We start from the raw sequence: 57,671 nt of genomic DNA on the forward strand, positions 1-57,671 counted from the left end.
TGTGCTGTCGAGGGTTTGCTGATTTCTCTGATTGTTCGATACCTAGTGAGTAGATGATACTTTTTATCAATCCACTCTTTTGCCATTTTGTCAATGCGTAAGTCCTAATCTATTTTTTGGAGGGGGCTTGGGGGACGCAACCGTCCCCCAATCGGGGGTTTGGGGGATTCTCCCCCAAGTCTTGGTTCTTCTGAAATTGATAAGCTGACAACGTTAACTGAACCGTATTGATTTATTGGGTGCAACTTCATAGAGAATTGGTATTAGCCTCTAGCAAAATGAAAATAGGGCAAAATTAATTACCAATCCCCAATCCCCACAGATATTATCAGCGATCAAACAATTGTTCCGTAAATAGCCCAATCAATCATGTAGTTTTCCCATGTAATAAATCACCTCAATACAAAGGAAATTCTTTTATGACTAACACGAATACTCAAGAAGCCTCTAAAGTTGCAGAACCACTACTCCGTCAAGGTGACTCTGGCGCGGCTGTGGCTGAATTGCAAAGGTTGCTGAATGCCAAGGGTGTAAAGGTATCAGTTGATGGGATCTTTGGTGCAGGAACCCAAGCCGCAGTGATCAAATTTCAGCGCGCCAACGGTCTGACTGCTGACGGAATTGTCGGCTCAAAAACTTGGGTAGCTTTACGAAAGGTTCCTACTCCCACAATTCGTTTAGTAGATGTTGCTCTCAACTACGACCCAACCCAATTTCCCCACCAAATAGCTGCTTTAGAATGGCTGCAAAGTCAAATTCCCGCAGCTACACTCAATGAATTTGCTCGTCGTTGGCGGAATCAGTAGGTTGAAAAGTAAGAGTTTGATAGACGTAGTGCAACTTAGCAAAATACAAATGATTAAGCTGTCGCGTATTTAACTTGCACATCTTTTCGTATTAGGTGTTGACTGCTGACTGTTGACAGTTAACTGTTAGCAGTGAACAAACCATACAAGTGAGTATGTAATTTAAAAGCGTAACAGCTTAATATGGCTGAATTGCACTACGTCTTTATACAGTTATCAATGAGATATCAAACTCCTACTTTTTCCTGTTTGATTGTACTCAGATATTCTGCTAAGGCTTCTGAGCCACCAATTAATACTCCATCAATAAATACTTGCGGAACAGTTGTTGCACCTGTGACAGCACGTAGAGAACGGGTTGTAATCCCTTTACCCAGGGTAATTTCTTCATACTCTATACCATTTTCTTGTAAGGCCGCTTTGGCACGAGCGCAGAAAGGACAACCAACTTTGGTAAACAAGGAAACTAATTTTGGCTTGGCTGCTTGAGGATTAATGTATTTAAGCATTGTTTGAGCATCAGATACCTCAAATGGATCACCTGGTACATCCGGCTCAATGAACATCTTCTCAATTACGCCATCCTTCACCAACATAGAATAACGCCATGAACGTTTGCCAAATCCCAGGTCTGCTTTATCTACTAACATTCCCATCCCTTCGGTAAATTCGCCGTTACCATCAGGAATCAGAGTGATATTTTCTGCTTCTTGGGTTTTTGCCCATTCGTTCATCACAAAAGCATCATTTACGGAAATACAGACGATTTCATCGACACCATTCTCTTTAAAAACTTTAGCCAACTCGTTGTAACCGGGTAGGTGAGTAGATGAACAAGTTGGCGTGAATGCACCCGGTAAAGAGAAGACGGCGACTGTTTTACCTGCGAATAAATCATTAGTTGTTACATTCACCCATTCGTTATTTTGACGAGTCCGAAAGGTGACTTGAGGAACTCTTTGACCTTCTCGATTGGAAAACATATATTTAACCCCTGCTGACAAAATTTTACTTTTGATTGTTTCCTTTCTTAAGCGTAGTCGTTATGACTATACTTGTCAACAAGTAAAATTTTGGTAGTTACACCATGACAATTATTGGTGTAACGTGCGCCTACAAACTTCTTCCTGATGAGAGCAAGGATTCTATAAAGTTTACATACTAAGACTTTTACAGAGTTTCAATTAGTCTTGCGCTCTTTCAAAACCTGATCTAGTAATTGCCTAGCGGGTTGTGCCTTAGTCAAAGCTGCTTGGTGATCACTATAAGCGCGCACCAACCGAGATAAACTACTTACACCAGTCTTAAGCTGCTCAAGTTCTTCACCTGATACCAGTTCGCCATCAAGCATCCGCCCGATCAAAGGTTTAATATCTCCCACTTCCTGACGAACTTTTTGCAGCTTTTCTACAGAACTCAGTAAGGATTTTAAGGAGTTCAAAATATTATCAATATCTTGGGGATCATCCACAGCTTCAGGCAAATTTTCCACCTCTGTCACTGTAGTTAATTCCTCTACAGCTTCACTTTTAACCCCATTTGGCTTTATCATTAACGCTTCCTCAATAATTTGTTTTAGTCTAGCTTGAAAGTGCTATGCAGGGGGTGGAGAACAAAACCACTAACCCCTAGTTTCTAGTTCCTTTTTTATTTTTGAATTGTTACTATGCAAGGTTTTATTAATTTAGATAAACAATTTGGTTGGACTTCCCACGACTGTGTAGCACGGTTAAGAAAAATGTTACGCCTCAAACGTGTGGGACACGCAGGAACATTAGATCCAGCAGCTACTGGGGTGTTACCTATCGCAGTTGGCAAAGCTACAAGGTTATTACAGTATCTCCCCAGTGACAAAGCTTATAAAGCTACTGTCCGTTTTGGTGTGCAGACGACAACAGACGATTTGCAAGGTGAAATTATTACTTCCCAACCTTGTGCAGGATTGAGCTTGTCTGAGGTGAAAACTGCGCTTTGCCAATTTATCGGCAAGATTGAACAAATACCGCCCATTTACAGTGCAATTCAAGTAGAGGGGAAACGCTTATATGATTTGGCGCGTAAAGGTGAAACAATAGAAGTGCCAGCACGGACTGTAGAAGTTTTTAGTATAGATGTTTTGGATTGGCGGGAAGGGGATTTTCCCGAATTGGATGTGGCGATCGCCTGTGGTAGTGGTACATATATTAGAGCGATCGCTCGTGATTTAGGTGCAATTTTCCACACAGGTGGAACTCTCGCCGCTTTGATCCGCACTCACAGCAGTGGCTTTAATTTAACAGATAGTCTCACCTTGACGGACTTAGAAACTCAACTGCAAGCTGGGACTTTTGAACCAACCCCCGCCGATGCAGCTTTGCAATATTTACCGTCAGTTACCCTACCTAGCATCTCTGCACAAAAATGGTGTCAGGGACAGCGAATTGAATTAAATTTAGAAACTGTTGGTAAAGTGCGAGTTTATCAAGCAGAAACAACTATTTTTTTGGGTATTGGAGAATTGCAAACTGGTGTGTTAATTCCTCAAATGGTGTTTGAACCGATTTCATAAAGTGAGAATGGTGTATTTCAGGAGGTCACTGTGGTTCTTAAACGCTTGATTATCGAAATGGGGATGGGAGTAGATCAACATGGACAGGAACCGACAGTAGCCGCAGCTAGGGCTGTCCGGAATGCGATCGCTCACAACGCCTTACCGGGTGTGTGGGAAGTCGCTGGTTTAAGTCATCCCAACGAAATGATTGTGGAAGTCCAGGTAGCAGTACCTTATCCAGAAAAAGTTAGAGAAGAAGAAGTGTTAGCGGTTTTACCCTTTGGACGCAAAAGCTTGAAAGTAGAATTTGGGGGTATGGTAGTTCAGGGACGCGCTATTGCTGAACTCAACGATAAAAATGACGAAATGTTAGTAGCGATCGCATCAGTGACAGTTTTGGTAGAAACTAATCAATAGTCTGGGACTTACGCACCCAGATTTTCTGTTGAGACCGGGTGTAAGGGTGTGAGAGTTTCAAACCCCTACACCCCTATACCCCTATACCCTTCTCCTGATGACACAAGAAGCGATCGAACAAGTTGTTACTGCTTACTTTGCCAATATCACAAGTATGAATCCAGAAGGCTGGATAGATAACTTTGCCGAAGATGCTATTAGTCATGATCCGGTTGGTGAACCACCAGCAAAAGTTCATGAGGGATATCGTCAGTTTATCGGACAGTTACAGGCGGTATTTGAAAAATTAGAAGCAACAATCGAGCATATCTTCATTGCTGCGAATGAAGCAGCTGTTAAATGGACGATGGTTGGAGTCAGCAAAAGTGGTAAGCCTGTGAAATTTGCGGGAATTACTATCTTTGAGGTTAACGCTGAAGGAAAAATTCAAACAACCCGCGCTTATTGGAATCCTGCACAGATGATTGCACAGTTACGCTAAAACAACCAATCACGCGCAGGAATTCAATTACTACCAAATGTGATCAAGATCAGGAAGGAAAATAATAATTAATCTTTTCTTTATCTTCTCTCCATTCCCCATTAGCAATTAGCAATTACCAATTCGCAAAAAAGCCTCTGGTAATTGTATTAATTTACCAAAGGCTTATTCTGCAATATTGCATCATGACGACTCTTGCTCTTCTTCGTAAAACCAAATTTCTGCCAACAGACTCAAGCCAATCAGCCAAATAAAGCAGAAAACTGTAATCCAGAGTAGTCCTAACATAGCGATCGCCTCCAAACAACAATTTCTTCTACCTACTACTCCTCAGCATCCCAAATTATATTCAGTCCGACTAACTACATACTACACGCTTGGTATCATTGGTAAAGGGTGTAATTGATTGAGTTTTTTTAATTATTGCTACCTTAATGTTAAATAAGCCCCTGAAGAGTTATTTTCACAAATCCTGTTATCTTGAATGTATTACCTTAGATTATTCGCGCAAGGATAACTTTTCACTTACTTTACTTACAAATTCATACATCGTAGAGTAAGTATAGTTTGAATTTTTTAGACTTATATCAAATTTATTTTGATGTTTGCTTATTTAGCTTACTAAATAAGCAACTTCAGTTAATATTAATCAGGTTTTACCCTTTAGTTGCTCATCCTGACCAAGTAGATCATCTGGTATTAATTACATCTCATTCAATAGCTTTTAGCCCTCATTGCTCCCATGCTGACCCATCACCGCAAGCCCGTGTGCTTATCACTTATATCGACTGACCTACCATTCTGGTCAGTTGTAGAAACTGCTGGAACACTATATCAAAAAGACCTTGATAGGTTCCATTTATTACTGACTACACCGCCACTTATCACCTGTGAACTAGCAAGTCCCGATACTCCAGAAGAACAAATTGCCCCACGTACTAGTAAAGCTTATGCCCCTGCTAGTCCTAGAGTTTTGTGGTTAGAAATTTCTCCCTATCGAGTAATTATGACCATGCAAGGTAACGATCAAGTGAGTTATCGCCACTTCTGGGAACAGGGCGTTTATGGCATGAGTCGTTATTGGTTACCAACCGAGTCATTACAACCAAGCGATCCCATACGCTTACGGAACTATACCAATAGCTTGACTCTCAGTGGACGCGAACTACCAGAGCATTTGCGTGTGGAATATGAATTGTGGGCTGAAAAAGTCCAATTAGGGCGCTATATTCTCAATCTGGAAATTCAACATTAATCACAAAATACTAAATGATGAGTGCGACTCAACCGAGAGAGCGCCACTCATCGAAGGCGGCGGGAAACCATCTCCCTTCAAGGGGTGGGAGGGAGATGGTTTCCCGCCACCGTTAACTGCTGACTGATGACTGTTAACCGTCAACCGTCAACCGTCAACCGCCAACCGTCAACGTGAAATCCCATACCCTTTTAGGGGTCGGATGAGCCTAACACATCAAATCCTCAACTCACGCCATAGGCTGTGGTTCTTTAACTTTTGCTTCTAATGTCGCTGGCTCTACTGATATTAGTTCGCCGTGGTTTAATGTCCAGCAGTAGTCAGCGATCGCCAACAAATCACCGGCATCATGTGTTACTACTAATAATGTCCAGTCTTGTTTGAGTTTGGCTAATAAGTTCACCAGTTGCCGACGCATTGACCAATCTAATCCGGCTGTCGGCTCATCTAGTAATAATAAATTGGGTTGGCGAATTAATTGTACTGCCAGGGCTAGCCGCCGTTGTTGACCCCCACTCAAGGCATGGGGTGCAGCCGAAAGCGATAAATGCTCTAATCCCACTTCACCTAATGCTTGTCTAACTCGTTCTGTCCCTAATTCAGGATGCCCTATGCGTAATTCTTCTAAAATCGTACCACCGCAAAAGTGCCGTTCGGGAAACTGAAACACCAAACCTGCTAATTGTTGTAGCTGTTCGGCTATGAGTTCTTGTTCTCGCCAAAAAGCCCCACCAGATGTTGGTTCGGCTAGTCCAGATAAAATTTCTAATAAAGTACTTTTACCAGACCCGCTTGGGCCAATAATCAAACCTAGCTTTTGGGGGGGTAATTCTAGATTGACAGACTTGAGGATAGCTGTTGGGCAAGCTGTGGGATAGTAAACCAGATTTCGGAGATAGAGCATTTGTTAAGATTACCAAAAGTTGGCAAAGAACTCACTAACTAAGATTAACTACAACCAGAAGGACTGGAAACTTCGCTCAGGATTTATAGATTGTTACTTAATTAAAACCTCAATTTACCAGCAAATATCATCCTGATTGTTCCATTGTGACAGATTCCCCAAAAGCCATGATTACAGTAGTTTTGGGAACTTGACATGATGACTCAAGTCTAAGTGTGAGGAGTATTTTATCTGCTATACACGCAAATCATAACTAATTATTTTCGTATTTTAAGTAACATATACAACTTTTTCAACCGCAATAATTCTGAGGCTAATTCATGATCAAAAATTTTTCCTCTCCTCACTCAATAATCTTTTCTCAAGTCACAAAGCTCGTTCAGGCAAGTTTTGGCGTGGCGATCGCCTTAACTTTGGCAAGCAATCCATCATGGGCTGACGATCCCTTCCGCGCCGAGAAACCGCGTAACATTGGCGACAATACAGAAGAAGCTTTTAAGGCAGTCTTTCAACGGGGTGATTATCCCACCGCAGAACGTTATCTCAATCAAGCAATCTCCAGTGAAGCCAATGAGCCTCTAGCTTACGCCATGAAAGCATCTTTAGCATACATTAATGGAGATTTGGCAGGGCTGAGTAATTACGGCAAGAAAACCCTGGAAACGGGACAAAAGTTAGTTACAACTGACGAATTACGGGGCAATATTTACACAGCTGTAGGGCATTTTTTAGAAGGAGGGGCAATTATTAGCCGTGAAGGTACACTCAGAGGCGCGCCTCAAGCTTTGGGACGGCTAAGACAAGTATATGAATATCTGGATAGGGCAGAAGCGATTTCTCCTCAAGATCCAGAATTGAATTTACTCAAGGGTTATATGGACTTGATGTTGTCTGTGAGTCTACCCTTTGCCAACCCAGATGAGGCGATTAACCGCCTACAAAGGAATGCTGCGCCTCAGTATTTAACTAATCGAGGTATTGCGATCGCCTATCGTGATTTAAAACAGTACCCTCAAGCTCTAGATTATGCTAACCGAGCCATCAAAGAAGCTTCAGATAACCCTGAGTTGTATTATCTTAAAGCGCAAATCCTCAAAGGACAGGGTAGCCAAGAAAAAAGCCAGCAATTAATTCGAGAAGCGATCGCTAATTTCGACAAAGCCTTAACTAAAAGGTCTCAGCTTCCCAGTTCATTGGTAAAGCAAATTGAAAGCGAACGCAATAATGCAGTCAATAACCTTAATAGTGTGGGGCAGTAATTGGGGACTGGGGCAAAAAAGTTAAAAGTAGGGTTCAGTTAACGTTGTCAGCTTATCGATTTCAGAAGAACCAAGACTTGGGGGATTCTCCCCCAAACCCCCGATTGGGGGACGGTTGCGTCCCCCAAGCCCCTCCAAAAAATAGATCTGTTTTATGTGTAGCAGTTAATTTATTTTCTTAACTGGATCGTATTGACTCATCACCCATTACCCAGTCCCCAGTTTCCATTACTCATCAATTTGTCCGACACGGCGGATATTGAGAATATCGCTCATTTTTTTGATTTGGATGAATACTTGTTCTAGTTGTGAGCGATCGCGTATATCTATACCTAAGTCTATTAATGCTGGTTGATTCACTGCGGTTTTTACCTGGGCGTAACGTACGTTGATCCCTTGGTCACTCAGTCGAGACAAGATATCTTTTAATACTCCCACACGGTCTAGGGCTTCTATTTGAACATTGACTGGGTAAGTTTGGGGACGACCTCTATTTTCTGCAACTGGGTTCCAACTAACGGGGACTAGGCGATCGCATTCCACTGTTTCTAAATTATGACAGCCTTGGCGATGGATGGAAATTCCCCTACCTCTCGTTACTGCGCCAATAATTGGTTCGCCAGGGATTGGTGTACAACAACCAGCCAGGTGATAGACCAAACCTTCTACACCCACAATTGGTGAATCTGTTGCACGGGTAATGGGTGTCGGTGCTTTACCGGCGGATGGTTCTTTAGGCAATAATATGGGTGTATCTACTACTGGCTGTTGAGATTTCACCACTTCTCGCCAGCGATTTAATACCAGATTGAGGGTGACTTCGCCGTAACCCATACCTGCGAGCAAATCTTCAGCACTGTGATAATTACATTTTTCGGAAACAGTCCGCATTGCATCGGACTTTAATAGACTATCTAAACCAGTTTTCCCCAATTCTTTTTCTAATAATTCTCGACCACGAGCCACATTTTCTTCCCGGCGCGATCGCTTGTACCATTGTTTAATTCGATACTTGGCGGCGGAAGTTCTCACAAAATTGAGCCAATCTAAGCTGGGATGGCTATTCTTTTGGGTAATAATTTCTACAATATCGCCATTATGTAGTCTGGTGGATAGGGGAACCATGCGCCCGTTAACTCGCGCACCAGCACAGTGATTACCAACTTCTGTATGAATATGATAGGCAAAATCTATAGTTGTAGCCCCAGGACTTAAAGGAATCACATCGCCTTTGGGCGTAAAGACATAAACATCATCTTCAAATAAGTTATCTTTAACGCTATCGAGATATTCTTGTGCGTCTTTGAGGTCACTTTGCCATTCCAATAATTGACGCAACCAAGTAAACTTTTCATCTGATGTAGTTATCAGGCTATTAGAACCACCAGTTTCTTTATACTTCCAATGGGCGGCGATCCCGTATTCGGCGATGCGGTGCATTTCCATTGTGCGAATCTGCACTTCTAAAGGACGACCAGTTAAACCGATAACGCCTGTGTGCAGAGATTGATAACGGTTGGGCTTGGGTAAGCCGATATAATCTTTAAATCTGCCGGGGATCGGGCGAAAAGCGTCATGTACTACAGCTAAAGCCCGATAACATTCCTCATTCGTCTCGACAATAATCCTCAGCGCTGCTAAGTCATAAATTTCATTAAATTCTTTCTGCTGTCGGTGCATCTTTTGGTAAATACTGTAAAGATGCTTAGGACGACCACTGATATCTAGACAGCGAATTCCTGCTTGCTGGAGGCGATCGCGTAAAATTGCTGTAGCTTTGGCTAATTTCTCTTCCCGTGCATCGCGTTTTTCGGAAACGTGCTTTTGAATTTCCCGAAAAGCTTCCGGCTCTAAATTTTTAAAGGCTAAATCTTCTAATTCCCACTTAATTCGCCAGATCCCCAAGCGATTAGCTAAAGGTGCAAAGATATCTCGTGTTTCTTGGGCTGAACGGCGACGGCTATCTTCTGACATATATTGCAGAGTTCGCATATTATGCAAACGGTCTGCTAACTTCACCACAATTACCCGAATATCTTGCGCCATTGCCAAAAACATCCGCCGGAAGTTTTCCGCTTGGCTTTCTTTCTTGCTGGTGAAATTGATTTTAGAAAGCTTGGTGACACCTTCCACCAACTGCTTGACTTCCGGGCCAAAACGCTCTTCTATTTCCTCAATTGTGACATCTGTATCTTCGACTACATCATGAAGAAATCCAGCTGCTATCATAGCAGGACTACCCCCTAAGTCGCGCAGCAGCCCGGCTACAGCGATGGGGTGACTAATATATAGTTCTCCAGATTTGCGATATTGTCCGTGATGCAGTTGGTAAGCAAAATCAAAGGCCCGACAGATTAACGTGTTATCACTACACATTCGGTCATTTTCTGCTTTGCTGCCATAGGTGGATGAATCCCGCAAACATTGCTTCAGCCATTCTGGAAGGCTAAGATCGGTTGGGGAACTAATAGCGATGCTGCTCATACAATAGAAGAGGTGATCGGTGGATAGTTGAGAGGTTGACGCAATTAACAGCAACTTTTCTTGGTAATGCTGTTACCCTGGTGAGGGCAGTAAACGCTGTGTGAGATACCCTATAAGACTATGGTAGTGGTCTATTTCGGGCTGGGAAAAACATAAACGAGAAAAAATGTATACTGAAAACGCAGCCTCAACAAAATACTTGAGGCTGGTGATGCTGATGATAGCCTGATTAGATTTATTGTATAAATAATTTTCTTGACATTAATACTATCGTAAATAGCACTAGATGTCTTTAAATCTTGAAAAATATCAGAGCCTAGTAACATTACTACTGGAGTTCCGTCAGGGGATCAACACGAGTGAACTCGATGTATTGTCAGTACGCCAACGCCTAGCCGAGTTAAAGCAACTCTTTGGGGAGGAAATCGCACCTTCGGCTGAGGAGGATACGCGGATACAGCCCTATAAGACAGAAATTAGCAAACAATTGCGTCTGCTTGAGGTAGATGTGATGTTTTTACAAGGAGCGCGACAACCATCTACAGCAAAAACAAGATTAAATATAATTGGCGATCGCCTCAATACTCTAATTCAATATTGCCACGCCATACTGCAACAAAAGTCACCAGATACAAATGAAGATTAGATGATCACTGGCGTTGTGGTGCAAGAATAGATAAAAATCATGGGAATCATAGAATCTACCGCATTTTAGGGAATTATGTAGATTCTATGGTGAGTATCAAGTTGGGTGTTGGGCAAAGGATTAGTCTAGGATACGCCATTGCTCTGGGAATTGCTGTTTTTGGAACAGTAGCAGGTTTTAGCGTGGGGAAAAGTTATCTGCGACAAGCTTCTGAATGGGAAGAACACGCTCGTGAAGAGATGGAGTTACTGCACCACTTGCAAATAGATATTCTGCAAGCACGTACTCATCAGCAACAGCTGATTCCATTAGTAAAATATCCCCAATCTTATGCTCATGAATATGATAATTTACTGCACCATAAGGCTGAAATAGAGGATTCCTGGATTGAGTTAAAAACTTTTATGAAGATGGAGGCTCAATCTTCGGGAGATGTCCACGTTAAAGAAATACCGAAATTTTTGCAAACTTATAATCATATCGTCCGACAGTATTTTCAAGAACTAGAGCGCCGGATACAGAAAATTCAGGCGTTGAATTTGAATGCACCACAAGATATTGAAAAAGCTCAGTCCATATTACTGGAATTTACCAATAGTGATTTAGTACTGAAGTTTGATGGCATATCCGATGACCTGGATACACTACTGCAAACAGCATATGCAGAAATAGAAGAAGCTGAGGAATTTCAAAAAACATCCACAAAACTTGCTCAAAAAATTGTCATTATTAGCATCATCTTATCAGTTGTCATTTCTGTTATATTAGGGATTCTTACCAGTCGGGCGATCGCCTCTCCTATTCAAACGATTACTAATGTGGCTAGACGCTCTACAGAAGAATCTAATTTTGACTTACAAGTAACTATTAACCGTGATGATGAACTGGGTGTTCTTGCTAACTCTTTTAATCAATTAATTGCCACGGTTAAACAATTACTAACACAACAGCAAACAGCTAATGAAAAACTGACCAATTATAACGAAGCTTTAGAAAATAGGAATCAAGAAATTAGTGAAAAAAATAACCAATTGCAACAAGTACTAGAAGAACTACAACGTAGTCAATTACAAATGGTACAAAGTGAAAAAATGTCTGCTTTAGGTCAAATGGTAGCAGGAATAGCCCACGAGATTAACAATCCAGTCAGCTTTATTCATGGCAATTTAACATATGTGCAAGAATATACTGAAAATCTGATCAAATTTGTGCAATTATACCATAAATACTACCCTGAGCCTTTATCAGAAATCGTGGATTTAGCAGAATATATCGACCTGGATTTTATCCAGAAAGATTTACCAAAAATGCTGAATTCCATGAAAATGGGAACAGATAGAATTTGTAAAATTGTGCTATCACTGCGGAATTTTTCGCGTCTTGATGAATCAGAATTCAAAGCAGTAGATATTCACGAAGGCATTGATAATACTCTCCTAATTTTACAACATCGCCTCAAAGAAAAGCCAGAACGTCAGGAAATTAAAGTTGTTAAAAATTATGGGTATTTACCTTTAATAGAATGCTATCCTGGGCAACTCAATCAAGTATTTATGAATATTTTAGTTAATGCTATTGATGCTCTAGAAGAAAAAACAGAGACACTAAAAACTAATCAAATAACTATTACTACTTCAGTTAAAGATTCCCAGTGGTTGCAAATTGCGATCGCTGATAGTGGTTCCGGTATCCCCGCAGATATTCAAGCTAAGATTTTCCAGCCGTTCTTTACTACGAAACCATGCGGTAAAGGTACAGGGATGGGAATGTCTATCAGTCAGCAGATTATTACCGAAAGACATGGCGGTAAATTAGAATGCTTCTCAACTATTGGTGAGGGAACAGAGTTTTTGATTCAGATTCCCGTAAGTCAAAACCTCACAGTTTCCCCTGTTAACTAGCGCCAATTCGCTTGTAAATATGATTTACTGTCGATAATGAGGTAGACTATAAAACTTTATTGGGATATGCACACAGATACAAAATTGTTTATAACTTGCTTGTGCAATAAGTTTAGAATATATAGTGTCATACACAAGAAACCAATGACCTTAACTCTTAACTTACCACCAGAATTAGAAGAGTATCTTGCACAGCAAGCCCAACAGCAAGGGCTTTCTGTTGAAGCATATACATTGCAGATTTTGACAGCACACATTTTACCAAAAGAAAAAAAGATAAAATTAGTTAATTTGCTTCAGTCTTGGATTAATGAAGATGATGATGCAGAACAAAAAGAGACTGGAGAGTATTTAATTCAAGCTTTGGACGAAGATAGATTATCAAATCGTCAGTTATTTCCTGTCGAGTTAAAGGGTGTAACTTGGTGAGTCGGGTAATATTTTTGGATGCAGGCCCAATTGGTTTAATCACAAATCCAAAGCGTTCCCCTGAAAGTCTCGCTTGTACGCCGTGGTTACAACCTCTCATGGCAGAATATTACAGCCCAGTGATTTCGTTACCTCGAACAGCTATTTAAAGAATTTGATAGACTAGCTTAAATTTAAAAATATCCAAGCTGGTAGCCCTGGGCTGATAACTAAAATTATGAGTAAAGAATTATTTTGTATAGAAAATTTGCGTGTCGCCTATCCGCAGCGTAGTGGGGAAGAACTACAGTGGGCGATTGATGATGTATCTTTTACCTTGCAACCAGGGGAAAGAATGGGGTTGGTAGGTGAATCTGGTTGTGGTAAATCGACCTTGGGAAGGGCGGCGATGCGTTTGTTACCACCTTCTAGTCTGGTGGAAGGGCGGGTGACTTTTCAAGGACAGTCGGTATTTGATTTAACACCAAATGAATTGCGGAAATTTCGGGGCGAGGCTGTAGCTTTAATATTCCAAGACCCGATGACACGCCTTGATCCCCTGATGACTATTGGGAATCACTGTATCGAAACTCTGCAAGCCCATTCACCGGAATTATCAGCCAAGGAAGCCAAAGACAAGGCGCTGGCGACTTTGGAAAAGGTGAAGATTCCGGCTAGTCGTTGGGGTCAGTACCCCCATGAGTTTAGCGGAGGAATGCGCCAAAGGGTAGCGATCGCTCTCGCCCTCCTCCTCAACCCCAAGTTAATTGTCGCTGATGAACCCACCACCAGTTTAGATGTCACTGTCTCGGCTCAGATATTACAAGAGTTAACCCGTCTATGTAGTGAAGAAAACATGGCGCTGTTACTGATTTCTCACGATTTAGCAATGGTAGCTGAGTATTGCGATCGCATCGGTGTAATGTATAACGGCAAAATGGTGGAAATGGGTACGACTGAATCTGTGTTTAAAAACCCCCAACATGAATATACGCGATCGCTCCTCAAAGCAGCTTTACATATTCAAGCAGTAGATGAAGGCAGTAGCCAAGCCTCCCAGTCCCCAATCCCTAGTCCCCAATCGCCAATCCTGCGAATTACAGAACTGAAGCAGTATTACACCATAGAGCCTAACTTTGTAGAACGACTGTTTAAGGCGGAGAGTCAGACTATTAAGGCTGTAGATGGGATTAACTTGGAATTATATCCAGGGGAAATTTTGGGGTTAGTGGGTGAGTCTGGATGCGGTAAGAGTACACTTTCACGGACGATATTACAGTTAATTCGTCCCACATCTGGCAAAGTAGAGTTTTTAGGACAAGATTTAACTAAGTTATCACGCCAAGAAATCCGTGCGGCTCGGCGACAAATTCAAATGGTGTTTCAAGACCCCCATGCTTGTCTGAATCCAGCCATGACGGTGGGAGAAAGTATCGCTGACCCTTTATTAATACATCACCTGGCTGATGCGGCTAAGGCGAAAGAACAAGTTTTGTGGATGTTGCAAAAAGTCGGCTTAACGCCACCAGAAGTTTATTATCAGCGCTACCCCTCGGATTTATCTGGGGGACAACAGCAACGGGTGGCGATCGCTCGTGCGTTGATTACTCGTCCTAAAATGTTAATCTGCGATGAACCTGTGAGTATGTTAGATGCTAGTGTGCAATCGCAAGTGCTGGATTTGATGTTGCAACTCAAGGAAGAATTTGAGTTAACTTATTTGTTTATCACCCATGACTTGTGGTTAGCGCGGTTTTTGTGCGATCGCATTGCTGTTATGCACGGTGGTAAAATTGTCGAACTAGGGGAAACAAAACAGATTTTTGCTCATCCCCAGCATCCATACACCCAAACTCTTTTAGCGGCTGCACCCCTACTTGCAAGAGCCTAGTAGTTCACCAACCCAAAATTGCTGGGCTAGGGCAAGCAGGGGGAGCAGGGGAAGCAGAAGGAGCAGGGGGAGAAAGAGATTTTTTTGCTGCTATTAACCTTGCAAAGTTCTCTTGGCAGACTACTAGTAATACCAATTCAAAATACCCTACGGGTACTCTGCGAGAACGCCTTTGGCGAACGCGTCAGCGTCTCCGACAGGAGAAGGAGAAGAGTAGGCTATGCCAACAAAATTTAAATGAATTTGCAGAGGTATCCCAAAAACCTGTTGCATTATCATTTAAATCACTAAATCTGATTACGAAACTGGGTAAAACTGAAGGGTGAGGAATTAGCTCGAAATCAGAATGGGTTGCAAAATTACCTGGGAAAGCTGTTCGCCATAGATAATCATGGCTATTGTTGATTCACCGTTTTTGGTTCTACAAAAGCTTCTCGACCTGTAATCAATCTGGAGCGACGATTACGAGTGATATAATTCCACGCCCACTGAAATACTACTAGTAATTTAGTGTCAAACTCGATTAAGAAGTAGATGTGAATTAATAGCCAGAATACCCAAGCAATAAAACCTTGCAGCTTAATTAAGCCTAAATCTACGACAGCTAGGTTTTGCCCAATCATTGCCAAACTGCCTACATCATTGTAACGAAATTCTGGCAAAGTTTGACCTTTTAGGCGTTTTTTAATGAGTTTGGCTACATACTCTCCTTGTTGTGTAGCTACGGGTGCAACACCAGGTAAGGGTTTACCATTTTGATGGGAGAAGTTGCCTAAATCTCCCACTACAAAAATGTTTTTGTAACCTCTAACAGTTAAGTCTGGTTCTACAATTACACGTCCGGCATGGTCACACTCTACACCTGTGCGTTCTGCTAGGACTTCTCCCATTGGGGAAGCTTTGACACCTGCTGCCCATAATATAGTTTTTGAGGGAATTTCTTTAACTTCATCGCCATTTTTGAAAGTAACGATGTCATTTTCAATATTGGTCACCCGCGTTTTAGTTTGGATAATTGCACCCAACTTTTGCAAAGATTCTGCTGCTACTTGGGATAACTCTGGCGCAATGTGGGGAAGGATGCGATCGCCCCCTTGCAGTAGTAAAATTTTTGTTTCTGAGGTGTCGATGCTGCGAAAATCTTCTTTGAGGGTTTTGTATGCTAATTCGGCGATCGCCCCCGCTAATTCTACACCAGTCGGGCCGCCCCCTACAATCACAAAAGTCAGCCAAGCACGGCGTTTTTCGGGGTCTGTTTCTTTTTCTGCTGCTTCAAATGCGCCAAATATCCGGCGACGCATTTCTATCGCGTCTTCCACGGTTTTCAAACCGGGTGCAAGGTCTTTCCAGTGGTCTTTCCCAAAATAAGAATGGTTAGCACCTGTGGCGACGATCAATGTATCATACGGTACTACTTTATCATCCAATATAACGTGTTGTGCTTTGGGATTAATATCCTTTACTTCTCCCAGCAATACTTGTGTATTCTTACTTTTACTGAATACAGCTCGTAATGGTGAGGAAATGTCACCAGGTGATAGGGTACCTGTAGCAACTTGATATAAAAGCGGCTGAAATAAGTGAAAGTTACGTTTATCGATAAGAGTAACGCTTACATTTGCTTTCGCAAGAGTCTTTGCTGTATAAAGTCCACCAAAGCCACCACCAACAATTACAACCTGATGTGGTGCTTTTTTTTCACGTGAATTTACCATAAAACATAATTCCTGTGCTAAGAGCGTTGTAACTTTTCTTAACAAAGATGTAGCAGAATTATGCTTAAGGTTGCCGTTTATTCAGAACAATTGAAAAAATCATGAAAGTAGCGAAAGTCATCTTTAGAACTTACCCATGACAACGAAAAATCAAGGACTGGAAAAAACCCTAAACCCTGTCTCAACAGACCACCTGGCGTAAGTCCCAATTTTGTCTTTCTCACCCAAATGGGTGATTTAATTCTCTAAACTATTGACTACATTTGTAACATTAATGTAGTATAAATTCTCCAAGCTAACGCTCGCGCTCTTGGACAGTGTGCATCATGGCTAAATTTAAAGATATTGTCAATTACTTTCGTGACGACTGGAAACTGAGTGCCTTCACTATTGCAGCGTCTAGCGTGTACGAAATTGTGGATTTACTTGTTCCTTATGCAATTGGGCAAATTTTGAATGTTTTGTCCAATCAACCTTTGGATAAACCCTTAGAAGGTGCGATCGCCACCTTATCACAATTAACTAATTACCCAGTTAGCAAACCTCTATCTTTGGGTGTATTAATGGGTTTAATTTTTCTGGTTACCGTAGTGAGAGCGCCGACTCAACCTTGGTTAACCAGTTGGTTTCACTGGGATATAGCCTTAAGGTCACGTCGGAATAAAACTCAATCAGCGATTGAGAAAATTCTCACACTTCCCTTAGAATTTTATGATGTCAATAATCCCGGACGCATTGCCGGAAGAGTAGCTAGAGGTATTACTAATCATACTTGGACATATCCAGAAATAGCTGGACAGTTAATTCCCAAACTGTTTCGTGTTTTAGGAATTTTTGTATTTATCATATTGATTGAATGGCGAATTGCCATTTTATATCTGATTTCTTTCATCGTTATTCTCGGCTTTAGTTTGAAACAGTTACAGAGAATAATTTGGCACGAAAGTCTTCTAGATAAATACGCAGAAAACACCGAAAGTCGCACGTCTGAATTAATCACCAATATCAAAACGGTGAAAGCTTTTGCTACAGAATCAAAAGAACTAAAACGACAAAAACAGCGTTTAGATCGTGAGTTAAAGGTAGTAGATTATCGTATCCACAAAGGCTATGTTAACCTGCTGACTTGGCAAAAAACTGTGATTCAGTTTTGTGTATTTAGCATCTTGGGTTTAACGTTGGCTGCAACAGTAAGCGGTAGGATTTCCCTTGGTCATTTCGTTATGACTTTAACCCTATCTAGCATGGCGTATTCTGAGTTAGAACCAATTAGCACCTTAGCAGAAGTGTTTGCTCGTCGCTATTCCTCCATGCTGAGGTTTCACGAGTTTCTGCAAGAGCCGACTGGATACGATGCGGCTAGTCTTTTGGCAGAAGATGACACATCCTCAGCCTACAAATTTACTGGCAAAGTTGAATTCTCTGGTGTCGGTTTTGGTTATGATGCTAGCCGACAAGTGTTGCAAGATATCAACTTATTAATTGAACCATACCAAACAGTGGCATTAGTCGGGCGCTCCGGTTCTGGTAAGTCTACCTTGGTGAAACTACTTTTGCGCTATTTTGAACCCCAAGATGGGCAAATTTTGATTGATGGTCAAGATATTCGCACCTTGAATGTAGGTAAGTATAGACGCAGACTGGCGATCGTTCACCAAGAAGTAGACGTTTTCAACGGTACTGTTTTAGATAACCTCACCTACGGTAGACCTGAGGCTACTTTTGAGGAAGTCAAAGAAGCCTGTAGAATTGCCAGAGTTGACGAAATAATGCAGCAGTTACCCCAAGGTTATTACACCATTGTCGGGGAACGTGGGGTGAGGTTATCTGGTGGACAAAGACAACGTTTAGGGATTGCGAGAGCCTTACTGGTACAACCCGATGTGCTGATTTTTGATGAAGCCACCTCTAGCCTAGATTATGAATCTGAACGTGCCATTCAATTGGCGATGCGATCGATTCAGGGTACTTGCACCACAATTGTCATTGCTCACCGTCTCAGTACAGTCCGGGAAGCAGACAAGATAGTCGTTCTAGACCAAGGAAAGATTGTCGAAGTTGGTAGCCACGATGAACTGTTGCGTCAAGAAGGTATTTATCGCCGCTTGCACTCTCTCCAAGAAACGGGGGAACTCCTAGATTAGACGGGTACGGGTTTGTAGCGTTAAGCTATTACGCTTTTCAATTACATAGTCACTTGTATGGTTTGTTGACAGTTAACCGTCAACTGTCAACAAAAGAAGATGTGCAAGTTAAAGTCAGGACAGCTTACCACAAGCCTTTATTTCTTCTAATCCAAAAAATTTTTTATCCCCCACTTGCCATTTCTAAAATACGCTGCTATTATTGTAAATCGTGGGACATACGGGTCGGTGTCCGAGTGGTTAATGGAGACGGACTGTAAATCCGTTGGTTTACACCTACGCTGGTTCAAATCCAGCCCGGCCCACCTTCAATTTTAGATTTTGAATTATAACTTAGTTCAAAATCTAAGATTTCAACAAAATTCGCCCGTGTGGCTCAGTGGTAGAGCACACCCTTGGTAAGGGTGAGGTCACGAGTTCAATCCTCGTCACGGGCTTTTAAAGATACACTGTACGTTAACTGATCATTTGTCACTGTTAACAAGGGACTTCCAATTAAAAAATATACTATCATTTGGATGGCAAGGGGGCAGGGAGCAGGGAGAGAAGTCGCAAGGAGGGTTTCCCTCCGGGCGAACTTCGGGAGCAGGGGGAAAGACAGTTGTTTGGAAGCAGATAAATTGGATAGTTTATTTTCTGGAAGTCCCCAAACAAATCACACACCTAAATAGTCTGGGAAAGGTGGTAGCCACGAAGTAGGTAGTTCAAGAAATAAATCAATTGAACTACCTACGTTATTTATATCGTGGCGGAAACCTGACTCACGCGTATTTATTCGCAGTGGTTATTTGTAATGATGTGGGTCATTCATGTATTGTTCGATAATTGCCGAAGAAACTTTACCTGTAGTGTCATCATCTTCTCTTTTTTTAATCACCAGGTTGATTGAATACATCTAAAATATGGCGACAAACTTGTTTAAGCTGATTACCAACTTGAGGCGAAGGTACAGATTCACCAACAAAAGCCCAGTTGTCCACCGTAGACAGTCGCCATACCTCACCCCGATAGTCAAATCCGGCTGCCTCCAAACCGATCGCTCGGCGTAGTTTTGTGATCGGGTCTTGGTAAAATCGGATCTGGATTAAAACACTACGACTGCGCCAAGATTTGCTGACACCTGGAAAATGAAAACCAATATCTATAGAATCTGGATCAACTAACTCTCTAGTTTCCGGATCATTCTTCCAAGGTTTTAAATCTGATTTGGCATCAGGAAATTCAAATTTAAATAAATTAACTACTGTCGCAATCTTGCTGGCGAGTTCAAGGTTGATTGCTTGTTCAGCTGCGTTCACTAATAAAACACTCCTTTATTTTGTCAGTCTAGGGGGAATGTGACAACAAAAAATCGCCAGAAGGCTTATCATATTGGTGTTTTAGCTTATCAATACCTTGGAAATTTCGCAACTCAATATCATGCTTTCCTCATAATGAGGGTGAGGTAAATTGAGTAACGAGTCTTTGATTTCCAGATGGGACAGTATACTAAATTATATTGAGTAATTATACTCAAAAAAAGCTATTACTGCATCCTTTCGAGAAAATACCAAGTGAGCAGATTACAATTCTCGACAAAATCATTTATTAGTAGGAAAAAGATTCTGATTTTGTCAGCTAATCCCACAAATACCGGCTTACTGCGTTTAGATAAGGAAGTCAGGGAAATTCAGACAGGATTAGAACGTGCAAGAAACCGAGATAAATTTGACATTATTACTAAATGGGCGGTGCGTCCTGAAGATTTGCGCCGTGCGCTTCTAGACCATGAGCCGCACATTGTGCATTTTTCTGGTCATGGTTTTGGTCATCAGGGTTTGATACTGGAAAATGATGCGGAGGAAGGCCAACAGGTAAGTACAGAAGCACTGGCTGATTTGTTTGGGTTATTTAAAGACAAAATTGAGTGTGTATTATTAAACGCTTGTTATAGCGAGGTGCAAGCGGAGGCGATTTACCAACACATTGATTGTGTGATGGGGATGAATCAGGGAATTGGGGATGTGGCAGCGATCGCTTTTGCCATTGGGTTTTATGATGCTCTAGGAGCTAATAAATCCTATGAGACGGCTTATGAGTTTGGCTGTAATGCTATTGACCTCAACAGTATTCCTGAATCTTCTACCCCAGTTCTCAAAAGTCGCAAAAATAAAGCTCAGATATCTCAGATAACGCCTGCTGTAACCTTAGAAATTCCTGAGGGACAAGTTCCTCTAGATTCGGCTTTTTATGTGGAACGTCCGCCAGTGGAAGCAGACTGTTACCGACAAATTCTGCAATCTGGGGCTTTGATTCGGATGAAAGCACCGCGACAAATGGGCAAAAGCTCGTTAATGTCCAGGGTGTTGGATCACGCTAGTAAACATGGCTGCAAAGCCACCTCTGTGAACCTCCAGTCAGCCGATGCCGAGTTTTTGGGCAGTTTGGATCTATTTTTACAATGGTTCTGTGTCAGCATTACGGATAGTCTGAATCTGCCAGAAAAGTTAAGCGACTATTGGCAAGGTGTACTGGGAAGTAAGAACAAGTGTACAAATTACTTTCAAAGATATTTGTTACCGGAAATCAATAGTCCCATTGCTTTGGGTTTGGATGAAGTAGACGAAATTTTCAAACATCCCCAAATTGCTACAGATTTTTTCGGGTTGCTGCGGGCTTGGCCTGCCACCTTTAGCCCGGATGGGCAGCGCATCCTCACTGCCTCCGTTGACCAAACAGGGAGGGGTGTGTTTATTTATGCCTGGAATGTGGAAAGTTTGGAGCAATTACTGGCACGGGGTTGTGGGTGGTTGCGTAACTATTTAATTTATGCACCTAATTTGAGTGAGAGTGATAAGCAGGTTTGTAAAAAGGAGTGATAAATGTGTGATGACAAGCGATCGCTCAAACAATAAACATCATCGTTCTCGTTTCAACTCCGGCAATTCTCGTTCCAAGCTCAAATGTTCGGGTTTCATGACGATCGCTTCTCACTTAAATCATGATAATTGCATAATGACAGGCGATCGCTCAAGAAATTAACAGCGTTGTTTGTGTTCTGAGGCTGAAGTTTCGTGTTCTGAGAGCGATCGCTCTATAGTAGAAAGTAATTATTTCGTGTAATGACCTATGAAAGCTGAAGAATATCCTTTTGTCCAGGAGTTAATCACAGATAAACAAGGTCAAGTTCTCAAAGTAGTTCTAGAGTTTGAAGAATATCAGCGTCTATTAGAAGCCATTGAAGACGAGGGACTCTATCGAGCTATGCAAACAGTCAGCAATGAACAACCTTTGAGTTTAAATGAAGCGCTTCAAGAACTTGAACAGTTATGAACTGTGAATATCTACCAACTTTTATTAAAGACCTCAAGGCACTTAAAAGTACCCCAGTATTTGAGTCAATTAAATCGCTTGTTTTCGAGCAAATTCCTGGGTATTCCAGTTTGGATGAGATTATTCATCTGAAAAAACTCAAAGACGCTGACAGTGCTTATCGCGTTCGAGTGGGCGACTACCGTATAGGTTTTACAGTCGCAGGCGATACAATCACTTTTGTTCGTGTACTGCACCGTAAGGATATTTACCGCTACTTCCCTTAATGGCGATCGCTCAAGAAATTAACAGCGTAATTCGAGTTATGAGGGCGATCGCACTATATTATTGAGAAAGTAAACCTGCATTCAATACTTTGGTGATGCGATCGCTAGAAAATTGCAAGTGGGCTAAAGTGTAAATATCCCCTTGTTTACCCCATTGTTTTAGTTGGGTGTCAATAGCGTTTTGCAACTGGCGTAATTCATACCAAGCTATTGTGCTGCCATCTTCGGGTATATCCAGATGATGTAAAACCATTTCCAGCAAGATATCTAAATATTCTCGTTGCAACGAACGGCGGATGCTAGAAATTGGCTGTGGTTCTGCTGTGGTGAAAACTTCCGTCCAGATACCTTGTTGCAAGGTGTCGAATAATTCTGGTATGGAAAGGGCTTGCTGGGAGGGGCTTTTCAGTTCTATATCTTGTAAACGATGCAGACGTTCACTATCTAAGAGCGATCGTAATATAAAGCGTTGAAAATTCAAAACACGTTCGTGAATGGGATAGTCAAGGCGGTTGTTGGGTACAGAACTGCCCCAATGTTGCCAGCGAGATGGGGCTAACTGATTGAGTAATTTTGGTGAAAAACTAAAAGCATCCTCAGCAAATACATACTCTTGTAACTCTGCTAAAGCTTGACGTTGTTTGCTCAGGGGAACAGGCACAAATGCCCAAGAACTATCATCAGTCGCATGAGTCCGGCGAAAAGATTGCCCACCAATATATTTAGAAAGTAGAGCAGCGTTACGAAAATAATATTTCAATACTCGATTAAATAAAACGCGCAAATGACTATAGCTTTCTCCTTTGGGTAGATAATGCTCGTCCAGGCGTTGCCACATGGCGCGAGCGTTATCCATTTGCCATTGCGAATAAACCAGCACATCACTACTCATATCCCAGACATTCGCCAAAGGATTGATATCCCAAATATCTTCATCTGTGGCATAAGATAATTCTGGTTGAGGCGATGCTAAGGCAATTTGCTGTAAAAAACTTCTTTCTACTGCCGGCGTAACTACCTCATCTACTTTATGAGGGCTGTATTTATAACCGTACTCAATCGCCCATTCATCATAGGGGCCAATCACTCCGGGAAAATAGTCCCCTTGTTCTACTCCCTGGGGTGCAATGTTCACAGGTAGATAGTCCATCACCGAACCGACTAAACCCTTGGCGCGAGTGATTTCTCTATTATTTAATTCTTGGGGCGCTAACATGGTGCTACCGTGAAAGTTGTGGCGCAAACCCAGAGTATGACCGACTTCATGAGCCACAAGATAGCGCAAGTATTGATGCACATACTCCTCCATTGTTTCCCTACTAGGTTGAGTATTTTGCAACAGTGATAACGCCAAAGCTCCCATAGCGGCTTGCTCAGAAGTATTTTGGCTATAGCAGAGTTCGGAGGAATGGAGGGGTGTAGGGGTATAGGGGTGTAGGGGTGTGGGGGTATAGGGGTGTAGGGGTGTAGGGGTGTAGGGGTGTGGGGGTGTGGGGTGTAGGGGTGTGGGGGAGGAATATTGGTTAATATCCCCCTGCTCCCGAAGTTCGCCCGGAGGGAAACCCTCCTTGCGACTTCTCTTCCTGCCCCCTGCCCCCCTGCCTCCTGCCTCTCTGCACATATCCCCCGTAGACAAATTATCATTCATCAACGCTCGGTACTCATGCTGAACTGATAGCACCATGTTGGCATCGATGATGATATCTGCGTCCAAAATTTCCCCTGTGAGGGGATTAACACGGATTGGCCCTTTAGCAAAACCTGCATCCAGAGAATTGAACCAGCGAATAGTGTTGTAGCGGACATCGGCTGGTTGCCAGTCGGCATCATCTGGCATTTGTCGCACTTCGATAGCGTTGACAAATCCGGCTTTAGCAAATGCTTTATTCCACATGAGTACACCTTCCCGAATCGCTTGGCGATATTGCTGGGGTACAGCATTTTCAATCCAAAACACTATCGGTTGTTTGGGTACAGATGCAGGTGCATCCGGGTCAGATGGTTCCAAATGCCAACGATTGATGTAACGTACAAAGGATTCTTGAGTGTTGTGATGAGAGAAGTCCTGAAAAGCAGTAATAAAATATCCAACTCGGTCATCGGCTAGCCTGGGAATGTAGCCATTGTTTTCTTGAAGTTGGGAAAAACTGTAGTGTACCTTGAGGGTGAGCGCTCGGCTATCGGGTAAGGTGACTGAATTTGCTCCTTCTGGTGAGGAAAAACCGTAAACTGCATCGATTTCTAGATTTTCCGGCAAGCTATTAACATCCCCGAAATAGGATTTACTTGCTTCTAGGCGATAGTCTGCCTGCAAAGAGTATTTCAATAGAGGTGTTAACCCTGGAAAGTCCTGCATCAACAGGTCGTCCAAGTTGATGAGAATACTTTTACTACGTGAATCAATGCTGTTGATGGGTAGTGAATAAAGAACTGAATCGCTAAATGAACGAGCAAGCGATCGCTGTTCTGGTTGACTTGCATCTGTACGGAATTTAACATTACGCACTACAAAATGCAAATTATTATTGACTCGCTGAAAATAGAACAGATAATCAGCCAGGGGTGAACCGCTATAAATACCACTTTCCCCCACACCCGACTCTAATGTCACCGTAGCTAAATAGTTTTTATTTAATTGTTCTGGCTTAATTTCTAAGAAAATATCCCCAAAATTTTCCCGACTATAAAGAGTAAAAAGCCCTTGTAGTTTCTTGGTTCCTTTAACTAATTCACGAAATCGCCAAAAATCTTCCTGTGGCCTTTCCCCAAGATTATTTTCGGCAACAGCTAAGTTTTCTACTACGGGGTGTGTATTGAATTGCTCTATATCAAGGCGTGTCAGTTGCTCGGCTCTTACATAATAAGTATTGAGTAAGAAACTATACAGAAATACTACAAATATTACTAATCTAGTTAACCAGTATCTCATCCTTTAGTTTTCTGCCTGAAGCGGTTTTCTTGTAGAAAAAATGTAGATTAATTCATCGTCTGTAAGCTGTACAAATACTTAGGAGATGCTCAGAACTTACATGTACATAAATTTACTTGAGTCAACCAACACAGCTAACCCAAAAGCCGTGTGTGATTTGAATGCGGTGAGCCTTATTCTGTAATTTTTCATTTATAAAATAAAATTGCTTATTTAGCCATATTTATTTCTTAAGACATATATCTTATCAGTCTAAAGATAGATGTATGAGAAGTATATCTGCATTGAATGTGAAAAATTGTAATGAATGCTACGCTGAAAAGCTGATAAATCTTAAATTAGGTGATCACCTAGCATCCCGCAGGCAACGTAGAGATAGTTTGTAACCAAGGAGAGGCGATCGCTATAATATTTTTCAGTAAAAAATTATCATCAATATACTGATATAAAACCCCTCTTTTGGTAGTAGCTCCATCAAATTACTTCAGCATCAGTCTAATAAATTTCATACTTTTTATACCCCATACGTATGAGGTCAAAAGCTGCTCATTTAAAGGAAGCTGTTTATAGAACACTTAATTAGTTCTGTACCAAAGTTTTCTCAAAGACTTGGCTCTTAGCTAATGACTGTATGAGGTGATAAGGATGAAACTAGAGATTTTAGCGACAACAGCACTACTAAGTACGATGGCTCTAACTGCTCCAGTCCAAGCTGCAAACCCCCAACATATCCAACAATTATTAACTACTAAGAGTTGTCCGGGATGTAATCTAACAGGAGCAAACTTACAGCAAGCTCACTTAATTGGTGCTGACTTAAGAAATGCTAATTTAGCAGGAGCTAACCTCAAAAGTGCTAACCTAGAAGGCGCTGATTTAACTGGTGCGAACCTCAAAGGAGCTAATTTAAGTCAAGTTTTTGCTAGCGATGCTAGTTTCAGTGCTACTAATTTGGCAGGAGTTAAACTCATCAACGCCGAACTCTACAATGCTGATTTAGAAGGCGCTATTCTGGCCAATGCTGATTTAAGAGGAGCTATCTTATACGGTGCATTATACGGTGGCTATTCTAGGTGAAGCGAGAAAATCATGACTTTAATCACACCTGCATTCGTGACTTTTGTCCTATTTAGCCATACAACTCTAGTTTTAAGATTAACAATGGCTTGGCTTTAGCAGGCCACAAATAATTTTCTGGAAATTTTATTCACGGAGCATAAATTTACTATGGCCTTCCGTCTTCCCGTAATAGCTACTGCTTTTATGGTTACCAGCATCAGTATTGGTACAATGTTGAGTGTTGCTCCCCCCGCCTCAGCTCAACAAATCGTAACTTGTGAGAGTCGAAATAATCGCAGGAACGTCTGTATTGCACCTTCAACAGGTAGAGTGAGGTTAGTTAGGCAGTTGTCTAATGCTAGCTGTAGAGGAAATTGGGGTCAGAACAGAAATCGTATTTGGGTGAGAAACGGTTGTCGAGCCGAGTTCTCAGTTGCTAATTCTAGATACGGCAGAGGCGGTAGGTATGATAGAGACAGCAGATACAACAGAGACAGAGACAGAGATAGCAGATACAACAGAGACGATAGGTATAACAGATGGTAGCTCTAGTAGTTCACTAATCACACTATGAGAGGTCATAGATATCCTACTTTTTTGAAAAGTCGGGGATATGAACACCCGCAATCTGTCAAAATCAACTGGGTAGAAAGATTACCTAAAATTAACGTGCGCCTCTGTTAGAGACTCACGTTAATTTTATTAGCGGTTTACCAATTACCACCCTCTAAAAATAATTTATCGAATTAAATATAATAACTAGTCATACCTATGTTTTTTTGATTTTATTACTTCAATAACATCATCATGACGTTGACCATCGATAATATCTTTTAAATGAATTTTACCCTCAATATACTGAAGATGCAGTCGCCATCCTGATAATTTATCAATATCAGCACGATATATTGCCTGTTTTATACCTTTGACTTTACGGAGTCTAGTTTTGGGAAAAGTTCTAGTTCGATGACATTCATGATCTTCTAGTTCTGCCAAAGCTTCTAGAAAATCAATTTTTAGATGATCAGGTAAGATATCCATAGCCTCATGAATGACACCATGCTCATCTAAAAGTGGCTTAATCCGTGACATCAGTTAGAGTGAACCTCAAGTTCTTGATTTTTCATACTGAAATCGTGATAGAGAGATTCAGCTATTGAATTGTAAGCTTTTGAAGCGTCTTCAGTATGGACTACTCTAAATAACGTTATTACCGTCACGTCAAAAATTGGATCGTCGTCAATAGTAATTATTAATCTGACATCTTTGTCGATAATCAAAGCGTAAAGAGAAGATTCATAATCTGCATCAAGCTTGATATCTTTTAATCTAAAAGCTTGATTTTCCAATAACTTTTTATTTTTTGATAACAACTCAACGTAGCGATTGAGCTTTTTAATTATTTTAAATTTTTCTTTATTATTAAACTTGTTTAAATCGTGTTCAAATTCTTTTGTGGACTCAATAAGTATTTCCATTTAACTGATTCCAGACCTGAAACACTAAACTAACTTCAAATTTAACCCATAACTATAAAAAATTGAGTATTCCCAAGATATTTATCGGGAAAATCAATGATATGGATAGAATTAAGCTATGGCGCTTTTAAATTGCATAGTTGCTTGTATGTTTTGTTAACGGCTGACGGTTGACAGCTAACAATTAACAGTCAACACGAAAAAATTTGCAGTTTAAAGCAAGAGGAGCTTATAACTATCTATTATTCACTACGTTAAGTATACCTGCATAAAAACAGCGATCGCCCTCAGAAATTAGCATACATAAAGTTGTAGTGAGGATAAGTTGTATTTAACACCACATTTCTTATGCCAAATACAGGATTTTCCCCTTTATTCATACTGATATTAGGACTTACTCTGACTCAAACTATCGGCTGTACAAATAATCCAGATGATTCCGCCGTCGCCCAAACTTCAACGAAGCCAGAACCTCAAATTGTTGTACAACCAGGAGAAATTAGGGCTTTACCAGGAAAGTTAGATAACATCCCTGTATTTAACAGTAATAGCCCAGAGTGGGTAAAAACTGAGGGAATTTTGCTGTCTACTTTCCCCACCAATGGTAAAAAAACACCAGCAGCACACCTCAATTTTCCGTTTCAGGGACGGTTTGATTTATTCGCTCACCATTACACCCACACACCTAAGGATTTACAAACGCTTTACTTGGGGGTCATTGTCAATAATCCTAGTAAAAAACCTGTGACAGTAGATGTCTTGCAAGCAGCCAGTTATCTCATGCAGGATGCACCCTTTGTCACCTTACCCCCCTACATAGAAAACAACGATGGTAAAGCCTACTCAGGGCCAGGGGCTAGGGCTGTTGCTGATGTGCTGCGGGGTGTGAGACAGGCTGATTTTCCTGCTAAGTTGGTGATTCCCCCTGGACAAAGCCGGATGTTGCTGAATCATCCTATTCCTGTGCGGAATTTGGCAAAGCCTGTCAATGGTCGGTCAAGTTTTTTGCGGTTACGGAGCAGTGATAAAATTTATACAGCAAGCTTGGCAATGTTTGCTAAAAAAAATACTGATGGTTCTGACCGTGCGCCTACTATGGCTGAATGGCAGGCTTTACTCAATAATGGTAACTTTGCTGGGCCACGGGATAAAACGCCTACCCCACCCAATGCTACCAGTGGGGCGTTGATTTATGGGCGCGTGGCTGGTGTTTCTCAAGGTTCCCAATGGCAAGCTATTCTCACTGATAATCCCCAGGCAACAACTCTCACTATACCTCAAGTCGGCAAAGCTATTTCTTATCCTATAGTGACTCTGCGTGGTGGTCGATTAGGTACAGGACAAAGCCAAACGGCTAAGATGCTGGTGCGTTATCCTGATACAGCTTATGAAGCGCATGGTAATTACGGTGTGGAATATAACCTCAACTTACCCTTGAAAAATAATACTAACCAAACCCAAAAGGTGACTGTGACTTTAGCAACACCTTTAAAGGAAGATAAGTTATCTCAAGGTGGTGTAAGCTTTCGTAAACCTTCCCTAGATTTTCCCTTTTTCCGAGGTACAGTCAGGCTACGTTACTTTGATGACCAGGGAAAACAAAAGACGCGTTACGTACATTTGTGGCATAGAACCGGACAGGTTTTAGAACCATTAGTACAGTTTGTTATGCCGCCATCAAGTAGACGCAATGTGCAGGTAGATGTAATTTATCCACCAGATTCCACACCACCCCAGGTTTTGACTGTGAGAACTTTGTAAATTAATAATTAGCGATCGCTCGATCTAGATAAAATATGACAAGCGTAGGCTAGGCCTACGCGCAAACTTACTTACCTCCGTAGAAAAAGGCAATGTCTTTTTCTTTCAGGGGTGCAAAGCCTGCTTCTATGAGCAATTGATCAAGTTCTGCTTGAGGAATATGTTTTGCGCCAATACGGATGATGCGCGATCGCATAGTATTAGATACACCACTACGCTGTCTATTTGCTTCCAAGGCCATGACTTTGTGATATAGTTCCAGCTTCACAGAGGGAATAGGTGTACCATCAAAATCGATACCTTTAGCGATCGCTTCATCAATAGCATCAGCACCTTTCGTATCAGAATTGGCTACGTTGGTTTCAGCAGTCATGATAATTTTTTCTAATTTTATAGGTATATCTTACCAGTCAAGTCGCTTCGCTCCAATTCAAAATTCAAAATTCAAAATTCAAAATAAAGACAGGACGAGAGTTTGAGGCTGTATATCTATCGCATTCTTTTTTCAAATTGCTATTATTTTTCGCGTTCTTTAAGTAATAAGTAATGGCCATTTACTCATTACTTATTTAATTTGGTTCACCGATGATGACACCAACACTGTATGAATAAAAAATAGGTAAATCAATTACCAATACGCCAAATTCTCATAGTGTTATCTTCACTACCACTAACTAGGTTTGTGCCGTCGGGAGTAAAAGCTACAGATGTCACAGTATTTTCATGTCCTTCTAGGGTGCGAATTTCCTCACCAGTTTCCAAATTCCACAACTTGATAGTCTGGTCGCGGCTGGCGCTGGCGAGGATGTTACCATCTGGACTAAAGGCAATTGATGTAATTGTTTCCGTACTACCTTTTAATGTACGGACTCTAGTACCTGCGCCTACCTTCCAAATTTTAATCGTGCGATCGCGGCTGGCACTAGCAAGAGTGTTACCATCGGGGTTAAAAGCAATTGATGTAACTGTTTCGCCATTTCCCGCCAGTGTGTGAGTTAAAGTTCCAGTTTCTAAGTTCCAAATTTTCACAGTTTTATCAAAACTGCCACTAGCAATATTCACACCATCGGGACTAATAGCAACGGAACGCACCCAAAATGTATGTCCGGTGAGGGTATTAATCAATCTTCCTGTATTTAAATTCCAGACTTTAACGGTGTTATCATCACTACCACTAACTAAGGTTTTGCCATTGGGACTGATGGCGAGGGTATGAACTGCATCGCTATGTCCTGTTATGGTGCGAATTACTTGCCCAGTTTTCAAATTCCAGATTTTGATAGTGTTATCGTCACTACCACTAACTAAAGTTTTCCCATCTGGGCTAAAAACTACAGCATTCACTTTTCGGGAGTGTCCGTTCAAGGTAGAAATATCTTCACCTGTAGCTAACTGCCAAATTTTAATGGTGCGATCGCTACCACAGCTAGCTATGATTTGACCATTAGGACTAATAGCGAGGGAAACAAACGCGTTTTCGTCACTGGGAAGAGTGTTAGCCAGAGAAATAGTTCTCAAAGTTGTTTTGTGGGGCTGTGCTAAAACCACTTCACCAGCCTTATTCTGAGTTAATCTGGCGGATAAACTGCTGTAAATCCGTAGATATTGGCTAAACCAAGATTCGCTAAAACCAAATAGCAAAACTAAAGCACTAAGCAAGACTACACTTCTTAGTAGGGAATATTTCTTGGGTGACTTAGATAAATATGTCGTCTGAGGTACAGGGATTTTTCCAGAAGTCTGGCCGGCGGCTGGTAAAGCGAGGGGCTGTTTGGGAGTGATATCTTTAATAACTTCATCAGCCGATGTGTAGCGGTGCTTGAGGTCTTTTTGCAGCAGCTTGTCCAGCACAAAATCTAATTCAGGCGTTAAGGGACTGCGTAAATATTGCCGCCAATTGGACACCCAGCTATAACCGTGTTCCATCCACAATTGGAATGGCGAAACACTAGTTATGAGGTGAAAGCAGGTAGCCCCCAAGGCAAACAAATCACTAGCAGCATAAGCCTTACCATCCCGAATTTGTTCTAGTGGTGAGTAACCATGTGAGCCAATGGATGTGCCAAAATTCTGTACTTTGGCGGTTAATTGTTTAGATGAACCAAAGTCAATGAGATTTAATCGCCCATCGGTGCGACACCGGATAATATTTTCCGGTTTGATATCTCGATGAATCACACCGCGATCGTGGATAAACTTAAGAACAGGAAGTAAATCTAGCAAAATTGCTTGAATTTCTCCTGGTCGATAATTCTTACGCTGCTGCAACTCTTTGAGGAGATTTTGCCCATTAATAAACTGCTGCACCAAATATAGGCAGTTATCTTGCTCAAAATAAGCCATCAAGGTGGGAATTTGGGGGTGTTCGCCAAGTTCTTGTAAGCGCTTGGCTTCCTCAGCAAATAACTCCACAGCTTTTTTTTGCGACCAAGTACCTTGAAATTTCGGTGCTAGTTGCTTAATAACACAAGGTTCATTTAATTTATCTTTATCTTCTGATAAATAAGTTCTGCCAAATCCCCCCTCATCAGAAAGTACTCGAACAACACGAAAACGATTCCTCAAAAGCGGTACTAAGGTAGTACCACAACTTTGACACGACTTTTTTCCATCAGGATTTAATGGATTTAGGCAATCTGGATTTAAGCAGCAGATCATGTTCTGACAGGCGCGGCTGCATGAAAATGTATATGAACTTTGTCCCGAAATTCCCCTGGTGAAGAGTAGCTCTCACATACGTTTGGTAGACGACGCTGGCTGAGGAATTTGGGGCGCTTTTATATCGTAAATCCTGGTAAATGCTGAACAGTCTTGCTTTTTACAGCAAAACTCGGAGAGCTAGATAATTTATTATTCTCCAGATTATAGAATATTCCGAATTGAATTGGGGATTGGGGATTGGGGACAAAAAAAGTAAAAAGTAAAAAGGTAAAAGATTTTTTCTTTTGACTTTGGCCTGGATTGGGGATTGGGGGAAGAACTAATGAATATTGACTTCTGTTAAATCAGCAGGTGTCATGTGGGAATGAACTACTTGACCGTCTTTAAACCATACAATGCGTTTGGTTTGACGAGCAACTTCTGGTTCGTGTGTGACCATAACTACAGTAATTCCATCGCTATTTAATTCGGTAAAAATATCCAACACTTCTTGGGTAGTGCGCGAATCAAGTGCGCCTGTTGGTTCATCTGCTAAGAGGACAACGGGACGATTGACAATGGCACGGGCGATCGCTACTCTTTGTTGTTGTCCACCAGATAATTGAGTAGGTTTGTTGTTGAGGCGTTTTTCTAAGCCTACACGAATCAAAGCTTCCGCCGCGCGATCGCGTCTTTCGTTGGGGTTGACATCGGCATACACCATCGGTAGCATAACGTTTTCTAAAGCCGATAGTTGGGGTAACAAATGGAATTGTTGAAATACAAACCCCAGTTTCCTGTTGCGGATATGCGCCAAATCTTTATCATTCATTTGCGCCACATCCAGACCATCTAAATAATAATGTCCTTCTGTAGGACGATCCAAACAGCCAATAATATTCATCGCTGTGGATTTACCAGAACCTGAAGGCCCCATAATGGAACAATATTCACCCTCATTAATTACCAAATTCACCTCATTGAGGGCTTTAACTTCAGTTTCTCCACTACCATAAATTTTAAAAATGCTTTCTAGGCGAATAATTGCTGACTGTGGTGCAGGATTAGGAACGAGGGAATCGGTAAGAGAAATTGTGTTTGACATGGGTAATTGGTAATTAATATTTGGTCAATTAACTCTTCCTATTGGGAAGGGGTATTTATATGTGTAAGACTTTTATGTTAGCAATAATACTTTTCAAATAACCTCCACAAATTTCTCCCCAATCCCCAGTTCAAGGCAAAAGTCACAAGAAAAAATCTTTTACCTTTTTACTTTTTACTTTTTACTTTTTCCTCCCCAATCCCCAGCGTAACGTGTTTTCAGTTACAGTTATGCCGGATGCAATTAAGCCACAATGTTGATTAATCAATAGAAGTGCAGCCCTACCTATAAACGATGCTGCTGTCACATGAAACCTCGAATTATTGTTTGTGGCTTAGGACGAACTGGATATAAAATCTTCCGTTTGCTGAGACAGCAAGGTGCGTTTGTAGTAGGTATTCATCACAAACCCATCCCTGGCGAAGCTGGGGGAGATGTAATTATTGGCAATTTACAAACGGCTGCTACCTTAGCAGCAGCAGGGATTCATCAAGCACAAACTTTGGTGATTGCTAGCTCGGATGATGCTGTAAATTTGTCAATTATGATGCAGGCAAGGGTGCTGAATCCCCATATTCGGATTATTAACCGCTTTTACAATATTAATTTAGGCGATCGCCTAGATCAAACTCTGCCTGAACACCTGAGTATGAGTGTGATTGGATTAGCTGCACCGTTATTTACTTTTGCTGCTTTAGGAAATCAAGCAATCGGGCAGATCAAGTTATATGAGCAGACTTGGCCTGTCCAAGAAGAATATATTGATGAAAATCATCCCTGGCTTGGTCGTAAGTTAAGTGAGTTGTGGGAATGTCCGACACGGATGCCGATTTATTATTTACCCGTGGAAGGGGAGATGAGTTTGGTATCGGCGGTACTGTCTGGACAACACTTAAGAATAGGCGATCGCTTAATCGTGGGTATCCAACCCCGTATCCGTTCTACTAGACGATCCTTAATCAAAAAATGCCTGAAAGTTCTCACTAGTTTGCGGCAATTTCAACAACATGGACAATCAATAATTGTAGGGGCGATGGTTTTACTGGCGATCGTGATTATTGCCACCCTCACCTATATGTCTACTGAATTGAGCTTATCTATGGTTGATGCGCTCTATTTTTCTGTAGGTATGATTACTGGCGCAGGTGGCAATGACAAGGTGGCAGAAAACGCTCCCAACAGTATCAAATTATTCACTGTGGTTATGATGCTGGTTGGCGCTGTGGTGATTGGTATTTGGTATGCCATGATCACAGATTTTATTCTGGGTACACGCTTCAAGCAATTTTGGGATGCAGCCCGAATTCCCCAGCGTCATCACTATATTGTCTGTGGTTTAAGCGGTGTTGGTAGCAAAATTGTTCAGCAACTCCACACCAGTGGTTATGAAGTGGTAGTGATTGAAACTGACTCCAACAATAAATACGTCAATTCTGTACGTGGGTTAGGTATTCCCGTAATTCAAGGTGATGCCAGTTTCCGCACCACCCTCAAAACCAGCAATATAAACTCTGCGTCCGCCGTGCTGGCTGTAACTAATAATGATGCTACTAACCTAGAGATTGCCTTAAAAGCTAAAGGTTTAGCCCCCAAGATTCCCGTAATTGTCCACTATGCCGACCCTGATTTTGCAGGTATAGCACAACAAGTATTTGACTTTGAGGCTGTATTAAGTTCAGCAGAATTGGCAGCACCAGCCTTTGCGGCGGCGGCTTTGGGCGGACGCATCCTTGGTAACGGCATCACCGCAGATAAACTTTGGGTAGCTTTCGCCACTTTAATTACGCCGTCACATCCTTTTTGTGGTCATGTGGTCAAAGATATAGCCATGTCGGCTGAGTTTGTGCCTTTATATGTAGAAGCTAATGGTCAAAGGGTTCACGGCTGGAATTTATTAGCAACATACCTCAGGGAAGGTGATGTTTTATATTTAACCATGCCAGCAAATCAGCTATATAAATTGTGGCGTGACGAACGGGCGTGTGGTGCAAATACTTAAATTCTTTTTCTTCTCAGTAAAAATCATTCTCTACCTTTGACTCCAGGGTAAAGAAGGTTAGGGAAGGTAGTTTTGATTTCAGAAATTGCATAATTTATTTTTCTGTGTTCTCTAACCAAGACTCAACGGACAATGTTGTCACTTGTTGAATCCTCTGGAAATCGCTATCAGCTGAGATGACTGTAAGACTATGTTGTATAGCCACAGCAGCAATCCAAAGGTCATTTTCATCAAAGCCTAAATCCGTGATTTTCGTTTTTCTCCGCTTATTTTTCTCTTTTGGTGCAAATTCATTAAATAAAGCGGCTTTCAATCTTCCGTAGTTAGTAGCAGTAAATCCATCAATATTGTAAATATATATAGCTGTTAGAAAACGCTGAATTAAAGCTAAGTTACTTTCCTTGCGTTGAGAGCGTTCTGCCATGTCTATGAGTTCGCCTTGAACGATGGCGCAGGTTGTAATGATGGAATTTTCCACCTCGGCAAGGCGACTAAGCACGTTGGTATTACCTGCAATTGCAAGACTACAGTGATTGGTATCTAACAGGTACATTATTCAAAGGGGTTATAGTCATTAAATTTGGCTTTTCCGCGTGTGGCATAAACCATCTCTTGACATTCTTGTAAATCATCACCTTCCCATTTACCAATAGTTTGTAAGTGTTCAAGCAGTGAATGCCCTGTAGAATTTCCTGGAGCGTGAACGGCAGAATCTGCTACTTCAGGAATAGGCTGTGTTCGGGTTTCTTTCGTTTTCAAAAAGCGTAAAAAATCTAGCGTTTCGGTCAAAATGGTATCAGAAGTGGATTCAATTTCCTGGAGAAGTTGTTCTTTGATAGTCATAGTGGGTACCTCGATAGCAATAATTTCTTTTAGTGTTACTTACCCATTACAGGTTACCGATGTTAGTTCATTGTGAACCTACCTAACTTCCACAACTGCAATCACTTTTTCGTCGCGGTTGAGTTGGAGGATACTTTCACCTTTACCATCTCTGGGCAATATCGGTACTGTATCTGTGGATACCCGCACTACTCGCTCTCTATTGGTAAGTAGTGCCACTTCACTAGAAGTATTTGCCCCTACCATAGCCGCGAGATTGTCGGTTTTGTTGACAAATTTCATGGATTGTGTCCCTAAGTCACCCCGATTTGCTGACTTGATCTGATTGACTGGCAAGCGTTTCGCGTATCCTTCTTCGGTGACTAACAATAAATACTCTGCTTGTGCTGCATTCACGCAACCAACCATACACTGATTTCTCAGCAACCGGAATGCTTGTAAACCCATCGCCGTCCTACCCATAATTGGTAGTTGTTCATCATTGGCAGAAAATCTCAACAATCGTCCCCCAGAACTAGCCAAAATTAAGTGCTGTCCTGGTTTACTGAACTGAGTCAAGAGCAATTCATCATCATCTTTGAGTTTTAAAATCGTCACTCCGCGACGAGTCAAGTTAGTTAATTCTTCCAAAGATAAACGTTTAATTCTCCCCTGCTTAGTTAAGAGAATTAATTGTTGATCTGCCAAATTTTCGGGTAGTAAAAGGCGGCTGACTACAGGTTCTTGATTACCTTGGGCTGTGCTGGTTAGCATGGTAATCAATGGTGTTCCCCTTGGTGAACGTCCAGTAGTTAGGGGAATATCTCCCACTTTCACCGGGTAGAGTTTACCGCCGTTGGTGAGTACTAATAATTCTTTGTGGGTGTCGGTGATGTTGGTTTGGATAATGAAGTCATGCTCTAGCAGACCGTTTTCCACCTTAGATTTTTTCCCTGGCTGAATCCGGCGTAAGTATCCGCGATGGGTAATCTCTAAAATCGCTTCTTCCGCAGGTTCTAGAGGTGAGAGATTTTCTGTATCTTCATCTGTTTTGGTAGAACTATTTTGTTTATCGGTCTTTTTATTTTTGGGTAGTTCCTCCAAACTTTTAGCGCCTAACTTCGTGCGTCGAGGATCGCCATATTTTCGTTTGAGCGATCGCAAATCTTTTTTCAGCGCCTTGAGTAATTCTTTGCGATCGCTTAATAACCTCTCTAACAAAGTTATCTGTTCGCTCAGTTCGCCAAACTCACGCTGTAAGTTCTGCTGTTCTAAACTGGTAAGGCGACGCAATGGCATAGACAAAATTGCATCTGCTTGGTCTTCACTCAAATCTAGTCGGCTACACAGGGTAACTTTCGCCGTACTTCCATCGGGTGCTTGTCGCAAAATTTCGATAACTTCATCTAAGTTAGATAAGGCTTTGAGTAAACCTTCGACGGTGTTTAATCTGCTGGCTGCTTTACCCAACTCATAACTGTAGCGACGATTGAGGGTGTGTTCTCGAAAATTCAAAAACTCCTGTAACAATTGCCGCAAACTTAACTGGCGGGGTTGTCCCTCAACAATAGCCAAAAGAATTGCCCCAAAGTTAGTTTGCAAAGCTGTTTGATGATACAAGTGCTGGAGAACTTCTTGGGGATTGGTATCCCGTTTGAGTTCAATCACAACCCGCATTCCTTCGCGATCGCTTTCATCCCGCAGATCAGAAATTCCTTGCAGTCGGCCTTGATTGACTAATTCCGCGACTTTCTCAATCCAGCCAGCCTTATTCACCTGATAAGGTAATTCAGTCACGATAATTGCCATTCGGCGTTTACTTCCCCTACCGCCCGGAATTTCTTCAACGGTAGCCACACCCCGCAGGACAATACCACCTTTACCCGTGATATAAGCTTCCCGGATTCCAGTCTCACCAACTATTTCCCCACCCGTGGGAAAGTCTGGCCCTGGTATTAACTCTAATAATTTTTCATCAGCTAAATCTGGTTGGTCAATGAGGGCAATCAAACCATCAACTATTTCCCCTAAATTATGCGGGGGAATATTCGTCGCCATCCCCACCGCAATTCCTGAACAACCATTGAGTAATAAAAATGGTAACTGAGCAGGTAATACTGTCGGCTCTTGTTGGGAGTTATCAAAGTTACCCACAAATTCCACAGTTTCTTCGCCGATTTCTGTCAGCATTCCCTCATGACTAATGGGAGCTAGACGCGTTTCTGTGTAACGCATCGCCGCCGGTGGGTCATTATCGACGCTGCCAAAATTACCATGTCCACCCAGTAAAGGGTAACGGCTGGAAAAATCCTGCACCAGCCTCACCAAAGCATCATAAACAGCTTGATCGCCATGAGGGTGGTATTTACCCAGCACATCCCCCACCACACGGGCGCATTTCCGGTATGGTCTATCGGGGGTTAAACCAAGTTCGTGCATGGCATATAAAATCCGCCGATGAACTGGCTTTAAGCCATCACGAACATCTGGTAATGCTCGGCCAACAATCACACTCATGGCATATTCGAGATAAGACCGTTGCATCTCTGTGTGCAGGGCTGTTGTGATTACCTGTCCCGTGGAGAGAAGGTTTAACTGTTTTGCCATGAGTTTTTTCCCTGAGATTGAATTACATAAAAGTCGCTTGCACTAAACACGGCAGCAAACACAGCATAACGGATGAAATGGGATTCATAACACAATATTGATGATCACCGGATAAAAAGCCGTAGTATTATCCTTGATGACAGCAAAGCATATTGATACTAAAAAGAAGCTAGACAACTGTGTTTATTCAGATTGTCATCCCATTACCTCTATAAATAAAATTCTCATGAAAACTGTTTTGATTGTCGAAGATGATCTAATTAATGCTCGTGTTTTTTCCAAAATTTTGACCAAGCGCGGTGGCTTAGGTGTGAAACATACTGAAAATGTAGATGAGGTGATGAAAATTGCTCAGTTAGGAGAGGCAGACCTAATTCTCATGGATGTTTCTCTATCTAGGAGTGTTTATCAAGGTAAATCTGTGGATGGGATCAAGATTACACAAATGTTAAAGTCTGACCCCCAAACAGCAAACTTACCAGTAATTCTCGTCACAGCACACGCTATGGAAGGCGATCGCGAGAATTTTCTCCGACTGAGTGGTGCTGATGGCTACATATCTAAGCCTGTTGTAGACCACCAGCAGTTCGTTGACCAAATCATAGCTCTTCTCCCCAGTGACGACCACTGAACGCTTGATAAATTTTTTCAGGAACCATCACTCAAAAAAAAGATTGGGTGATGGTTCCCAATTTTATAGTATAAACGTACTACGAGTATAAGTAATAATCAAGTGGTTAGGGGAAATAGGGGTTTAGGGGTGTAGGGGTTTAGGGGTGTAAGGGTGTGGGAGTGTAGGAGTGTAGGGGTTTAGTGGTTTAGGGTTTGAAGAGAAATCAATCTCTTCTGCCTGGCTTTACGTCTCCGGGTACTGGTCTCTGCCTTTCTTGATAACTATTGCCAAAACTCAGTATATTCAGCGAGTGAATCAAGTTATAAGTTATTGGTCTCACCAATTTCCTACACCCTCACACCCCCATACCCCCACACCCCCACACCCCTACACCCCTAATTTCACTGTCTAGGAGTAGGTGCGCTTTCTTGTTGTCCTAAAGCAGCTTGAATGCGCGGTAATTCCAAAAATTGTTTTGTATCAGACAATAAGCGATCGCCCCACAAATTTTCTTTGAGAAAATCTATGTTGGCATAGCGCGGATCAATCCGCAGTGCGGCTTCTCCTAAAGATATACCCTGTTGGCGATCGCCTTTGGTGTACAGCGCCACTGCTAGGGCTAGTAATGGTTCTGCGGCTTGTTTATCAATGGAAACAGCACTTTGCCATCGCTTAATCGCTTCGTCAACGTTACCCTGTTCGTAGTTGATTAAGCCAATGTTGTTAATTGCTGGCCAGAATTTTTTATCTTGAGCTACAGCTTTATTGTATTGAGCGATCGCATCTGGTAATCGTCCTATCATGTAATAGGCGTTTCCTAAATCAAACAATCCATCTGCTTCGTTGGGTTTTAATGCCAAACCTGCTTGGTAATGTTCAATAGCTGCTTGATATTTTTTTTGTTGAAAATTAGCCGAACCTAAAGCAAACAAGACATCAGCATTCTTGGGATTGATTGTTTTTGACCTATTGAGAGATGCGATCGCTCCATCAAAATTTTTAGTTTGCAACTGCAAACCACCCAAGAGAAACCACACTTTATCATTCCCAGGAGCTAGCTGGCTAGCCAGTCTTGCTCTTGCTAAAGCCAACTCATACTGTTGGAACTGACCCAGTTGAGCCGCTTCTTGGGCTAAACTCAATCCTTGCTTTTCCAACTTTGCTGGATCTAGTTGCAATGTATGAGGTATCAACGCCTGTGCATGAGCTGCTTGGGGCATACTCCACAAACCACAGACAACCAGAAGAGAAATCAAACTAACGTGTTTAGGCACACTACCGCCCTCTTGAGCCATAAATCAAATAATCTTTCAGCTAGCTTAAACGATCTCCGCCTAAGGCGGCAGGTAAATGTTACAGTCGTTTGCGCGAACAAGGGGAATGTTGGGGATTGGGGATTGGGGACTGGGGATTGGGGGCTGAAATGTTATGGAAGTAAGGTGGGCATTGCTTACAGATAGTTACGTTTGTTCAATCATCAATCAAATCGCATTCCTATATCCGCTTTGAAACTATGTTAGGCATTAGATAATTATCAATATTAAAACAACGCCAAGTGCTTACATAAAAGCTACACAATTTTACTCATCCGCCTCATAATTTAGGTCAATCTCATCACCCCAAATTACGGATAATTCATATTTATTAATAAATATTGGCAAAACTTCTCACCTGTTTAATTCCCGGTTTTTCAGGCAATTATCAACTTATGTAGTGCAGAAAAATGATTTATTTTAACTCTAGCAGTAGATAAAAAATCAACAATGATTGTGACTATAGTCATAGATAAATGAGCAAATACTAATGACTTTTGTCACTTATGAAATCTAGTCTGCCTGGCTGATAATTGCTGATATAGGTTGGCAAATTCCCAACGCCTGAACCTAAACAAACAGCAACATCAGCACAAACAAGAAGAAAATATTATGTTGAAAAAAAATCGTGCCACTATATTTTTAGCTGCTGTCGTCATGTTTGCTCCTATGCTTTTGGCTACTCCTGCCAATGCTGGAAGCAGATATAACAATAGAGAAGTAAACCAAAGAAGAGCAGTTTACCAAAGACCAGTTTACCAGCGAGTAGTCAGACTCCGTAATGGCGCTTATAGGCTTCCTAATGGGCAAGTTATTCCTGGTAACAGACTAGTCAGACTGCGTAATCAAGGTTATTGGAGACTACCTAATGGTGATATCGTTCTTCCTAGTCAGGAAATTGTTCCTGTTAGAAGCATTGTCAGGCTAAGAGATGGTAGCGTTAGGTTACCTAATGGAGTCTTAGTAAGACTGTAGTCTTGAATTTTATTTAAAGTCTAGAAACCTACAGAACTAGTATTGATTTACTAGTTCTGTATTAAATTTTTTAACAACGGAGTGCAAATGACAACTGAGACAACACACCCCGTAGATTCATCAATATTGCTGCCACAGACCAAGAAAAAAGCCAAAATCAATTGGCTTTATTGGCTGATTGTCTTAGGGATTGTCGGTGGTATCGGCTACGCAATTTATTACCAAGTAACAGTAGTTCCTCGTCAGCAAGCTAGAAGCAGGGTACTTACACAGGCTGTAGAAAGGCAGACTCTACCAATTACAGTTTCCGCAAATGGAACCGTCAAACCTGAACGGTCAGTCAATCTTAGCCCGAAGAATTCTGGCATACTCAAACAATTGCTAGTCAAGGAAGGGGATGTTGTTAAACAAGGGCAAGTTTTAGCCTACATGGATGATTCCAACTTGCGAGGACAACTGATTTCAGCGCAGGGACAATTAGCACAAGCTGAGGCAAACTTGCAAAAGGTACAAGCGGGGAATCGTCCTCAGGATATCGGTCAATCTCAGGCTCAGTTAGATGAAGCCTTAGCGAACTTACGTAAGCTAGAGACAGGTAATCGACCACAGGATATTGCTCAAGCCCAAGCACGCTTAAAAAGCGCACAAGCCAGCTTAAATCAAGCAGAAGACGATTTACGCCGGAATCAGCAACTTTATAATGACGGGGCGATCGCTCTACAAGTCGTCAATCAAAAACGTACAGAACGCGATAGCGCTCAAGCCCAAGTCAATGAAGCCCAGCAAGCATTGGCCTTACAACAAGCCGGCTCACGCCAAGAAGACATCGAGCAAGCAAGGGCGACAGTCAGACAGAGACAGGAAGCCTTGGCGCTGCTAAAAGCGGGGAACCGCCGAGAAGATATTGATGCAGCCAGAGCGCAGGTAACATCTGCCCGTGGTTCCCTACAAAATACCCAAGCGCAAATCAATGACACCGTACTGCGTGCGCCATTTGATGGTATTGTGACCCAAAAATACGCTGATCCAGGCGCTTTTGTTACACCCACAACCTCAGGAAGTGCTGTTTCTTCCGCCACCTCTTCTTCAATTTTGGCGTTAGCCTCACGTAATGAAGTTGTAGCCAATTTATCTGAATCGAATATTGCCAAAATCCGGTTAGGTCAAAAAGTGACAATTACCGCAGATGCCTATCCAGGTAGAACCTTTGAAGGTAAAGTCAGTCAGATTGCTGCTCAAGCCACAGTAGAGCAGAATGTCACCAGTTTTCAGGTCAAAGTATCATTGAGCGATTCTCAAAGATTATTGCGATCGGGGATGAATGTGTCAGCAGAATTCCAAGCTGGTCAATTAGATAATGCTTTAGTGGTACCTACAGCCGCAGTTGTGCGCCGGGAAAATGCCACAGGTGTTTTTGTCTCAGGAGCAAATAACCGACCAGTGTTTACTCCGATTAAAACTGGAGCGACTGTTAATAGTTTTACTGAAGTCAAATCTGGCTTGAAAGGTAACGAAAGAGTCCTGCTCAGTTTCCCTCCAGGAATGCGACCCCAATCAACACCAAGAGGAGGAGTTTTTCCAGGGGTAGGCGGCGGTGGTGGTCGTTCGCGTAATACTGCACCTTAAGGAGAGAGAATTTGTACATAACATCCGTAAATTATTCTTTCCCCAGTCCCCAATCCAAGGCAAAAGTCAAAAGAAAAAATCTTTTACCTTTTTACTTTTTACTTTTTATTTTTTTGTCCCCAATCCCCAATCCCCATTTATGTTTAAGGGTTTTTATAAAAAAAATAATACTCGTACCGTCCCATTTCTAGAAATATTATTAATGGCGGCTGAAACCCTGTGGAGTAATAAATTACGCACAGGGTTAACTATGTTGGGTGTAATCATTGGTATTGCTTCAGTCATTGCTATTACTTCCGTGGGTCAGGGGGTGCAGAAGAGTGTGGAGCAACAAATTCAAGCTTTGGGAACAGATGTTATACAAATTTTGGCGGGTGCGCCTAGAAGTGGCAATGTTCGACAGGGTTTAGGTTCTACTAGTACATTAACTTGGGAAGATGCAAAAGCGATCGCCCAACAAGCGCCCTCAGCTGAGATTGTTTCTGCTTACCTCCAGCGCAACGCCCAAGTTGTTTATGGCGGGGAGAACACTTCTACCACAATTTACGGCACAGATTTAAACTACCCAGAAGCAAGAAATACTCACCCCCAAGAAGGAAGATATTTTACTCAACAAGAATTAGATTCCTCCGCCCAAGTTGCAGTGATTGGGCCAACAGTCCAGAGAACACTGTTTGGCCAGGGTGGTACACCCATAGGTGAGAAAATCCGCATTCAAGGAGAGGCTTATGATGTGATTGGAATTACGGAACCAAAGGGTTCTCAAGGCCCGATGGATAGAGATGACCAGATATTTATTCCTCTGACAAGTATGTCAAAGCGGTTGGTGGGAAACAATGCCCTGACTGGCGTTTCGGTAAGTGGAATTTTAGTTAAATCTAGTAATCAGGAACAGTTAGAGGCGGCACAATTTCAAGTTACAAATATTTTACGTTTGCGCCATAATATCTATCCGCCACAAGTCGATGATTTCCGCCTGACCAATCAAGCCGACATTGTGAGTACTTTCACAAATGTGGTGGGTTTATTTACGATTATGGTAGTGGCGATCGCTGGTATCTCCCTAGTTGTTGGTGGTATAGGTATTGCCAATATTATGCTAGTCTCCGTTGTGGAACGAACACGGGAAATTGGCATTCGTAAAGCCGTAGGAGCAACTAATTCAGCCATTCTCAATCAGTTTTTAGCCGAGGCGATCGTCATTTCTATTGTTGGCGGTGGTATAGGTATAGGCGGGGGAATTTTAATTGCTTTTGCCTCCGCTACTATATTCAAATTTCCCTTTGTAATATCTATTATTTCCATTATTGTTGGCTTTGGACTCTCACTCACTGTTGGCTTAATTGCCGGAGTAATTCCCGCTAGAAATGCCTCCAAGCTAGACCCCATTACCGCCTTACGCAGTGATTAAATATTAATTCCTGAGTTTTACTAATATGACAACAATGATTTGGATGGAATCTATTACTAAAACCTACCAATTAGGAGAAGTCAGCGTTCCTATACTTAAAGGTATTCAACTTAGTATTGAAGAAGGAGAATATGTTTCGATTATGGGTGCCTCAGGCTCTGGTAAATCTACGCTCATGAATATTATGGGGTGTCTAGATCGTCCTAGTGCCGGACACTATATTTTTGAAGGTAGAAATCTAACCACTTATAACGATGATGAATTAGCTTATATACGCAATCAACGCATAGGTTTCGTATTTCAACAGTTTAATTTGCTATCACGGGCAACAGCCTTAGAAAATGTGATGCTACCGATGGTTTACGCTAACTTACCTAAACGCAAACGTCGTGAAAGAGCATTAGAAGCATTAAAAAAAGTAGGATTGGGAGAACGGATTCTCAATCGTCCCAGTCAACTTTCTGGAGGACAACAACAACGAGTGGCTATTGCTCGTGCTTTAGTAAATCGACCAGCTTTAGTTTTAGCTGATGAGCCTACAGGAGCTTTAGACACCGAAACATCTTATGAAGTGATGAGTTTATTGACGGAATTAAATCAACAAGGAATTACGATTGTCATTGTTACCCATGAACCGGATATTGCGGCTCAAACTAAAAGAGTAATTCGAGTTCAAGATGGTTTAATCGTATCAACATAATTAGGTTTTTATTTAGTGATTTGCGGAAATTCGTGTTATGAATTTTAACTTTTATAGTACATATCTCTAGTGGATTTTTGTAGCGATCGCCATTCTTATTTCTAATTATAGCTGTTGACCGTTGATGGTTGATAGACTGGAAAGCTTTGCTTTGTAAGGGTTTTATCTTGGCTTGATGTCCTGATTGATCTGGCTACGGCTATATTTCAGAGCCGCAAATTCCCAAACATCTGCGCCATGACAAAATGCACTAAATAACCTGAGCCGAATAAATGATGTAGAGACGTTGCATGCAATGTCTCTACTGGAAATAGCTAGATAGTTTTCGTCTGTTTCCTAGCTAAATCCTTAACTAACGCCGTCATATCTATTAGGGTCTTTCTTTTCCTTTTTTTTATGAGGATCTTTTTTGGGTTTTTTAGTTTCTCTATTACCACTTTTTTTCGACATAATTATTCTCCGATGTGATGATAGGTAAATTAACTACAATGCTGATAATTTCTGTCAGAAGCAAGATTCTTTGATTAAAGAATTCTTTTGCAATCTACAAAATATTCCAAAAATGGAGAAAGCCTTGGCCGGAAAAGAATTCAATCGCAATGGCAGCCAAAAAGCCGATCATTGCTAGACGACCATTCCAGCTTTCAGATTGATGATTAAAGCCCATGAACGAAGCATTACGTTTACTTGCAATCAATTGAGTACCTTTTGTAGTGTGCGATATAATTAATCTGTCAAAGTTGTCCAGGTGACTGCCTTACTGCATAGCACCTATTAAATAGTCAAAGTAAGTATCAACTTCTGTTCTATCTTCAACTGACATCATGGAAGTAGCAACATACTTCATGGCACGGATACTCTCAGCTACGGCCTCAATTGGAGTCCCAAGGGATCTATACATTTCGCGGACACCAATGACCCCAATCTCTTGAATTGGTGTAGAGTCACCAGCCACAATACTGTAAGTAATCAGGCGTAGGTAGTAGTCCATATCCCGTAAGCAAGTTGCCGTCATTTCTTGACCGTAGGCATTGCCACCAGGTGAGACAATATCTGGGCGTTTCTGAAATAGTTGATTTGCGGATTGCTTAACAATACGTTCTCTATTCTCAGTTAAAGCCTGAACAAGGCGGAGACGACTGGCAGCACCGGCATTGAATCCCTTGATCTGTGCAAGCTCACCAGGTCTAAAATAGCGGGCTTCAGCGTCCGCATTGAGAATCGACTTTATAATCAGACTCATTATTATAGAATAGCCTTCAAAAAATAAGTTTACGTATGCAAATCTGGGTTTTACCAATCCAAATCTGCACTACCTATGTCAGATTCATTTAAAGTCTGATTTGTCAAAACCTACTCTAGTAAAATCTGCTTTGATGAGGCTGATTTTTCCGAAGTCTGCCTACTTAAATTTTTTTCCCCGACTGCATATCGCTGTAAAACTTCGTTGGCATCCATACTGGTTGCCTCACTATGTGTAGCGTCGTCGCTGGTTTCCTCTTACCATTATAGACTGAGATTCTTCTGCGTGCCATTAATCTAGCTAGTTGCAAACTTTGGATATTGCTTGCTAGCGCTTTTACGAAGTAAACCGCAACTATGGATAGCTGGCAAAGATAGTTGGCTATGGGAATTGTTTTAATACCTCAGTTCACCCATTTAGGTGAAGGCATACAACTATACTCAGAACTAAAATTACGGTAAGGCAAGGAACCATATCACTTATTTCACGTCCAAATACTGAATTTAAATAAATATTTACTTCTATATTTCTGAAACATCTTTATCTCTGACCACTCCCCGAACCAAGGTTAATAGGCCGCCACTTATGACTGCGTACATAGAAGTTCCGATGATTGGTAAAGTTAAATACCCGGCGCGTTGGCTGGTGGGACTAGCAGCTATTGGTGTTTTAGTAGTTGGCTCGACCACAACCTACAAGATAGTCCAACAGGGAAATAGTAAGCAAGATGTAACGCAATTAACGGTTCCGGTAGAAGCCAAGAATGTCACTATCAGAATTACCGCCAGTGGTAAAGTTGTGCCGGTGCAGAGTGTGAATCTTAGCCCGAAAAACCCTGGCGTTCTGGCGCAGTTATATGTAGAACAAGGCGATCGCGTGGAGCAAGGACAGATCATTGCCCGGATGGATGTGGGTGAGATCGAAGCTCAAATTGCTCAATATCGCGCCAATATAGCCCAAGCCCAAGCCCAGTTAGATGAAGCTAGGGCGGGGAATCGTCCTCAAGAAATTGCTCAATCTAAAGCGCGTCTAGCCCAGGCTCAAGCTCAATTAGCTGAGTCTGTGGCCGGGAATCGTCCCCAAGAAGTTGCTAAAGCTCAATCTCAAGTTGATGCAGCCCAGGCCAGGGTAAATTACACATCGGAACAGGTAAAACGTTATCAATATCTCTTTAACCAAGGGGCAGAGAGAAAACAATTATTTGATCAAGCCGTCAGTGAAGACAAAAGTGCTAGAGCTAATTTAGCAGAAGCACAAAAGCAATTATCCTTATTGCAAAGTGGGACTCGGAGTGAGGTGATCTCTGCAAAGGAAGCTGCTGTCACCGAAGCACGGGCAGCATTAGTACTCTCACAAGAAGGTAGCCGCCCCGAAGAAATTGCCCAACGTCAAGCTGCTGTGAAAGCAGCCCAAGCACAGCTAGCAGCCGCCCAAGTTAGATTAGCAGATACGATTATTCGCGCCCCCTTCTCTGGCATAGTGACTCAGAAGTACTCCAACGTGGGTGCTTTCGTCACTCCTACAACCTCCGCTTCCACCAGTGCTTCTGCAACTTCTAGTTCCATTGTGGCATTAGCCAGGGGTGTAGAAATCTTGGCGCAAGTCCCAGAAGCTGACATTGGCCGCATTAAACAAGGGCAACAAGTAGAAATTGTGGCAGATGCCTATCCTGATGAAGTTTTTCAAGGGCGTGTACGTTTAATTGCCCCGGAAGCAGTCATAGAACAGGGTGTGACATCCTTTCAAGTGCGGGTAGCCATCGATACGGGAGTGGATAAACTACGATCTGGCTTAAATGTAGATTTAACTTTCTTGGGCGATCGCGTCAATAATGCCCTGGTATTACCAACAGTTTCCATCGTCACCGAAAATGGCAAAACAGGTGTCTTAGTACCAGATGCCCAAAATAAACCCCAGTTTCGAGAAGTAACCATTGGCGCACAAATCCAAGATCAAACTCAAGTTTTATCGGGATTGAAAACAGGCGATCGCGTGTTTGTTGACTTACCCCAAGACTACAGAATCCAACAGGCCAAAGAAAAAGCAAACCGATGAATTTCCTAGAAAGTATGCAAATGGCAGGGAAAACCCTGCTGTCCAATAAGCTGCGTAGCGCCCTGACGATGTTGGGCATTGTTATTGGTAACGCCTCAGTCATTGCCATGATTGGGATTGGGGAAGGGGGACAGAGGTTTGTTCAGCAACAGTTAGAGTCACTAGGCCCAAACGTGCTGTTTATCATTCCAGGGAATCAAGCTACTCAACGGATCTCTAACGAATTACCCAAAACTCTGGTATTAGGGGACGCAGAAGCGATCGCCACCCAAGTACCAACCATCGCCGCCGTGACGGTAGAGTTAAATAGTCGGCAGGTAGTCACCTACAGTAACAGAAATACCAACGTTAATATTATTGGTACAAATCCCAACTTCTTAAGAGTGCGGGATTTTAATGTTGATAGAGGGCGATTTTTTACCGATATAGATATGAAACGCAGTAATCAAGTTGCGGTACTCGGTGCAAAATTAGCTGGAAGACTTTTTGGAAATACCAACCCAGTGGGGCAGCAATTACGCATCAAAAATGCTAGCTTTCAAGTCATTGGTGTATTGGAAGCCAAAGGCTCAAATCTTGGTGTTGATTATGATGATGCGGCAATGGTGCCAATCATTACCACGGCTAACCGGATTGTGGGACGCACCTCTCCCTATGGATTAGAGGTAACTTTTATTGTCGCCTCCGCGAAAAATGCCGAGAGTGTGGATGCAGCCGTATTCCAAATTACCAACTTACTGCGACAACGCCACAAAATCACCGGCGAAGATGACTTCACCATCCGTACCCAAAAAGATGCCTTGCAGACAGTTGGACAAATCTCCAGTGCATTGACAATTATGTTAGCGGCGATCGCTGGTATATCGTTGTTTGTTGGTGGCATCGGCATCATGAATATTATGCTTGTTTCCGTCACTGAGCGCACCCAAGAAATTGGACTCCGCAAAGCCATTGGCGCGACAGAACAAGATATTTTATTGCAATTTATTATTGAATCTGTGATTGTGTCTGCCATTGGTGGCTTAGTGGGGACTGGTGTTGGTGTTGGTGGCATTATGTTAGTGGCAGCCTTGACACCCCTAGAAGCCGCCATTTCTCCTGTAGCCATTGCCACAGCCGTGGGTATTTCTGGGGCGATCGGTTTATTTTTTGGCGTGGTTCCTGCCCGTCGTGCAGCTAAACTTGATCCTATTGTGGCTTTGAGAAGTGCTTAGTATTGGATCAGTTAATCTACAGTTTTCGGCAATAAAAAATGCCTGCATATGCAGACATTTATGAGGCTTTCTGTCACTGTAATCGGCTACAATCATGTTTGAATCATGATGCTTTTATTTTTGCTGATCCAAAATCATAAATCAATCCCACAAAATTATAATTTCAGACATAAATCACTGAATTATATCTTGAATTTTGCATTTTTATTAACATACTATAAAACTAGTATTTGATTTCTGAAATATAAGTAGTGGGCAATGCCTAACACAACCATGATACGGTGGGCATTGCCCACCCTACAGATACTTAGATCATTTCAATAATCAACTCGAATTCCTATATTAGATATGAATTCACTATATTCAGTATGAAAGGGATATTTAGATATTTTTTCAGAAAGTTCAGATTATATGCTGTTTCTAAATAATTAAGAATACTCATTTTTTCTAGTTCTTGGTTAGACAAAAATGGGGTATTTACGTCTGCAAAATTTTATATTTCGCCCCAGATTTTAAATTATAAAAGTAGAGGTGGTCAGGTTAATAGCCCCAGAAACTTCCCAGTTCTGGGGTTTTACTTTATCCACAAAGACAAGTACTATCCTACCGATTTAAAAACTAATAATGCTTGTGGGGGTCGGTAATGGGTAAAACAATTACCAATCACCCACCCTATAACTATATGTTAAAAATCACATCAGTCTGTAGTGTATCGCCGGGGTGTATAAACCGATATACTACCATCACTACGCTGAATAGACCGGGTTCGTGTGGAACCTACCAGAATCACAGTTCGCATATCAGCGCTATCTGCTGCTAATTGGTCGAGAGTAATTACTTTGACTGTTTGTCCGGGTCTGCCAATATTCCGCGCCAATACTATGGGGGTAGAAGGTTTTCTATATTGCAATAATATATTTTTAGCTGCTGTTAATTGCCAAGTACGTTCTTTAGAAACAGGATTGTAAAAGGCTATAACGAAATCAGCCTTGGCTGCTGCGGCAATGCGTTGTTCGATGATTGACCAAGGTTTTAAGATATCAGATAGGGAAATAGCACAAAAGTCATGCCCCAAGGGTGCGCCAATGGTAGCGGCTGCGGCCTGCATGGCAGAAATTCCTGGCGCAACGTGAATATCAATACTTTCCCATTCTGGTTTCAAGTGGTAATCCAGAACTTCAAACACAGCCGCCGCCATTGCATAGATACCAGGGTCGCCAGAAGAAACTACAGCCACATATCGCCCAGTAGCGGCTAAATCAAGCGCCATTGTTGCACGGGCAATTTCTTCGCGGTTATCTGACTCATGGCGCTGCTTACCGTCAGCTAGGGAACCAACTAAATCTAGATAGGTTTTGTAACCAACTAAGTCTGTTGCTGACTTGAGGATTTCTTTCACCTCTGGAGACATCCATTGTGAACCACCAGGGCCAGTCCCAATAATGGCTAACCTCCCCCGTGGTTGACCGATGGTATGGGGGTCGATGGGTTGGGGGGAGATGGCGATCGCAATATGAGAAGATGAAGAAATGAGTTGACCAGATTTACCTGTGGCAGTCAGCACTGTGGCCTCAGCGAGACTATAACCTTGTGTGAGTAAGGTGTCTAGTTGATTTGCAGAGAAAAATCGGGTTGGAACACCATAGGTATTGGCTACAGCGTCAATTACTGGACTCGCGGCGATGGTGATGGGTGCAAATACTGCGGCGATAGATGGGGGTGCGAGTTCCGCGTCAGCGAGTAACTGCTGTATTGATTCTACAGTAACAGAGGGGTGGGTGATGGCGATCGCTACAGTTTTAGGATTATAAACCAAACAATTAGCAGTGGGAGTCACCAAGCGTTCAGTTACCAGAATAGTTAAATCACCCTCAGGGTCGATAGGTAACTGACTATTACTTAACCAAGGTGCAGTTCCTTCTAATCTTACCTGCGCCCCTGCTAACAAATCCGAGATAAACTTTTTCGCATCCTCTGGGTTTGCTAAATGATATCCAGGGGGAGGAGATAACAACGCCGTGCGGAAACGAATATCACCCGTTGTTGTAATTGCAGCCTTCACCTCCAACACCTCGGCAATCCTCCGCGCCAAGTCATTGACCCCGTTTAGTCCACCTAACAAAGGTACAACCGCGCTACCATCCTCTGCCACAGCCAGCACCGGCGGTTCTTGACGTTTATCGGAAATCAGGGGTGCTAATGTTCTGATGAGAATACCAGTTGCACAAATTCCAATTATCGGCGTTCCCTCAGCAAACAACTCCCGTAAAGTTTCACCAAAATTCGTAAAGCTAACATCGACCCCAGAGGTGCGTCCTGCTAAACCGTATAGCGTCGCCCCTGGTAAGACAGTAATTATTTTACGGGCTAGTGCGACACTATTTTGACCCAATACTACAACAGCAGGTGCAACCTTCATCATCATGAGACTTTTTGAACTTGAACAGATATCATGCAAATCAAAGCATAAATATACACAAATAAACAAATATTATTAACGCTGATAATTGGTAATAAGTGATGGTATAAAATAGTTATCTCTTAGCTTTTGATTCATTATCAGTCATCTTGCAAGTGTCTTTCTCCTAAGCCTGACTTAACCCTAAAACGAAACCAGGTAGCAATAATTTACTGGAAATTAATTAGGATTATATAATATTTTTTGATACCAAAAATACAAATTTTTAAAATCTCTTTGAAATCCCTAATAATAAGAACAAACTCAATATATTTATATTTGTGTTTTTAATTACTACATTGGTTATTTTTTTAAATATAAAATGTTGGTCTTAGCTGTTCGTAACAACGGGCCAATATATTTTTAATGGTTTTGTAGCTAAAGTTTCAAAATTCGCCTAATCTTCCTAACTTTTTTCATCGTCTTAGGTATTTATTATGACTTACAATTCAGAACAAATGCAACAGATTCTCCAAAAAGCTTTTGCCCGTCAGCAACAGGGAGAAATTTCACGCCAGCAAATTATAGAAATTGCATCAGAGCTAGGAGTTTCATCCGCATCTTTGCAAGCGGCTGAACAAGAATGGTTGACTCAAGAAATAGGAGATAAAAAGCGGCAGAGATTTCACGCCCAACAAAGAGAGGAATTTAAAACACACCTGATTACTTTTATTGGTGTCAACGGATTTTTAATTGTGTTGAATCTGTTAACAAGCCCTGGCTATTTTTGGGCGATTTTTCCCCTATTAGGCTGGGGATTAGGTTTGTTCTTCTCTGGGATGAAGGCTTATAAAACTAGCGGAGAATCCTACGAACATGATTTTCAGGAATGGTCTAAAAAATTACCAAAATAAATAAAAACTTCATCCCTTTATGGATGGAGTTTTGTTAGTAGTCAGTAATCAATAGTAAGTGGTAAAGACACCTAAAAACCACCCACTAGGGGATGGGATATTAAACCAAATCCAAACAATTGACAACTGACAACTAACAACTGACACACGCAGTGCAATAAAATTTTAGGGGTAGTTTGGCAACCACCCCTAATTTTCGGCATATTTAGGATTTACTTTCAGCACCGTTGCTGAGAGATATATTTACTTAGAGATATTAACTAGACTTTCAACTTCAGCATTAGCCAGTGTTGGTGCAGTGAAAATTTGGGAGTACAGACTTGATGGCTGTTGTCCTGCAACTACTGGTAACACTTGACGGGCGTGGGCTGCTATTTCTACAGTCTTCACATCATAGGTTTGGGTAATCAATTTGGGATACAAACCAATACCGATGATGGGAAGTAATAAAGAAGCGGTGATGAACAGTTCACGAGGTTTAACATCCGGGATGAAAGCATCGAGGTGTAACTCTTCGCTTTGTTTGCCGTAGAAGACTTGGCGTAATAAAGACAGTAAGTAAATTGGAGTCAGAATCACACCCACTGCTGACAGTAGGACAACTACAACTTTGAAGCTGGAACTATAGACATCGCTGGTAGCGATACCGATGAATACCATCAACTCACCTACAAAGCCACTCATTCCAGGTAATGCTAGAGAAGCCATTGCACCGGCTGTATAGAGAGCGAAGGTTTTGGGCATCACTTTACCAATACCGCCCATTTTGTCCATCAATAAGGTGTGGGTACGTTCGTAAGTCACACCAGTTAAGAAGAACAAGCTAGCCGCAACCAAACCGTGGGAAACCATCTGTAACACTGCTCCACTCACACCAATTTCTGTGTAGGAAGCTAGACCGATTAACACAAAACCCATGTGGGCGATGGAAGAGTAAGCTAGGCGGCGTTTCAGGTTGGTTTGAGCAAAGGCACAGCAAGCACCGTAAACAATGTTAACTACACCCAAGATTGCTAAGACTGGCGCAAAGTAAACATGAGCATCAGGTAACATTTCGATGTTCAAGCGGATGAGGGCATAACCACCCATTTTCAACAACACACCAGCCAGAATCATGGAACCAGGGGCAGATGCTTCACCATGAGCATCAGGTAGCCATGTGTGCAGTGGGAATATTGGCAGTTTGACACCGAAGGCAATCAAGAATCCTGCATAAGCTAATAATTCAATCGCTTTGGGATATTCTTTCATTCCCAGGGCTGCGATATCAAAGGTGACTGTATCTCCAGAGAATGCGAGTGCAAATCCAGCTACAAGAATAAATATAGAAGCAGCAGCAGTATAAAGGATGAACTTGGTCGCTGCATAACGGCGTTTGGGGCCTCCCCAGATGGAAATCAGCAAGTAAACAGGAACTAGCTCGATTTCCCACATTAAGAAGAATAACAGCAAGTCTTGGGCAACAAACACACCCAACTGGGCGCTGTACATCACCAGCATTAACCCATAAAATAATCGCGGCTTGTTGGTTACTTTCCAAGCCGCGAAGATTGCGAGTGTGTTAATTAAGCCTGTTAACAACAGTAAGGGCATTGATAAGCCGTCAACTGCTACAGACCAATTCAAACCTATTTGAGGAAGCCAAGGGTATTTTTCTACAAATTGGTATGTCGAACTTTGGAAGTCGTAATAATGCCAGAAGGCGGCAATCATTAAGGCAAAGTCTGCAAAGGCTACACCCAATCCATACCAACGAACCGTTTTTCCTTCTTTGTCTGGAATTATGGGGATGGCTAGGGCTGCCACCAAGGGTAAGGCAATTATGGCTGTTAGCCAGGGAAACTCAATGAGATTCATCACTTCTGACAATCGTTTTTTCTTTTCGCTTTTAATTACATTATATTAAGGAATTGTTACTTTTGTAAACTTTATTTATCTCTGAAAAATTAAATTTTGGTTATAGATAGGAATTTATACTCAATAATCTTGCAATTCTCGTGATAAGCAGGAATAAATACTCATGCAAATTGCCTGCTTGCCCATTCTAGGCATAAAGTTTTGTAACGTCAATAAAAAACGGTGGCTCTAACCACCGTTACAAATCTTTATGTTGCCTCTATTTTGGCTAAACAATGCGATTGACAATTGTCCAAACTGCCCCATCTGAACGGACATAGGGAACTGAGATGGTTTTGAACCCGGTAATAAAGGGTTTGTAATAAACCTGCCAATATAAAGGACTGAGTTGATCAGCGCAGGCTTTGAGCAAACGGATTTCTGCTGCCAGTTCTTGGGCTATTTCATTGATTCGTTCCGCATGGACTTGAGCCACTTCTTTGGCTGCTTCTAATTGTTGCTCTTGGTTAATTTGTTGCTGTCTCCTTGGCAACCGCGCTAATTCAGCTTTTTTGTGTTGTAGTTGTGTGTCTAAAGCGGCGATCGCATCTTCTATGCCTTTGATTTCCGCAAATAGTTGGGCATTTTCCCTAGCTTGGCGACGATAAGCTTCCACAATGGCGAAAGGCGAATCATCCTCATGAGTCATTACATCATTATTAATAGTGAGTGCAGCACGTTCTTGCTCAAGCACCTGAATTTGCGACTGGAGTGCTGTCATCTCCGACTGAATTTGCTTTAAAGGCAAGCTGGGATTAAGTTCTTTCATATTGAATTTTGAATTGTTAAGTTGCGCCATGAGTATCGAGAGCAAGCGATCGCACTACAGCCTTAATTCCTGCTTCTTGCCAAGCTGTGGACATTGCCGCCGCAACAGCTGCCGCATGAGATACATCCGCTAAAGCCAACAGTGTCGGCCCCGCGCCACTAATCACCATACCGTAAGCACCAGCAGCCACAGCCGCAGTATTCACAGCATCGTAACCAGGAATTAAAGCTTGGCGATAGGGCTGATGTAACTTATCTTGTAAAGCTGCCCTTAACCATTCTCCCTTACCTGTTTGCAAGCCGCGCAACAATAACCCCAAATGAGCAGTATTAAAAATCGCATCTGCGCGACTATATTCTGTTGGTAAAACTCGCCGTGCTTCTGAGGTGGACAATTCAAAATCGGGAATTGCCAGCACTGGGACAATATCACCATGCCAGGGAACATCACAAATTTCCCAACCCGTAGCACCAGTGGCCGCCAGACGACATCCCCCCACCAACGCGGGTACGACATTATCAGGATGTCCTTCAATGGCGATCGCTAATTCCATCACCTGCGCCTGAGACAACGGCTCACCCGCCAATCGATTCGCCGCCACCAAACCCCCAACAATCGCCGTAGCTGAACTCCCCAAACCCCGCGCCAGTGGTACACCCAACTCAATCTCGATTTTCACCCCTGGCGGTGTCTGATCTATATATTGATATAACTTGGCAAACGCCTGATAAAGTAAATTACTCTCATCAGTTGGTACGCGTTCAGCTTCCGCGCCTGTGGCTTGAATAATTAACTCACTCGTTTCCAGGCGGGTGAACTGGAATTGATTATATATAGTCAAGGCTGCACCGATGCAGTCAAAACCAGGCCCCAAGTTAGCAGTTGTGCCAGGAACCTTAACCGTGACAGAAGAAACAACAGACATTTATAAATACTCACCTAACAGTCATTAGTCAATAGTCATTAGCTTTTGAACTATGGACTACTCACATTACCAATCAACCAGCATCCCACGTAACTGCTCAATTAGTCATTAGTTAATAGTCAATGCCAGAAAAATGGAACCGTACTGATTATTTGAGAGAAGAGTAATTGTCTGATTTTCAACAAGCTTATATTAGTAAATAAACCCAATTCATCATGAAACGATGTTATTATATTTACATATAAAAAAATAATATATTAAAACTATAACAATGGAATATCTACAACGTTGGGAGCAATATGCGCCTGAAGCATACAATGCTATACGTCGTAATACTGATGATGTATCAGAAATTGCACTTCATACGGGTTGGGCAGAGTTTCGCATTAGACGAATAAAAAATCATGTATTTTATCGCCAACATCAATTAGATGATAGATTTGATTACTTTGATCCTGATCCAGATATAGCTGATGCGTGGTTTAGATTACAACAAGGTAATTATCTGGCTGAAGATTTACGCTTACTGGAACATGAATACTTTGAGTCAAGGTTTGAGGTGATTTTTAATACCGACTACAGAACGGCTCATCATGCAACTATACGCTCTGGTCGTTTATGGAGTCCACCAGAAGGATAATAGAAATTAACTTAAATGAGTTACAAATAGAGTAAACAATATGTATAGACAACATTATGAGCTATGGCTTTTTACGTATTGATTTTAAAAGAACAAGAGGATGAACGCGGGGTTACTTACCTCTTCGGTCCCCATGAAGATGATCTTGGGGCGCTGTGGC

50 protein-coding genes, 2 tRNA genes and 1 pseudogene (1 of these 53 running past the window's edge) are annotated in these 57,671 nt (G+C 41.9%); 31 read left to right on the forward strand and 22 right to left on the reverse strand.

All coding sequences use genetic code 11. From position 1 onward, the window contains the following. Window positions 1–419: 419 nt before the first annotated feature. Window positions 420–806 carry a peptidoglycan-binding domain-containing protein gene (locus H6G14_RS04365; protein WP_190565922.1) on the forward strand — a complete coding sequence of 129 codons (387 nt, stop codon included), beginning with the start codon at window positions 420–422 and terminating at the stop codon, window positions 804–806. Window positions 807–1,033: 227 nt separating this feature from the next. Here the strand turns inward: H6G14_RS04365 and H6G14_RS04370 are convergent, their stop codons facing one another. Together H6G14_RS04370 and H6G14_RS04375 are read right to left on the reverse strand one after the other, a co-directional pair. Then, window positions 1,034–1,789, reverse strand: a complete 756-nt coding sequence (locus H6G14_RS04370; RefSeq protein WP_190565923.1) for a glutathione peroxidase — start codon at window positions 1,787–1,789, stop codon at window positions 1,034–1,036. 197 nt (window positions 1,790–1,986) lie between these two features. Continuing rightward, window positions 1,987–2,358: a hypothetical protein gene (locus H6G14_RS04375; protein ID WP_190565924.1), complete on the reverse strand. Its 372-nt coding sequence runs from the start codon at window positions 2,356–2,358 to the stop codon at window positions 1,987–1,989. Between the two features lie 114 nt (window positions 2,359–2,472). Between H6G14_RS04375 and truB the strand changes: the two genes are divergently transcribed. From truB to H6G14_RS04395, 4 genes are all read left to right on the forward strand, one after another. Further along, window positions 2,473–3,354: a tRNA pseudouridine(55) synthase TruB gene (truB, locus tag H6G14_RS04380; protein ID WP_190565925.1), complete on the forward strand. Its 882-nt coding sequence runs from the start codon at window positions 2,473–2,475 to the stop codon at window positions 3,352–3,354. 30 nt (window positions 3,355–3,384) lie between these two features. Beyond that, the gene (locus H6G14_RS04385) at window positions 3,385–3,753 is read left to right on the forward strand and encodes a Lin0512 family protein (protein ID WP_190565926.1); all 369 of its coding nucleotides are present in this window, start codon (window positions 3,385–3,387) and stop codon (window positions 3,751–3,753) included. Between the two features lie 97 nt (window positions 3,754–3,850). After that, entirely contained in the window at window positions 3,851–4,234 is a 384-nt protein-coding gene (locus H6G14_RS04390) for a nuclear transport factor 2 family protein (RefSeq protein WP_190565927.1), read from the forward strand. Window positions 4,235–4,976: 742 nt separating this feature from the next. Beyond that, complete coding sequence (locus tag H6G14_RS04395; RefSeq protein WP_190565928.1) at window positions 4,977–5,489, forward strand: hypothetical protein; 513 nt, start codon at window positions 4,977–4,979, stop codon at window positions 5,487–5,489. 229 nt (window positions 5,490–5,718) lie between these two features. Here the strand turns inward: H6G14_RS04395 and H6G14_RS04400 are convergent, their stop codons facing one another. Further along, a complete protein-coding gene (locus H6G14_RS04400; protein WP_190565929.1) occupies window positions 5,719–6,393 on the reverse strand; it encodes an ABC transporter ATP-binding protein in 675 nt (224 codons plus the stop codon). 320 nt (window positions 6,394–6,713) lie between these two features. Here H6G14_RS04400 and H6G14_RS04405 point away from each other — a divergent pair, with 320 nt between their 5' ends. Further along, window positions 6,714–7,652, forward strand: a complete 939-nt coding sequence (locus H6G14_RS04405; RefSeq protein WP_190565930.1) for a Sll0314/Alr1548 family TPR repeat-containing protein — start codon at window positions 6,714–6,716, stop codon at window positions 7,650–7,652. Window positions 7,653–7,880: 228 nt separating this feature from the next. Here H6G14_RS04405 and H6G14_RS04410 read toward each other — a convergent pair whose 3' ends face one another. Continuing rightward, on the reverse strand, window positions 7,881–10,136 hold the full coding sequence (locus tag H6G14_RS04410) for a RelA/SpoT family protein (protein ID WP_190565931.1): 2,256 nt from the start codon (window positions 10,134–10,136) through the stop codon (window positions 7,881–7,883). A gap of 286 nt (window positions 10,137–10,422) precedes the next feature. Here H6G14_RS04410 and patD point away from each other — a divergent pair, with 286 nt between their 5' ends. From patD to H6G14_RS04430, 4 genes are all read left to right on the forward strand, one after another. Continuing rightward, window positions 10,423–10,782 (forward strand): heterocyst frequency control protein PatD, encoded by a 360-nt coding sequence (gene patD, locus H6G14_RS04415; protein ID WP_190565932.1) that lies wholly within the window; start codon window positions 10,423–10,425, stop codon window positions 10,780–10,782. An 86-nt stretch (window positions 10,783–10,868) separates the two neighbouring features. Then, the gene (locus H6G14_RS04420; RefSeq protein ID WP_190565933.1) at window positions 10,869–12,683 is read left to right on the forward strand and encodes a sensor histidine kinase; all 1,815 of its coding nucleotides are present in this window, start codon (window positions 10,869–10,871) and stop codon (window positions 12,681–12,683) included. Between the two features lie 144 nt (window positions 12,684–12,827). After that, window positions 12,828–13,112: a hypothetical protein gene (locus tag H6G14_RS04425; protein ID WP_190565934.1), complete on the forward strand. Its 285-nt coding sequence runs from the start codon at window positions 12,828–12,830 to the stop codon at window positions 13,110–13,112. A gap of 217 nt (window positions 13,113–13,329) precedes the next feature. Continuing rightward, window positions 13,330–14,982 carry a dipeptide ABC transporter ATP-binding protein gene (locus H6G14_RS04430; RefSeq protein ID WP_190565935.1) on the forward strand — a complete coding sequence of 551 codons (1,653 nt, stop codon included), beginning with the start codon at window positions 13,330–13,332 and terminating at the stop codon, window positions 14,980–14,982. Window positions 14,983–15,377: 395 nt separating this feature from the next. On the opposite strand, the gene H6G14_RS04435 is transcribed toward H6G14_RS04430, so the two are convergent. After that, on the reverse strand, window positions 15,378–16,697 hold the full coding sequence (locus H6G14_RS04435) for an NAD(P)/FAD-dependent oxidoreductase (protein ID WP_190565936.1): 1,320 nt from the start codon (window positions 16,695–16,697) through the stop codon (window positions 15,378–15,380). A gap of 326 nt (window positions 16,698–17,023) precedes the next feature. Between H6G14_RS04435 and H6G14_RS04440 the strand changes: the two genes are divergently transcribed. The 3 genes from H6G14_RS04440 (at window position 17,024) to H6G14_RS04450 (ending at window position 19,278) form a co-directional block, all read left to right on the forward strand. Further along, window positions 17,024–18,841: an ABC transporter ATP-binding protein gene (locus H6G14_RS04440; RefSeq protein WP_190565937.1), complete on the forward strand. Its 1,818-nt coding sequence runs from the start codon at window positions 17,024–17,026 to the stop codon at window positions 18,839–18,841. A gap of 222 nt (window positions 18,842–19,063) precedes the next feature. Then, window positions 19,064–19,146, forward strand: a tRNA-Tyr gene (locus H6G14_RS04445). A gap of 60 nt (window positions 19,147–19,206) precedes the next feature. After that, a tRNA-Thr gene (locus H6G14_RS04450) sits at window positions 19,207–19,278 on the forward strand. Between the two features lie 432 nt (window positions 19,279–19,710). Here the strand turns inward: H6G14_RS04450 and H6G14_RS04455 are convergent. Beyond that, window positions 19,711–20,139 carry a hypothetical protein gene (locus tag H6G14_RS04455; protein ID WP_190565938.1) on the reverse strand — a complete coding sequence of 143 codons (429 nt, stop codon included), beginning with the start codon at window positions 20,137–20,139 and terminating at the stop codon, window positions 19,711–19,713. A gap of 288 nt (window positions 20,140–20,427) precedes the next feature. Here H6G14_RS04455 and H6G14_RS04460 point away from each other — a divergent pair. The 4 genes and pseudogenes from H6G14_RS04460 to H6G14_RS04475 form a co-directional block, all read left to right on the forward strand. Beyond that, window positions 20,428–21,501 (forward strand): annotated as a pseudogene (locus tag H6G14_RS04460) (AAA-like domain-containing protein); the annotation flags it as partial. A gap of 208 nt (window positions 21,502–21,709) precedes the next feature. Further along, complete coding sequence (locus tag H6G14_RS04465; protein ID WP_190565939.1) at window positions 21,710–21,862, forward strand: hypothetical protein; 153 nt, start codon at window positions 21,710–21,712, stop codon at window positions 21,860–21,862. Window positions 21,863–21,949: 87 nt separating this feature from the next. After that, window positions 21,950–22,153 (forward strand): hypothetical protein, encoded by a 204-nt coding sequence (locus H6G14_RS04470; protein WP_190565940.1) that lies wholly within the window; start codon window positions 21,950–21,952, stop codon window positions 22,151–22,153. After that, window positions 22,150–22,419 carry a type II toxin-antitoxin system RelE family toxin gene (locus H6G14_RS04475; RefSeq protein WP_190565941.1) on the forward strand — a complete coding sequence of 90 codons (270 nt, stop codon included), beginning with the start codon at window positions 22,150–22,152 and terminating at the stop codon, window positions 22,417–22,419. The genes H6G14_RS04470 and H6G14_RS04475 overlap by 4 nt, the downstream gene beginning before the upstream one ends. A gap of 58 nt (window positions 22,420–22,477) precedes the next feature. On the opposite strand, the gene H6G14_RS04480 is transcribed toward H6G14_RS04475, so the two are convergent. Then, window positions 22,478–25,348, reverse strand: coding sequence for a zinc-dependent metalloprotease (locus H6G14_RS04480; RefSeq protein WP_190565942.1), 2,871 nt, complete (start codon window positions 25,346–25,348; stop codon window positions 22,478–22,480). A 645-nt stretch (window positions 25,349–25,993) separates the two neighbouring features. On the opposite strand from H6G14_RS04480, the gene H6G14_RS04485 reads away from it, so the two are divergent. Both H6G14_RS04485 and H6G14_RS34315 read left to right on the forward strand, forming a co-directional pair. Beyond that, window positions 25,994–26,425 carry a pentapeptide repeat-containing protein gene (locus H6G14_RS04485; protein ID WP_190565943.1) on the forward strand — a complete coding sequence of 144 codons (432 nt, stop codon included), beginning with the start codon at window positions 25,994–25,996 and terminating at the stop codon, window positions 26,423–26,425. A gap of 213 nt (window positions 26,426–26,638) precedes the next feature. Next, window positions 26,639–26,953: a DUF3011 domain-containing protein gene (locus H6G14_RS34315; protein WP_422394067.1), complete on the forward strand. Its 315-nt coding sequence runs from the start codon at window positions 26,639–26,641 to the stop codon at window positions 26,951–26,953. A gap of 213 nt (window positions 26,954–27,166) precedes the next feature. On the opposite strand, the gene H6G14_RS04495 is transcribed toward H6G14_RS34315, so the two are convergent. Together H6G14_RS04495 and H6G14_RS04500 are read right to left on the reverse strand one after the other, a co-directional pair. Continuing rightward, complete coding sequence (locus tag H6G14_RS04495) at window positions 27,167–27,499, reverse strand: hypothetical protein (RefSeq protein WP_010994610.1); 333 nt, start codon at window positions 27,497–27,499, stop codon at window positions 27,167–27,169. Continuing rightward, entirely contained in the window at window positions 27,499–27,885 is a 387-nt protein-coding gene (locus H6G14_RS04500; RefSeq protein WP_190565945.1) for a hypothetical protein, read from the reverse strand. Before H6G14_RS04500 ends, H6G14_RS04495 begins: the two co-directional genes overlap by 1 nt. 348 nt (window positions 27,886–28,233) lie before the next feature. On the opposite strand from H6G14_RS04500, the gene H6G14_RS04505 reads away from it, so the two are divergent. After that, window positions 28,234–29,646, forward strand: coding sequence for a DUF3370 domain-containing protein (locus H6G14_RS04505; protein ID WP_190565946.1), 1,413 nt, complete (start codon window positions 28,234–28,236; stop codon window positions 29,644–29,646). 67 nt (window positions 29,647–29,713) lie between these two features. On the opposite strand, the gene H6G14_RS04510 is transcribed toward H6G14_RS04505, so the two are convergent. The 3 genes from H6G14_RS04510 to H6G14_RS04520 form a co-directional block, all read right to left on the reverse strand. Beyond that, a complete protein-coding gene (locus H6G14_RS04510; RefSeq protein WP_190565947.1) occupies window positions 29,714–30,019 on the reverse strand; it encodes a small RNA NsiR4-regulated ssr1528 family protein in 306 nt (101 codons plus the stop codon). A gap of 251 nt (window positions 30,020–30,270) precedes the next feature. Then, window positions 30,271–32,304 (reverse strand): serine/threonine-protein kinase, encoded by a 2,034-nt coding sequence (locus H6G14_RS04515; protein ID WP_190565948.1) that lies wholly within the window; start codon window positions 32,302–32,304, stop codon window positions 30,271–30,273. Between the two features lie 322 nt (window positions 32,305–32,626). Next, the gene (locus H6G14_RS04520; protein ID WP_199326053.1) at window positions 32,627–33,391 is read right to left on the reverse strand and encodes an ABC transporter ATP-binding protein; all 765 of its coding nucleotides are present in this window, start codon (window positions 33,389–33,391) and stop codon (window positions 32,627–32,629) included. A 307-nt stretch (window positions 33,392–33,698) separates the two neighbouring features. On the opposite strand from H6G14_RS04520, the gene H6G14_RS04525 reads away from it, so the two are divergent. Further along, window positions 33,699–35,390 carry an NAD-binding protein gene (locus tag H6G14_RS04525; protein WP_190565949.1) on the forward strand — a complete coding sequence of 564 codons (1,692 nt, stop codon included), beginning with the start codon at window positions 33,699–33,701 and terminating at the stop codon, window positions 35,388–35,390. A 94-nt stretch (window positions 35,391–35,484) separates the two neighbouring features. Here H6G14_RS04525 and H6G14_RS04530 read toward each other — a convergent pair whose 3' ends face one another. The 3 genes from H6G14_RS04530 to gyrA form a co-directional block, all read right to left on the reverse strand. Then, the gene (locus H6G14_RS04530) at window positions 35,485–35,943 is read right to left on the reverse strand and encodes a type II toxin-antitoxin system VapC family toxin (RefSeq protein ID WP_190565950.1); all 459 of its coding nucleotides are present in this window, start codon (window positions 35,941–35,943) and stop codon (window positions 35,485–35,487) included. Next, window positions 35,943–36,233: a DUF2281 domain-containing protein gene (locus H6G14_RS04535; RefSeq protein WP_190565951.1), complete on the reverse strand. Its 291-nt coding sequence runs from the start codon at window positions 36,231–36,233 to the stop codon at window positions 35,943–35,945. The genes H6G14_RS04530 and H6G14_RS04535 overlap by 1 nt, the downstream gene beginning before the upstream one ends. A 78-nt stretch (window positions 36,234–36,311) precedes the next feature. Further along, window positions 36,312–38,819 (reverse strand): DNA gyrase subunit A, encoded by a 2,508-nt coding sequence (gene gyrA / locus H6G14_RS04540; RefSeq protein WP_190565952.1) that lies wholly within the window; start codon window positions 38,817–38,819, stop codon window positions 36,312–36,314. Between the two features lie 226 nt (window positions 38,820–39,045). Between gyrA and H6G14_RS04545 the strand changes: the two genes are divergently transcribed. Continuing rightward, a complete protein-coding gene (locus H6G14_RS04545; protein WP_190565953.1) occupies window positions 39,046–39,450 on the forward strand; it encodes a response regulator in 405 nt (134 codons plus the stop codon). A gap of 383 nt (window positions 39,451–39,833) precedes the next feature. Here H6G14_RS04545 and H6G14_RS04550 read toward each other — a convergent pair whose 3' ends face one another. Continuing rightward, window positions 39,834–40,727, reverse strand: a complete 894-nt coding sequence (locus H6G14_RS04550; RefSeq protein ID WP_199326054.1) for a tetratricopeptide repeat protein — start codon at window positions 40,725–40,727, stop codon at window positions 39,834–39,836. Window positions 40,728–41,357: 630 nt separating this feature from the next. On the opposite strand from H6G14_RS04550, the gene H6G14_RS04555 reads away from it, so the two are divergent. The 4 genes from H6G14_RS04555 (at window position 41,358) to H6G14_RS04570 (ending at window position 45,457) form a co-directional block, all read left to right on the forward strand. Next, window positions 41,358–41,720 carry a hypothetical protein gene (locus H6G14_RS04555; protein WP_011319608.1) on the forward strand — a complete coding sequence of 121 codons (363 nt, stop codon included), beginning with the start codon at window positions 41,358–41,360 and terminating at the stop codon, window positions 41,718–41,720. A gap of 87 nt (window positions 41,721–41,807) precedes the next feature. Beyond that, window positions 41,808–43,346: an efflux RND transporter periplasmic adaptor subunit gene (locus tag H6G14_RS04560; protein ID WP_190565954.1), complete on the forward strand. Its 1,539-nt coding sequence runs from the start codon at window positions 41,808–41,810 to the stop codon at window positions 43,344–43,346. A gap of 139 nt (window positions 43,347–43,485) precedes the next feature. Continuing rightward, window positions 43,486–44,757 carry an ABC transporter permease gene (locus H6G14_RS04565; protein ID WP_190565955.1) on the forward strand — a complete coding sequence of 424 codons (1,272 nt, stop codon included), beginning with the start codon at window positions 43,486–43,488 and terminating at the stop codon, window positions 44,755–44,757. Between the two features lie 25 nt (window positions 44,758–44,782). Continuing rightward, the gene (locus H6G14_RS04570; protein WP_277884300.1) at window positions 44,783–45,457 is read left to right on the forward strand and encodes an ABC transporter ATP-binding protein; all 675 of its coding nucleotides are present in this window, start codon (window positions 44,783–44,785) and stop codon (window positions 45,455–45,457) included. 544 nt (window positions 45,458–46,001) lie between these two features. On the opposite strand, the gene H6G14_RS04575 is transcribed toward H6G14_RS04570, so the two are convergent. Together H6G14_RS04575 and H6G14_RS04580 are read right to left on the reverse strand one after the other, a co-directional pair. Further along, entirely contained in the window at window positions 46,002–46,181 is a 180-nt protein-coding gene (locus H6G14_RS04575) for a chlorophyll a/b-binding protein (protein ID WP_190566065.1), read from the reverse strand. 33 nt (window positions 46,182–46,214) lie between these two features. Further along, window positions 46,215–46,700: a globin family protein gene (locus tag H6G14_RS04580; RefSeq protein WP_190565956.1), complete on the reverse strand. Its 486-nt coding sequence runs from the start codon at window positions 46,698–46,700 to the stop codon at window positions 46,215–46,217. A 585-nt stretch (window positions 46,701–47,285) separates the two neighbouring features. On the opposite strand from H6G14_RS04580, the gene H6G14_RS04585 reads away from it, so the two are divergent. Both H6G14_RS04585 and H6G14_RS04590 read left to right on the forward strand, forming a co-directional pair. Continuing rightward, on the forward strand, window positions 47,286–48,755 hold the full coding sequence (locus tag H6G14_RS04585; RefSeq protein ID WP_190565957.1) for an efflux RND transporter periplasmic adaptor subunit: 1,470 nt from the start codon (window positions 47,286–47,288) through the stop codon (window positions 48,753–48,755). Then, entirely contained in the window at window positions 48,752–49,969 is a 1,218-nt protein-coding gene (locus tag H6G14_RS04590) for an ABC transporter permease (RefSeq protein WP_011319613.1), read from the forward strand. Before H6G14_RS04585 ends, H6G14_RS04590 begins: the two co-directional genes overlap by 4 nt. A 697-nt stretch (window positions 49,970–50,666) precedes the next feature. Here H6G14_RS04590 and cobJ read toward each other — a convergent pair. Further along, on the reverse strand, window positions 50,667–52,394 hold the full coding sequence (gene cobJ / locus H6G14_RS04595) for a precorrin-3B C(17)-methyltransferase (RefSeq protein ID WP_479684944.1): 1,728 nt from the start codon (window positions 52,392–52,394) through the stop codon (window positions 50,667–50,669). A 470-nt stretch (window positions 52,395–52,864) separates the two neighbouring features. Here cobJ and H6G14_RS04600 point away from each other — a divergent pair, with 470 nt between their 5' ends. Then, window positions 52,865–53,281: a 2TM domain-containing protein gene (locus H6G14_RS04600; RefSeq protein WP_190565958.1), complete on the forward strand. Its 417-nt coding sequence runs from the start codon at window positions 52,865–52,867 to the stop codon at window positions 53,279–53,281. A 243-nt stretch (window positions 53,282–53,524) separates the two neighbouring features. On the opposite strand, the gene H6G14_RS04605 is transcribed toward H6G14_RS04600, so the two are convergent. The 3 genes from H6G14_RS04605 to thrB form a co-directional block, all read right to left on the reverse strand. Next, window positions 53,525–55,138, reverse strand: a complete 1,614-nt coding sequence (locus H6G14_RS04605; protein WP_190566067.1) for an NAD(P)H-quinone oxidoreductase subunit 4 — start codon at window positions 55,136–55,138, stop codon at window positions 53,525–53,527. A 268-nt stretch (window positions 55,139–55,406) separates the two neighbouring features. Next, window positions 55,407–55,946, reverse strand: a complete 540-nt coding sequence (locus tag H6G14_RS04610; protein ID WP_041456816.1) for a hypothetical protein — start codon at window positions 55,944–55,946, stop codon at window positions 55,407–55,409. Between the two features lie 16 nt (window positions 55,947–55,962). After that, window positions 55,963–56,871 (reverse strand): homoserine kinase, encoded by a 909-nt coding sequence (thrB, locus tag H6G14_RS04615; RefSeq protein ID WP_190565959.1) that lies wholly within the window; start codon window positions 56,869–56,871, stop codon window positions 55,963–55,965. A gap of 271 nt (window positions 56,872–57,142) precedes the next feature. Between thrB and H6G14_RS04620 the strand changes: the two genes are divergently transcribed. Further along, entirely contained in the window at window positions 57,143–57,511 is a 369-nt protein-coding gene (locus H6G14_RS04620; RefSeq protein ID WP_011319546.1) for a hypothetical protein, read from the forward strand. Between the two features lie 63 nt (window positions 57,512–57,574). Further along, window positions 57,575–57,671 carry the 5' portion of a hypothetical protein gene (locus H6G14_RS04625; protein ID WP_011319545.1) on the forward strand. The gene runs 143 nt beyond the window's last position, so the window shows 97 of its 240 coding nt (coding positions 1–97); its start codon is at window positions 57,575–57,577; its stop codon lies beyond the right edge, outside the window.

This window comes from Nostoc parmelioides FACHB-3921, from assembly GCF_014696625.1.
Lineage (GTDB): Bacteria > Cyanobacteriota > Cyanobacteriia > Cyanobacteriales > Nostocaceae > Trichormus > Trichormus parmelioides.

Coding starts and splice junctions, on each gene's coding strand:
- H6G14_RS04475 (WP_190565941.1), top strand. CDS start 22,150: ATGAACTGTGAATATCTACCAACTTTTATTAAAGACCTCAAGGCACTT.
- H6G14_RS04440 (WP_190565937.1), top strand. CDS start 17,024: ATGGCTAAATTTAAAGATATTGTCAATTACTTTCGTGACGACTGGAAA.
- H6G14_RS04430 (WP_190565935.1), top strand. CDS start 13,330: ATGAGTAAAGAATTATTTTGTATAGAAAATTTGCGTGTCGCCTATCCG.
- H6G14_RS04605 (WP_190566067.1), bottom strand. CDS start 55,138: ATGAATCTCATTGAGTTTCCCTGGCTAACAGCCATAATTGCCTTACCC.
- H6G14_RS04405 (WP_190565930.1), top strand. CDS start 6,714: ATGATCAAAAATTTTTCCTCTCCTCACTCAATAATCTTTTCTCAAGTC.
- H6G14_RS04525 (WP_190565949.1), top strand. CDS start 33,699: ATGAAACCTCGAATTATTGTTTGTGGCTTAGGACGAACTGGATATAAA.
- H6G14_RS04500 (WP_190565945.1), bottom strand. CDS start 27,885: ATGGAAATACTTATTGAGTCCACAAAAGAATTTGAACACGATTTAAAC.
- H6G14_RS04580 (WP_190565956.1), bottom strand. CDS start 46,700: ATGAGTCTGATTATAAAGTCGATTCTCAATGCGGACGCTGAAGCCCGC.
- H6G14_RS04470 (WP_190565940.1), top strand. CDS start 21,950: ATGAAAGCTGAAGAATATCCTTTTGTCCAGGAGTTAATCACAGATAAA.
- H6G14_RS04495 (WP_010994610.1), bottom strand. CDS start 27,499: ATGTCACGGATTAAGCCACTTTTAGATGAGCATGGTGTCATTCATGAG.
- truB (WP_190565925.1), top strand. CDS start 2,473: ATGCAAGGTTTTATTAATTTAGATAAACAATTTGGTTGGACTTCCCAC.
- cobJ (WP_479684944.1), bottom strand. CDS start 52,394: ATGATGATGAAGGTTGCACCTGCTGTTGTAGTATTGGGTCAAAATAGT.
- H6G14_RS04565 (WP_190565955.1), top strand. CDS start 43,486: ATGTTTAAGGGTTTTTATAAAAAAAATAATACTCGTACCGTCCCATTT.
- H6G14_RS04400 (WP_190565929.1), bottom strand. CDS start 6,393: ATGCTCTATCTCCGAAATCTGGTTTACTATCCCACAGCTTGCCCAACA.
- gyrA (WP_190565952.1), bottom strand. CDS start 38,819: ATGGCAAAACAGTTAAACCTTCTCTCCACGGGACAGGTAATCACAACA.
- H6G14_RS04560 (WP_190565954.1), top strand. CDS start 41,808: ATGACAACTGAGACAACACACCCCGTAGATTCATCAATATTGCTGCCA.
- H6G14_RS04545 (WP_190565953.1), top strand. CDS start 39,046: ATGAAAACTGTTTTGATTGTCGAAGATGATCTAATTAATGCTCGTGTT.
- H6G14_RS04570 (WP_277884300.1), top strand. CDS start 44,783: ATGACAACAATGATTTGGATGGAATCTATTACTAAAACCTACCAATTA.
- H6G14_RS04485 (WP_190565943.1), top strand. CDS start 25,994: ATGAAACTAGAGATTTTAGCGACAACAGCACTACTAAGTACGATGGCT.
- H6G14_RS04610 (WP_041456816.1), bottom strand. CDS start 55,946: ATGAAAGAACTTAATCCCAGCTTGCCTTTAAAGCAAATTCAGTCGGAG.
- H6G14_RS04510 (WP_190565947.1), bottom strand. CDS start 30,019: ATGACTGCTGAAACCAACGTAGCCAATTCTGATACGAAAGGTGCTGAT.
- H6G14_RS04480 (WP_190565942.1), bottom strand. CDS start 25,348: ATGAGATACTGGTTAACTAGATTAGTAATATTTGTAGTATTTCTGTAT.
- H6G14_RS04390 (WP_190565927.1), top strand. CDS start 3,851: ATGACACAAGAAGCGATCGAACAAGTTGTTACTGCTTACTTTGCCAAT.
- H6G14_RS04395 (WP_190565928.1), top strand. CDS start 4,977: ATGCTGACCCATCACCGCAAGCCCGTGTGCTTATCACTTATATCGACT.
- H6G14_RS04375 (WP_190565924.1), bottom strand. CDS start 2,358: ATGATAAAGCCAAATGGGGTTAAAAGTGAAGCTGTAGAGGAATTAACT.
- H6G14_RS34315 (WP_422394067.1), top strand. CDS start 26,639: ATGTTGAGTGTTGCTCCCCCCGCCTCAGCTCAACAAATCGTAACTTGT.
- H6G14_RS04515 (WP_190565948.1), bottom strand. CDS start 32,304: ATGATCTGCTGCTTAAATCCAGATTGCCTAAATCCATTAAATCCTGAT.
- H6G14_RS04425 (WP_190565934.1), top strand. CDS start 12,828: ATGACCTTAACTCTTAACTTACCACCAGAATTAGAAGAGTATCTTGCA.
- H6G14_RS04590 (WP_011319613.1), top strand. CDS start 48,752: ATGAATTTCCTAGAAAGTATGCAAATGGCAGGGAAAACCCTGCTGTCC.
- H6G14_RS04535 (WP_190565951.1), bottom strand. CDS start 36,233: ATGACTATCAAAGAACAACTTCTCCAGGAAATTGAATCCACTTCTGAT.
- H6G14_RS04420 (WP_190565933.1), top strand. CDS start 10,869: ATGGTGAGTATCAAGTTGGGTGTTGGGCAAAGGATTAGTCTAGGATAC.
- H6G14_RS04550 (WP_199326054.1), bottom strand. CDS start 40,727: ATGGCTCAAGAGGGCGGTAGTGTGCCTAAACACGTTAGTTTGATTTCT.
- H6G14_RS04370 (WP_190565923.1), bottom strand. CDS start 1,789: ATGTTTTCCAATCGAGAAGGTCAAAGAGTTCCTCAAGTCACCTTTCGG.
- H6G14_RS04620 (WP_011319546.1), top strand. CDS start 57,143: ATGGAATATCTACAACGTTGGGAGCAATATGCGCCTGAAGCATACAAT.
- H6G14_RS04435 (WP_190565936.1), bottom strand. CDS start 16,697: ATGGTAAATTCACGTGAAAAAAAAGCACCACATCAGGTTGTAATTGTT.
- H6G14_RS04520 (WP_199326053.1), bottom strand. CDS start 33,391: ATGTCAAACACAATTTCTCTTACCGATTCCCTCGTTCCTAATCCTGCA.
- H6G14_RS04465 (WP_190565939.1), top strand. CDS start 21,710: ATGACAAGCGATCGCTCAAACAATAAACATCATCGTTCTCGTTTCAAC.
- H6G14_RS04530 (WP_190565950.1), bottom strand. CDS start 35,943: ATGTACCTGTTAGATACCAATCACTGTAGTCTTGCAATTGCAGGTAAT.
- patD (WP_190565932.1), top strand. CDS start 10,423: ATGTCTTTAAATCTTGAAAAATATCAGAGCCTAGTAACATTACTACTG.
- H6G14_RS04600 (WP_190565958.1), top strand. CDS start 52,865: ATGACTTACAATTCAGAACAAATGCAACAGATTCTCCAAAAAGCTTTT.
- H6G14_RS04410 (WP_190565931.1), bottom strand. CDS start 10,136: ATGAGCAGCATCGCTATTAGTTCCCCAACCGATCTTAGCCTTCCAGAA.
- thrB (WP_190565959.1), bottom strand. CDS start 56,871: ATGTCTGTTGTTTCTTCTGTCACGGTTAAGGTTCCTGGCACAACTGCT.
- H6G14_RS04585 (WP_190565957.1), top strand. CDS start 47,286: ATGACTGCGTACATAGAAGTTCCGATGATTGGTAAAGTTAAATACCCG.
- H6G14_RS04555 (WP_011319608.1), top strand. CDS start 41,358: ATGTTGAAAAAAAATCGTGCCACTATATTTTTAGCTGCTGTCGTCATG.
- H6G14_RS04365 (WP_190565922.1), top strand. CDS start 420: ATGACTAACACGAATACTCAAGAAGCCTCTAAAGTTGCAGAACCACTA.
- H6G14_RS04505 (WP_190565946.1), top strand. CDS start 28,234: ATGCCAAATACAGGATTTTCCCCTTTATTCATACTGATATTAGGACTT.